Source organism: Luteimonas suaedae (assembly GCF_008312895.1).
GTDB classification, from domain to species: Bacteria; Pseudomonadota; Gammaproteobacteria; order Xanthomonadales; family Xanthomonadaceae; genus Luteimonas; species Luteimonas suaedae.
On sequence record NZ_VSSP01000001.1, the window covers coordinates 224,059 to 280,995 of the forward strand.

48 protein-coding genes, 1 tRNA gene and 2 pseudogenes (2 of these 51 cut by a window edge) are annotated in these 56,937 nt (G+C 69.8%); 26 read left to right on the forward strand and 25 right to left on the reverse strand.

Annotated features, from left to right (window positions below):
* A protein-coding gene (locus FXO19_RS01030) for a dihydrolipoyl dehydrogenase family protein (protein ID WP_149193200.1) crosses the window boundary here: on the reverse strand, window positions 1–1,078 show its 5' portion. 272 nt of this gene lie to the left of the window's left edge; the window shows 1,078 of its 1,350 coding nt (coding positions 1–1,078); its start codon is at window positions 1,076–1,078; its stop codon lies beyond the left edge, outside the window.
* A gap of 357 nt (window positions 1,079–1,435) precedes the next feature.
* Window positions 1,436–3,364 carry a peptide-N4-asparagine amidase gene (locus tag FXO19_RS01035; protein ID WP_149193201.1) on the reverse strand — a complete coding sequence of 643 codons (1,929 nt, stop codon included), beginning with the start codon at window positions 3,362–3,364 and terminating at the stop codon, window positions 1,436–1,438.
* 297 nt (window positions 3,365–3,661) lie between these two features.
* Between FXO19_RS01035 and FXO19_RS01040 the strand changes: the two genes are divergently transcribed.
* Both FXO19_RS01040 and FXO19_RS01045 read left to right on the forward strand, forming a co-directional pair.
* Window positions 3,662–4,624, forward strand: a complete 963-nt coding sequence (locus FXO19_RS01040) for a GlxA family transcriptional regulator (protein ID WP_149193202.1) — start codon at window positions 3,662–3,664, stop codon at window positions 4,622–4,624.
* 95 nt (window positions 4,625–4,719) lie between these two features.
* A complete protein-coding gene (locus FXO19_RS01045) occupies window positions 4,720–5,700 on the forward strand; it encodes a DJ-1/PfpI family protein (protein WP_187775574.1) in 981 nt (326 codons plus the stop codon).
* A gap of 115 nt (window positions 5,701–5,815) precedes the next feature.
* Here FXO19_RS01045 and FXO19_RS01050 read toward each other — a convergent pair whose 3' ends face one another.
* The 6 genes from FXO19_RS01050 to FXO19_RS01075 all read right to left on the reverse strand — a co-directional run bounded on the left by FXO19_RS01050 (window position 5,816) and on the right by FXO19_RS01075 (window position 15,674).
* Window positions 5,816–8,404, reverse strand: coding sequence for a penicillin acylase family protein (locus FXO19_RS01050; protein ID WP_149193204.1), 2,589 nt, complete (start codon window positions 8,402–8,404; stop codon window positions 5,816–5,818).
* A 115-nt stretch (window positions 8,405–8,519) separates the two neighbouring features.
* Window positions 8,520–9,191, reverse strand: coding sequence for a thiopurine S-methyltransferase (locus FXO19_RS01055; RefSeq protein ID WP_149193205.1), 672 nt, complete (start codon window positions 9,189–9,191; stop codon window positions 8,520–8,522).
* 47 nt (window positions 9,192–9,238) lie between these two features.
* Window positions 9,239–11,482 carry a DNA topoisomerase IV subunit A gene (gene parC, locus FXO19_RS01060; RefSeq protein WP_149193206.1) on the reverse strand — a complete coding sequence of 748 codons (2,244 nt, stop codon included), beginning with the start codon at window positions 11,480–11,482 and terminating at the stop codon, window positions 9,239–9,241.
* Window positions 11,483–11,729: 247 nt separating this feature from the next.
* Window positions 11,730–13,409 carry a thiol reductant ABC exporter subunit CydC gene (gene cydC, locus FXO19_RS01065; protein ID WP_149193207.1) on the reverse strand — a complete coding sequence of 560 codons (1,680 nt, stop codon included), beginning with the start codon at window positions 13,407–13,409 and terminating at the stop codon, window positions 11,730–11,732.
* Entirely contained in the window at window positions 13,406–15,208 is a 1,803-nt protein-coding gene (cydD, locus tag FXO19_RS01070) for a thiol reductant ABC exporter subunit CydD (protein ID WP_149193208.1), read from the reverse strand. The genes cydC and cydD overlap by 4 nt, the downstream gene beginning before the upstream one ends.
* A gap of 259 nt (window positions 15,209–15,467) precedes the next feature.
* Window positions 15,468–15,674, reverse strand: a complete 207-nt coding sequence (locus FXO19_RS01075; RefSeq protein WP_149193209.1) for a hypothetical protein — start codon at window positions 15,672–15,674, stop codon at window positions 15,468–15,470.
* Window positions 15,675–15,964: 290 nt separating this feature from the next.
* On the opposite strand from FXO19_RS01075, the gene FXO19_RS01080 reads away from it, so the two are divergent.
* The 3 genes from FXO19_RS01080 (at window position 15,965) to FXO19_RS01090 (ending at window position 19,314) form a co-directional block, all read left to right on the forward strand.
* On the forward strand, window positions 15,965–18,244 hold the full coding sequence (locus FXO19_RS01080; RefSeq protein WP_149193210.1) for an FdhF/YdeP family oxidoreductase: 2,280 nt from the start codon (window positions 15,965–15,967) through the stop codon (window positions 18,242–18,244).
* Window positions 18,245–18,270: 26 nt separating this feature from the next.
* Entirely contained in the window at window positions 18,271–18,954 is a 684-nt protein-coding gene (locus FXO19_RS01085) for a UdgX family uracil-DNA binding protein (RefSeq protein ID WP_187775575.1), read from the forward strand.
* Between the two features lie 153 nt (window positions 18,955–19,107).
* Window positions 19,108–19,314, forward strand: coding sequence for a hypothetical protein (locus FXO19_RS01090; protein WP_149193212.1), 207 nt, complete (start codon window positions 19,108–19,110; stop codon window positions 19,312–19,314).
* A gap of 180 nt (window positions 19,315–19,494) precedes the next feature.
* On the opposite strand, the gene FXO19_RS01095 is transcribed toward FXO19_RS01090, so the two are convergent.
* From FXO19_RS01095 to FXO19_RS01105, 3 genes and pseudogenes are all read right to left on the reverse strand, one after another.
* Window positions 19,495–19,887 (reverse strand): VOC family protein, encoded by a 393-nt coding sequence (locus FXO19_RS01095; protein ID WP_149193213.1) that lies wholly within the window; start codon window positions 19,885–19,887, stop codon window positions 19,495–19,497.
* 75 nt (window positions 19,888–19,962) lie between these two features.
* A pseudogene (locus FXO19_RS01100) lies at window positions 19,963–21,279 on the reverse strand (sigma-54-dependent transcriptional regulator); the annotation flags it as partial.
* A gap of 196 nt (window positions 21,280–21,475) precedes the next feature.
* Window positions 21,476–21,970, reverse strand: coding sequence for a YciE/YciF ferroxidase family protein (locus FXO19_RS01105; RefSeq protein ID WP_149193215.1), 495 nt, complete (start codon window positions 21,968–21,970; stop codon window positions 21,476–21,478).
* Between the two features lie 219 nt (window positions 21,971–22,189).
* On the opposite strand from FXO19_RS01105, the gene FXO19_RS01110 reads away from it, so the two are divergent.
* The 5 genes from FXO19_RS01110 to FXO19_RS01130 all read left to right on the forward strand — a co-directional run bounded on the left by FXO19_RS01110 (window position 22,190) and on the right by FXO19_RS01130 (window position 26,914).
* Complete coding sequence (locus tag FXO19_RS01110) at window positions 22,190–22,702, forward strand: ferritin-like domain-containing protein (RefSeq protein WP_149193793.1); 513 nt, start codon at window positions 22,190–22,192, stop codon at window positions 22,700–22,702.
* Between the two features lie 14 nt (window positions 22,703–22,716).
* Complete coding sequence (locus FXO19_RS01115) at window positions 22,717–23,892, forward strand: DUF3182 family protein (protein ID WP_149193216.1); 1,176 nt, start codon at window positions 22,717–22,719, stop codon at window positions 23,890–23,892.
* Window positions 23,867–24,658 carry an alpha/beta hydrolase family protein gene (locus FXO19_RS01120; RefSeq protein WP_149193794.1) on the forward strand — a complete coding sequence of 264 codons (792 nt, stop codon included), beginning with the start codon at window positions 23,867–23,869 and terminating at the stop codon, window positions 24,656–24,658. The genes FXO19_RS01115 and FXO19_RS01120 overlap by 26 nt, the downstream gene beginning before the upstream one ends.
* Before the next feature lie 359 nt (window positions 24,659–25,017).
* Window positions 25,018–25,983 (forward strand): BON domain-containing protein, encoded by a 966-nt coding sequence (locus FXO19_RS01125; protein WP_187775576.1) that lies wholly within the window; start codon window positions 25,018–25,020, stop codon window positions 25,981–25,983.
* 58 nt (window positions 25,984–26,041) lie between these two features.
* Window positions 26,042–26,914: an SDR family oxidoreductase gene (locus FXO19_RS01130; protein ID WP_149193218.1), complete on the forward strand. Its 873-nt coding sequence runs from the start codon at window positions 26,042–26,044 to the stop codon at window positions 26,912–26,914.
* Window positions 26,915–26,918: 4 nt separating this feature from the next.
* Here the strand turns inward: FXO19_RS01130 and FXO19_RS01135 are convergent, their stop codons facing one another.
* Entirely contained in the window at window positions 26,919–27,224 is a 306-nt protein-coding gene (locus FXO19_RS01135) for a hypothetical protein (protein ID WP_149193219.1), read from the reverse strand.
* A 223-nt stretch (window positions 27,225–27,447) separates the two neighbouring features.
* Here FXO19_RS01135 and FXO19_RS01140 point away from each other — a divergent pair, with 223 nt between their 5' ends.
* Complete coding sequence (locus FXO19_RS01140) at window positions 27,448–28,041, forward strand: DUF4142 domain-containing protein (protein WP_149193220.1); 594 nt, start codon at window positions 27,448–27,450, stop codon at window positions 28,039–28,041.
* Between the two features lie 13 nt (window positions 28,042–28,054).
* On the opposite strand, the gene FXO19_RS01145 is transcribed toward FXO19_RS01140, so the two are convergent.
* Window positions 28,055–28,651, reverse strand: coding sequence for an RES family NAD+ phosphorylase (locus tag FXO19_RS01145; protein WP_149193221.1), 597 nt, complete (start codon window positions 28,649–28,651; stop codon window positions 28,055–28,057).
* A gap of 11 nt (window positions 28,652–28,662) precedes the next feature.
* Window positions 28,663–30,219: a UDP-glucose dehydrogenase family protein gene (locus tag FXO19_RS01150; RefSeq protein WP_149193222.1), complete on the reverse strand. Its 1,557-nt coding sequence runs from the start codon at window positions 30,217–30,219 to the stop codon at window positions 28,663–28,665.
* A gap of 437 nt (window positions 30,220–30,656) precedes the next feature.
* Between FXO19_RS01150 and FXO19_RS01155 the strand changes: the two genes are divergently transcribed.
* The 11 genes from FXO19_RS01155 to FXO19_RS01205 are packed head-to-tail and all read left to right on the forward strand — an operon-like array spanning window position 30,657 to window position 42,562.
* Window positions 30,657–31,682, forward strand: a complete 1,026-nt coding sequence (locus FXO19_RS01155; protein ID WP_149193223.1) for a UDP-glucuronic acid decarboxylase family protein — start codon at window positions 30,657–30,659, stop codon at window positions 31,680–31,682.
* Window positions 31,672–32,829 (forward strand): NAD-dependent epimerase/dehydratase family protein, encoded by a 1,158-nt coding sequence (locus FXO19_RS01160; protein WP_255516206.1) that lies wholly within the window; start codon window positions 31,672–31,674, stop codon window positions 32,827–32,829. The genes FXO19_RS01155 and FXO19_RS01160 overlap by 11 nt, the downstream gene beginning before the upstream one ends.
* Complete coding sequence (locus FXO19_RS01165) at window positions 32,826–34,997, forward strand: NAD-dependent epimerase/dehydratase family protein (protein WP_149193224.1); 2,172 nt, start codon at window positions 32,826–32,828, stop codon at window positions 34,995–34,997. The genes FXO19_RS01160 and FXO19_RS01165 overlap by 4 nt, the downstream gene beginning before the upstream one ends.
* Window positions 34,994–35,962, forward strand: coding sequence for an MDR/zinc-dependent alcohol dehydrogenase-like family protein (locus FXO19_RS01170; protein ID WP_255516208.1), 969 nt, complete (start codon window positions 34,994–34,996; stop codon window positions 35,960–35,962). The genes FXO19_RS01165 and FXO19_RS01170 overlap by 4 nt, the downstream gene beginning before the upstream one ends.
* On the forward strand, window positions 35,959–36,966 hold the full coding sequence (locus FXO19_RS01175) for a Gfo/Idh/MocA family protein (protein ID WP_255516209.1): 1,008 nt from the start codon (window positions 35,959–35,961) through the stop codon (window positions 36,964–36,966). The genes FXO19_RS01170 and FXO19_RS01175 overlap by 4 nt, the downstream gene beginning before the upstream one ends.
* Before the next feature lie 19 nt (window positions 36,967–36,985).
* Entirely contained in the window at window positions 36,986–38,083 is a 1,098-nt protein-coding gene (locus FXO19_RS01180) for a glycosyltransferase family 4 protein (RefSeq protein WP_255516211.1), read from the forward strand.
* Window positions 38,080–39,231, forward strand: a complete 1,152-nt coding sequence (locus tag FXO19_RS01185; RefSeq protein WP_149193226.1) for a CgeB family protein — start codon at window positions 38,080–38,082, stop codon at window positions 39,229–39,231. Before FXO19_RS01180 ends, FXO19_RS01185 begins: the two co-directional genes overlap by 4 nt.
* Window positions 39,224–40,309, forward strand: a complete 1,086-nt coding sequence (locus tag FXO19_RS01190; protein WP_149193227.1) for a CgeB family protein — start codon at window positions 39,224–39,226, stop codon at window positions 40,307–40,309. Before FXO19_RS01185 ends, FXO19_RS01190 begins: the two co-directional genes overlap by 8 nt.
* Window position 40,310: 1 nt before the next feature.
* Window positions 40,311–41,462, forward strand: coding sequence for a CgeB family protein (locus FXO19_RS01195; RefSeq protein WP_149193228.1), 1,152 nt, complete (start codon window positions 40,311–40,313; stop codon window positions 41,460–41,462).
* The gene (locus FXO19_RS01200; RefSeq protein WP_149193229.1) at window positions 41,459–41,740 is read left to right on the forward strand and encodes a hypothetical protein; all 282 of its coding nucleotides are present in this window, start codon (window positions 41,459–41,461) and stop codon (window positions 41,738–41,740) included. The genes FXO19_RS01195 and FXO19_RS01200 overlap by 4 nt, the downstream gene beginning before the upstream one ends.
* 18 nt (window positions 41,741–41,758) lie before the next feature.
* Entirely contained in the window at window positions 41,759–42,562 is an 804-nt protein-coding gene (locus FXO19_RS01205) for a TIGR04290 family methyltransferase (RefSeq protein ID WP_149193230.1), read from the forward strand.
* A gap of 40 nt (window positions 42,563–42,602) precedes the next feature.
* On the opposite strand, the gene FXO19_RS01210 is transcribed toward FXO19_RS01205, so the two are convergent.
* The 3 genes from FXO19_RS01210 to FXO19_RS01220 form a co-directional block, all read right to left on the reverse strand.
* Window positions 42,603–43,865 (reverse strand): cytochrome P450, encoded by a 1,263-nt coding sequence (locus tag FXO19_RS01210; protein ID WP_223115400.1) that lies wholly within the window; start codon window positions 43,863–43,865, stop codon window positions 42,603–42,605.
* 115 nt (window positions 43,866–43,980) lie between these two features.
* Window positions 43,981–44,961 carry a cation efflux transmembrane domain-containing protein gene (locus FXO19_RS01215; RefSeq protein ID WP_149193231.1) on the reverse strand — a complete coding sequence of 327 codons (981 nt, stop codon included), beginning with the start codon at window positions 44,959–44,961 and terminating at the stop codon, window positions 43,981–43,983.
* Window positions 44,958–45,449: a type 2 periplasmic-binding domain-containing protein gene (locus FXO19_RS01220; RefSeq protein ID WP_149193232.1), complete on the reverse strand. Its 492-nt coding sequence runs from the start codon at window positions 45,447–45,449 to the stop codon at window positions 44,958–44,960. The genes FXO19_RS01215 and FXO19_RS01220 overlap by 4 nt, the downstream gene beginning before the upstream one ends.
* A gap of 133 nt (window positions 45,450–45,582) precedes the next feature.
* Here FXO19_RS01220 and FXO19_RS01225 point away from each other — a divergent pair, with 133 nt between their 5' ends.
* Both FXO19_RS01225 and FXO19_RS01230 read left to right on the forward strand, forming a co-directional pair.
* Complete coding sequence (locus FXO19_RS01225) at window positions 45,583–45,792, forward strand: hypothetical protein (RefSeq protein WP_149193233.1); 210 nt, start codon at window positions 45,583–45,585, stop codon at window positions 45,790–45,792.
* A gap of 386 nt (window positions 45,793–46,178) precedes the next feature.
* Entirely contained in the window at window positions 46,179–46,796 is a 618-nt protein-coding gene (locus FXO19_RS01230) for a DUF4142 domain-containing protein (protein ID WP_187775577.1), read from the forward strand.
* A 112-nt stretch (window positions 46,797–46,908) separates the two neighbouring features.
* Here FXO19_RS01230 and FXO19_RS01235 read toward each other — a convergent pair.
* Window positions 46,909–46,995, reverse strand: a tRNA-Leu gene (locus FXO19_RS01235).
* 356 nt (window positions 46,996–47,351) lie between these two features.
* Between FXO19_RS01235 and rnr the strand changes: the two are divergent.
* Both rnr and rlmB read left to right on the forward strand, forming a co-directional pair.
* Window positions 47,352–49,577: pseudogene (gene rnr, locus FXO19_RS01240) on the forward strand (ribonuclease R); the annotation flags it as partial.
* Between the two features lie 248 nt (window positions 49,578–49,825).
* Window positions 49,826–50,575 (forward strand): 23S rRNA (guanosine(2251)-2'-O)-methyltransferase RlmB, encoded by a 750-nt coding sequence (gene rlmB / locus FXO19_RS01245; RefSeq protein ID WP_149193236.1) that lies wholly within the window; start codon window positions 49,826–49,828, stop codon window positions 50,573–50,575.
* A gap of 196 nt (window positions 50,576–50,771) precedes the next feature.
* Here rlmB and metX read toward each other — a convergent pair whose 3' ends face one another.
* From metX to ccmD, 7 genes are all read right to left on the reverse strand, one after another.
* A complete protein-coding gene (metX, locus tag FXO19_RS01250) occupies window positions 50,772–51,887 on the reverse strand; it encodes a homoserine O-acetyltransferase MetX (protein ID WP_149193237.1) in 1,116 nt (371 codons plus the stop codon).
* A 174-nt stretch (window positions 51,888–52,061) separates the two neighbouring features.
* Complete coding sequence (locus tag FXO19_RS01255) at window positions 52,062–53,093, reverse strand: tetratricopeptide repeat protein (protein ID WP_149193238.1); 1,032 nt, start codon at window positions 53,091–53,093, stop codon at window positions 52,062–52,064.
* Window positions 53,093–53,503, reverse strand: coding sequence for a cytochrome c-type biogenesis protein (locus FXO19_RS01260; RefSeq protein WP_425481431.1), 411 nt, complete (start codon window positions 53,501–53,503; stop codon window positions 53,093–53,095). The genes FXO19_RS01255 and FXO19_RS01260 overlap by 1 nt, the downstream gene beginning before the upstream one ends.
* Before the next feature lie 137 nt (window positions 53,504–53,640).
* The gene (locus tag FXO19_RS01265) at window positions 53,641–54,198 is read right to left on the reverse strand and encodes a DsbE family thiol:disulfide interchange protein (RefSeq protein ID WP_149193240.1); all 558 of its coding nucleotides are present in this window, start codon (window positions 54,196–54,198) and stop codon (window positions 53,641–53,643) included.
* 150 nt (window positions 54,199–54,348) lie between these two features.
* On the reverse strand, window positions 54,349–56,271 hold the full coding sequence (locus FXO19_RS01270; protein WP_149193241.1) for a heme lyase CcmF/NrfE family subunit: 1,923 nt from the start codon (window positions 56,269–56,271) through the stop codon (window positions 54,349–54,351).
* Between the two features lie 174 nt (window positions 56,272–56,445).
* On the reverse strand, window positions 56,446–56,928 hold the full coding sequence (gene ccmE, locus FXO19_RS01275; RefSeq protein WP_149193242.1) for a cytochrome c maturation protein CcmE: 483 nt from the start codon (window positions 56,926–56,928) through the stop codon (window positions 56,446–56,448).
* A protein-coding gene (gene ccmD, locus FXO19_RS01280; RefSeq protein ID WP_149193243.1) for a heme exporter protein CcmD crosses the window boundary here: on the reverse strand, window positions 56,925–56,937 show its 3' end. The gene runs 152 nt beyond the window's last position; the window shows 13 of its 165 coding nt (coding positions 153–165); its start codon lies beyond the right edge, outside the window; its stop codon occupies window positions 56,925–56,927. The genes ccmE and ccmD overlap by 4 nt, the downstream gene beginning before the upstream one ends.

Genomic DNA, 56,937 nt, shown 5'->3' on the forward strand with positions numbered 1-56,937 from the left:
TGGCCTCGGCCTCGGTCAATCCGACCGCGGCAATGGGCGGTACCGTGAACGCCACGCTGGGCACGCCCGTGTAGTCGGGCTTGGCGTGATTGCCCTGCAGCAGGTTCGCGGCCACCATCTTGGCGTCGTGGCCGGCTACCGGCGTCAGCGGTGGGCCCGCCTGGGCGCAGTCGCCGGCGGCGTAGACCGCGGGATTGGAGGCGCTCTGCAGATACGCGTTCAACTCGAGTCGCCCCTTGTCGTGCGCCACGCCGGCGGCTTCCAGGTCGAGCGCTTCGAGCGCCGGCGTGCGGCCCGCGGCATGGACCACCAGATCGGCCTCGAACGTCGCCTTGCCGTTCGCCCCCGATGCGCCGACGCGGAACCCGGTGGCGGTTTTCTCGACCGCTTCGACTGTCATCCCGGTGTGGACCTTGATGCCGACTTCCCCGAACTTCTCCATCAGCCAGCCGACGAGTTCAGGCTCGAAGCGGGCGAGGATTCGTTCGCCGTGTTGCAGGATCGTCACCTCGGCGCCGGCCCGTGCAGCGAGATGGGAGAACTCGGCGGCGATGTAGCCGCCACCCACGAGCACGATCCGCCCAGGCAGTTCGTCGAGCTCGAGGAAGCCCTCGTTAGTGACCAGGTACTCCTCGCCGGGAATCCCCAATTTGTGGGCCTCGGCGCCTGCCGCGATCAGGACGTGCTCGGCCTCCAGCGTTTCGCCATCGACATCGATCGCGTTCGGGCCGGTGAACATGGCCTTCCCGCGGAAGACATCGATGCCTTCGTCGGCGTAATGGGCCTCCTGCTGGGCGGGAACGGGATCGGTAAAGCCACGCTTGAACGCCATGAGGCCGGGCCAGTCGATCCCGACGTTCCCGGCGACGCCCTTGTCGCGCATGCGCCGCACGTGGTCGATGGCGCTGGCGCCGCCTATCAGCACTTTCTTGGGGTCGCACCCGCGCAGAGCGCAGGTGCCACCGAGGGGACGGAAGTCGATGACGGCAACACTCCAGCCGGCGGCCCGAACGCGCGTGGCGACCACCCGGGCGGCGGTGCCCGTGCCGACGACGACGAGCCTGTAGTGCTTTGCCATCTGCTTCTCCCTGGTCGCCATGTGGGAGTAATACGCTATCACTGCGGCTGTGCCGGGCACAGCGAGCGGCGCAGGACCACAAGGGGACAAGCGAAGGCGCACGCGAAGCGGCAAGCAAGAGCGGGGACTGCGCCGGCGCCCGTCGGCGAAGTGAACCGGCCCTGCACGTGCGTACGCCGTGCATGCTCGAGCTGTCCCGCGATGTTGAAATGGAGAGCGTGGGCCCGCGGTTCGGCGACGATATGCCGTTTCCCCATGCGCCGCCGTCGAACTGCCCCGGCCCCTGCCCAAGGTGATCCTGAAGGTTCTGCGAGAAGCATCCCGCCGCCATATCGCAGCGGTCGACGATCGCTCCCCTCAACGTTCCGCCCACCCCAGCCCGTCGGGTGAGCCATCCGGGTGCGATGCCCAGTACAGGCGGTTGACGCCGCCGGGGCAGCCGGCGCCTTGCCGGTAGTCCGAGAGCATGCCGTCCTGGCTTGCCAGATCGACGCGATAACAGCTGGAGTGCGAATCGCGGAACACGTAGCGCTGGATGCCGTTCCACCGCGTCTGGTCGCCGGTGTAATCCGGGTCTGGCGCGAATGCCAGGTCGACCTCGTGGTCGAGGCGTGTGTGATAGCGTTCGATGCCGGGGCGCTGGCGGTCCGTTCGCTGCGAGAATGCCTGCTGCAGATCCACCGAACGTTCATGTTGCGGAGCTTCCGCCCCCGGATGAATGGCATAGGCCACGGTCAGCGGATAGCGCACCAGCTCCCGGTCTTCCGCAATCAGGTCGCCGTCCAGGTAGCGCCGGCTCGTTCCCTTCGCGACGCTCTCCAGCTCGAGGTCGAGACGGTACGCATCCGCATCAGTTGCAGAAGGATCGTAGGCATAGGGCACGAGCAGGTTCTCGAAGCTGAGCGTGCGCTCCACCGTGCTATGGACACGGCCGCGCGACGTATCGGCATAGCCTTCGATGACGTAGTTCCGGTGCGATGTCGTGGTGACTTGCCCGCTGATTTCGCCCGATCCGTTTCGCGCGAGTGTGCTGGTCTCTTCCGGAGCGTGCATCTGGCCCGCCAGGGTGTTGCGCGTGACCAGGCCGACGACCTGGCTGGCGCCGGGATCGCGATAGATCAGCAGCGTGCCGGAAAGATGGAAATCGGCGATGTCGCCGCCGCTGGCGACGGACAGCGCGACCTGATGCGGTGCGCCGTCGCTGAGCAGCCCGGCGAACGGCGTCAGGTCGATTCGGTAGGGCATGAAGTTCAGCGCCAGCGGCGCCGGCGCCGGCTGGAATAGCCGCGCCGAGCTCCAAACGGGGTTGAGCAGGGGATGGACCTTGGGATAGATCGGCGCGAGGCCCGCGGGCTGGCCGTCGATGCTCACCTGGAGTTCGCGGAAACTGCCGCCGCTGCAGCCCTGCGGCTGTTGATTGCCGTCCAGGCCGACACGATTCGGGCCGATGGCGAGCCGGCTGGCCAGCTCCGGGAACCGGGCCATGGCCTCGTCGGGCATGCAGGTGAACCAGAACAGGTCATCGCCGAATCGTGCCTGCGCCATCACGTCCAGATAGGCGCGTTCGACATTGCGCGGGAGCGTGAGCGATGCGGCGAGCTGGTCGTCGGGCGTGCTCACGTCGTGCCAGGCGTCCGCCGACAGCGGATGCACCGCGTCGGGCACGCGCGGTGCGGGGCTGCTCGCGTCTGGCGGATAGAAGAGCAGCGTCGCGGATGCGTAGTAGGGCGAGTTGAATTCGCCGTAGCGCGTCTGCCCCCGCATCTCGACCAAGCCGATTCCGGAGGTGCCGAGGACCGCGCTGTAGTCGGTCACGTCGCGCTCGGCGCGCCAATGCGTGGGCACGTCATTGTATTGCGCCCCGCCGCTGAAGAGCGGCACGCCGTCGATGGACAGGTGTGCAAGTACGACGCCATCCAGAGTGGCGGACGGATCGGCATTGTGGAATTCGATCTTCAGGACCACCTTGGACCATGGGCCGGGACAGTCGGCTGGTGGCTCGTAGGCGAAGTCACTCGTCTCCGTTTCGAAGATCCAAAAGGGACCGGGCGTTGTGGCCTCCGCATCGCGGAACAGATCCTGCACGCACGGCGTTCCCGACGGGCGCGGCACCCGTGGCCCAGCGGTCACCGTGTCGCGTGTGCCGATCGGTGGTGCCGCAGTCGTGGCCGTGCCATGCGATACGGGTGATGCTGCGGGAAGCGGCGCAGCGTAGGCGCACAGGATCATCGCGATCGAGAGCCCCATCGATCCGAGGCTGCGCGTCGCATGCAACGGCGTCTTCATGCTGGCCCCTCACTCGTCAAGCGCCACAATTTACGCTAGCACCGCAATTGTGTAGGCGAGAATCATGTTCTTGAATTCGTAGTGCGATGCGGCCCCGAACGCACGAAGTGCCGTGCGGCTTTGCTTCTGATCTGCGCGATCCACGAGCCCGCGGCGCATGCCCGCGCCTGTCCGGATGGGGCGAAGACGAGGCGACACACCCAACCACATTGGTATCGCCGCGAATTCACCTTAGATTGGCTCCCCTGTCCAATGGTTGACGCCGTCATGCACGCCCCTCGCACTCGTACCATCTGCATGCTGGTCTATGCGGGCGCACAATCGCTGGACATCAGCGGCCCGCTGGAGGTTTTCGCCTTGGCAAGCCGCCAGGCGCAGGAAGAGGCGCCCGGTATCGAACCGCTCTACCGCTTGCTTCTCCTGTCCGTGGACACTCAGCCGGTGGTCCTGGCGTCGGGTCTGCGCCTGCTGCCGGACACGGCGTACGCCGACATGCCGGAACACATCGATACCCTGATGGTGTGCGGAGGCATGGGCGATTCGCTGGACGCCGTACGGTCGGATCGCAAACTGCTGCTATGGTTGCGAGCGGCGGCGGGGCAGGTGCGAAGGGTTGCTTCGGTCTGCAGCGGCGCCCTGTTGCTGGCCGAGGCCGGTGTCCTCGACGAGCGCCAGGCGACGACGCACTGGAGCGACGTGCAGGAACTCCGCCAGCGCTATCCCCGGGTGCGGGTGCAGGCGGACGCCATCTATACCCGCGATGGAGATATCTGGACCTCGGCCGGGGTCACCGCAGGCATGGACCTGGCGTTAGCCATGGTCGCCGCGGACCATGGCCAGGCCCTGGCGCTGAAGGTGGCCAAGCGGATGGTCATGGCGAGCAAGCGGTCCGGAGGACAAAGCCAGTTCAGCGATCAGCTGCAGGCACTGGACCTGCCCGACCAGTTCGCCCAGCTGGAGGCGTGGATCCGCGGAAATCTGCGCCTGCGCCTGGATGTAGAACAACTGGCCCAGCGCCTGCACATGAGCCCGCGACAGTTCACCCGCAGGTTCAGCGCCGTGTTTTCCACGACGCCGCAGAAGTACGTGGAACAGCTGCGCATCGAGGCCGCCAAGCCGCTGTTGGAAAGCTCCCGCAAGGATATCCGGCGAATCGCCACCGAGTGCGGTTTTAGTTCCGCCGAGGCCATGCGCCGGGCATTCGCACGTCGGCTGGGCGTCTCTCCCAGCGACTACCGGGCTCGCTTCGGCGCGGCGTGAGATGTCCTGATCGGCGTGCCTGATGTCCGCATCCGTGCGTTGGTCTCGGCTACCTTTCCCGCCTGACCCACGGGGAAATGCATATGCGCCAGGCAATGATCAAACTCACGTGCGTCCTGCTTGGCCTGTTGTCCTGTCCTGCGTGGGCCGCGCATGCGCCGCATACGCAGCCGGAAGTCCGGGTGGGCATCGTCCTGTTCGACGGCGTGCAGATCATCGATTTTGCCGGGCCCTACGAAGTCTTCGGCGCCGCCGGCTTTGGCGTGGTGACCCTGTCACACGATGGCAATCCCGTCACCACGGCGATGGGACTGACGGTGACGCCGGATGCCGGTTTCGCCGACGCCCCGCCCTTCGACGTACTGCTGGTCCCCGGCGGCGACGTCCACGAGGCGGAACGCGATCCGCAGGTGCTGTCGTTCGTCCGCGAGCGCGCGGCCGGAAGCCGACACGTCCTGTCGGTCTGCACCGGCGCCTTCGTCCTGGCCGGGGCGGGCCTGCTCGACGGCCTCGAGGCCACCACGTTCACCCCGCGCATCGACGAGTTCGCCCGCCGCTATCCGTCGGTCGACGTGGTCAAGGATGTCCGCTGGGCCGACAGCGGCCGCATCGTCACCTCGGCCGGCTTGTCCTCGGGCCTGGATGCGGCGCTGCACATCGTCGCCCGGGCGCAAGGGGCGGAGCGGGCGCAATCGGTCGCCATGCACCTCGAGTACGACTGGAAGCCGGACGGAGGCTTCGTCCGCTCGCGCATGGCCGATCGCTATGTGCCCCGGTCGCTGGAAGCGGCGGTCGACTGGCCCGAGGACCTGGTCATGAACAAGGACATCTCGATCGGCGACGAGCAGCAGTGGCGCATGCGCTTCGATGTCACCTCCGCCACGCCGGCCGACGACCTGCTGCAGCGCATCGCCACGGGAATGGATGGCGCGTCAGGCTGGTCGCGGGATCCCCGTGCGAATCGCTGGATCAGTCAACAGGAAGGGCGTCGCGTGGCACTCTTGCTGGAGACGACGCCGGGATCGAGCGTGCAGGACTACCAGCTTGAACTGCGCGTGCACGCAGAGGAAGACTGATCCGACCCGTCGTGCTGCATGGATCTGCGACGGGCTCGTCGGGTCTGCCGAACGGCCCATGCATGAGTCGATATCGGGTGCACGCCAGCCAGGGCGTCGTACTTCGCGGCCAAGCTCACTTCTCCTCCGGCGCTGCGGGTCGCAGGCGGAGCGAATGCAATGCCTCGCCCGGCAGAAATGGCGTCGGCGTTCCCTCCACCCAGTTCGCGTGCCCCGCGCCCCAGAACGGCGACAGCGGATGGCCGCTCTGCCCGCCGGGCATGTGGGCGATGCCGTCTTCCTCGTGGCCGGGCGAGACCACCATGCGTTCCGACGCGCCGACGGCGGGACCCTGCACGCGCGGCACGTTGCCGTCGCCGGGCAGCGGGTCGGGCGGCATGCACAGCAGGCGTTTGCCGACGAGCGGGATGGCGCCGGCCAGCGGGTGGCAGATGGCGGCGGTGTTGCGTTCGCCCCAGGTGCGTTCGTGGAGCGGGCCGCTGGCTTTGAGCTCTTCGCGGACATCGGCGGCGGCGTCCTCGAGCAGGGCGGTCCAGGTGTCGTAACCGCGTGGCAGCAGGTGCATGGGGCGTTGCTGGAGCAATGGCCAGGCCACGCCTTCGAGCTGGTTGAGCGCGGGCATCTCAAAATCGTCGCCCAGTGCGGCGCGGGCGGGAGCGGTGAGGCCATCGGCGACGCGATCGTGCACGGCCAGGCGCCAGGCGCGGACGATGCGATAGCTCACCGAGTCCGTGCTGGCGCGGCCTTGCCACGTCTGCGCGGCCTCGGCGAGTGCGTGCAGGGCCGAACCATCTTCCGCTTCGGCGGCGGCGCCGCGCAGCAGCCGCCACCAACCTTCGAGCAGCATGGCGCGATCGTCGAGCTGGATGGCGAGCAGGTCCTGCTCGGTGAAGCGGTCGCGCGCGGTCAGGCGTTCTCGGATCTGGTAGGCGCGGATGCCGAGGGCATAGCCCGCATCGCCGATGCGCTGCAGGGCCTCGCCGTCGGCGACGCGGCTGTTGGCGGTCCACAGGCGGTCGGCGGTGGGGGAGGCGAGCATGGGGCTGGCGGCGGTGGTGATCGACCAAGGCGGACAAGTGGTGTCTTCGTTGGGCCCGGGAATTGCCTCCGTTAGTTCTCGGGCCACGTCCTGGGCAGGCTCTTTGGGTGCATTCCCCTGCCGTGGGCGGGAAGTCAGGATGGCCTCGCAATCGGCGTCGCGCTGCGCGACCGGGCCGAGCAGGCGCCAGGCGACACGGCCGGCGCGGTCGCCGATCAGCAGGTTCTGGGTGGGAATGGCGGTGCGGTCGGCGGCGGCGAAGGCGGCGTCCAGGTTGCCGGCGTACGCCAGATCGAGCAGGCCGAGGTTGAGCGCGCCGGGCAGGTGCGCGGCCCAGCGCAGGGCCAGGGCGGCGCCATCGGGTTCGCGGTGCAGGATCGGGCCCCACTTGGTTTCGTCCACGCTGAGGGCGACGGGATCGGCGCCGGCCACTGCGATGACTTCCTCGTGCGTCGTAATGCGATCGCAGCCGGCTTGCGCGCCGGTCCCGGTGCACGGATGCACGCGGCGCCAATCCAGGGTATCGATGTAGCTGTTGGTGTAACCCCAGGCGACGTGGGTGTTGCTGCCGACCACCACGGCCGGCAGGCCCGGCAGGGTGAAGCCGCTGACGTCGACCCGGCCGCAGGGAGCGCTTGGATCCGGGTAGCGCAGGCGCGCGCGGAACCAGATGTTGGGTGCGCGCAGGCCGAGATGCATGTCGTTGGCGACGATGGCGCGGCCGTCGCGGGTGAGAGTGCCGGCGACGGCGAAGTTGTTGCTGCCAGGAACGATGTCGGCGGCGGATGGGGGTATGGGCTGGCCGAAGATGGATCCCGGCGTACGCTGGGATGACGACGTGAGGGATGACGGATTGCGAGGGGAATGCCTGTTGGATGCGTGATCGTGCGGCGAGCGTTCGCTGGGCGGTGGCGCGTGCTGTGCCGCCGACCTGGCGTCATCGGGTGCGGGGAGGGTGCGGAGATCGACTTCGTCGGCGCTGGGAAGTATGGCGTCGCCGCGCGATTCGCCCATCAGCGGCGCGTCCCAGCGCGAGCCGTCGTGGGTGAGAAGGTCGTACAGCGCAGGCGGCAGGTGCGGGCGGAGTTGCGATAGCGCCAGCTCGCGTTTGTTCTGAGAATCCTGCAGGTCGAAGTACATGGCGAAGCCGGCTAGCGCAGAGTCGGCCGGCGTCCATGGTTGCGGTGACTGGCCGAGCAGCAGGTAAGGCCACGGTCGAGCGCGCAGGGCATCGCGGCCGGCATTGACGCCGTCGGCATAGGCCTGCAGCTGCGGCAGGCGCTCGCCGGCGATCTCGGCAAGGTCGGTCTCCACCCGTGCGCGCATGCGGTGCACGCGATGCCTGCGGTCGGTGTCCACGGCGATCGGACCGAACAGCGCGGCCAGTTCGCCGGCGGCGGTACGGCGCATCAGGTCCATCTCGAAGTAGCGTTCCTGCGCGTGTAGGTAGCCGAGTGCGCGGATGGCGTCGGTTTCGTTGGCGGCGTCGATGGTGACGACGCCGAGCGCATCGCGCGTCACTGAGACCGGGGCGGAAAGGACGTGCAGGGCCATCTCGCCCTCGAGCGTCGGCAGGCTGCCGCGCAGCAGCCACCAGGCGGTGAGCAACACCATCACAACCAGCAGCACGAGAAGCAGCGCCAAGCGCTTCAGCCAACGAAGCATTGTGGTCTTTCCCCCGGAGTTGCGCCGATTGTAGGCGCGATGCAGGCGGTCGCGGCAACACTGGCCGCCAGTCGCGACGCCCGGCAGAGGGAAACCGCTGCCGTGCTCAGGGCAGTCAAGCGGCTGCGGGATCTCGGCGTTGCAGGGCGTAGGCGACGGTGGACAGTGCGGTGATCCCCTCGGCGGCGAAGCCGGGTTCGCGGTCGAGGATGTCACGGCGCTCGAGAACCTCGACGGTCCAGCTGGCCGCCAGGCCGGCGCGCACCTCGGCTTCGTCGACGGAGAACGGCGGGCCCTGTTTCTGGTGTTGCGGATATTCCAGCGTGACCAGCACGCCGCGACAGCCGGCCGGCAGGCGCGCGTAGAGCTCGCGCAGGTAGGGCGTGCGCAGCTCGGGCGGCAGGGCGATCAGCGCGGCGCGATCGAATACGGCCCGGCAGTCGGCGAGTGCGGCGGCGTCCAGGTCGAAGGCGTCGCCGCAGATGAGCTCGATGTCGCCGGCGCTGTAGTGGGTGCCGTAGCGGGTCTCGTGGATTTCGGGCGTGAGTGCGTGTTCGTCGAAGAACTGCTCGATCGCAAGGCGGCTCAGTTCCACGCCGAGGACGCGGTGGCCGCGCGCCGCCAGCCAGGCCATGTCGAGCGACTTGCCGGCCAGCGGCACGAACACGCGGCTGCCGGGCGAAGCGCCGATCGCATCCCAGTGACCCTCCAGCAGCGGGGTGATGCGCTCCTGGTGGAAGCCGATGCGGCCTTCCTGCCAGCGCTGGTGCCAGAAGTTCGGGTCCATGTCTGTTTCGCCTCCGTCCGTTCCTACAGAAGGTTGCGACGGCGGTGCTATTCCACTACCAGTCCGTCGACCTTCTGCCATCCACGCGGCAGCAGGCCACCGCGCTGGCCGCGGCTGCCGAGGTAATTCTCCAGGTCGCGGAACGACAGGCTCATCGTGCGCGTGCCGGACTTCACCTGCAGGGTGCCGCCCGGCGGCACCACGGCCACCGCCACCACGCGCTCGGTGCCGCGCTTGGCCTTGGGAATCTCGATGATCTTGTTGCCCTTGCCGCGGTCGAGTTCCGGCAGTTCCGCGACCGGGAACGCCAGCAGATGCCCGGCGCTGGTGACGGCGACGATGCGGTCGGTCTCGACGTTGGTCACCGGCGCCGGTTGCACGACGCGCGAGCCGGGCGACAGCGTCAGCATGGCCTTGCCGGCCTTCTGTCGCCCGACCAGGTTCTCGAAGCGGGTCACGAAGCCGTAGCCGTGCGAGGACGCCAGCACGAAGCGGGTATCGGGCTCGCCCGTGGCCAACGCCTGGAACGACGCGCCGGCGGCCGGCGAAAAGCGTCCGGTCAGCGGTTCGCCGTTGCCGCGGGCAGAGGGCAGGGTATGCGCAGTGGTCGAATAGCTGCGGCCGCTGGAATCGAGGAACGCCACCGGCTGCGTGCTGCGGCCGCGCATCGCCGCCAGCAGTGCGTCGCCCTCGCGGTAGGACAGCGTGGAGGCGTCGACGTCATGGCCCTTGGCCGCGCGCACCCAGCCTTTCTCGCTCAGCACGACCGTGACCGGCTCGCTCGGTACCAGGTCGGTCTCGGCCAGGGCCTGTGCCGCCTCGCGCGCGACCAGTGGCGAGCGCCTGGCGTCGCCGAACTTCTTGGCGTCGGCCAGCAGCTCGTCCTTGATCAGCTTCTTCAGCTTGGCCTTGCTGCCGAGCGTGGAGATGAGGCGATCCCGCTCGCTGTCAAGCTCGTCCTGCTCGCCGCGGATCTTCATCTCCTCCAGCCGCGCCAACTGCCGCAGCCGGGTCTCGAGGATGTAGTCGACCTGATCGTCGCTCAGTTTGAAGCGCTTCTGCAGCACGGGGCGCGGCTCGTCCTCGCTGCGGATGATGCGGATCACCTCGTCGAGGTTGAGGAAGGCGACCAGCAGGCCCTCCAGCAGGTGCAGGCGGCGCTCGACCTTGTCCAGGCGGTGCTGCAGGCGCCGGGTGACGGTGTCGCTGCGGAACTGCAGCCACTCGGCCAGCATCGCCTTGAGATTCTTGACCTGCGGGCGGCCGTCGAGACCGATCACGTTGAAGTTGGCGCGATAGCTCCTTTCCAGGTCGGTGATCACGAACAGGTGGCCCATCAACTGCTCGGCATCGACCCGGCTGGAGCGGGGCACCAGCACCACGCGCACCGGATTGGCATGGTCGGACTCGTCGCGGATGTCCTCCAGCCAGGGCAGCTTCTTGGCGCGCATCTGCGCGGCGATCTGCTCGATCACCTTGCTCGGCGAGACCTGGTGCGGCAGCGCGGTGATGACGATGTTCTGGTGTTCCTTCTTCCAGGTGGCGCGCGCGCGGATCGCGCCGTGGCCGGTCTCGTACAGCGCCAGCAGGTCGGCGGCCGGGGTGATGATCTCGGCGCTGGTCGGGTAGTCGGGACCGCGCACGTGCTCGCACAAGTCGCGCACGCTGGCCTTGGGATCCTCGAGCAGGTGGATGCAGGCGCTGACCACCTCGTTGAGGTTGTGCGGCGGCACGTCGGTGGCCATGCCGACCGCGATGCCGGTGGTGCCGTTGAGCAGCAGGTGCGGCAGGCGCGCCGGCATCCAGCTCGGCTCTTCCAGGGTGCCGTCGAAGTTCGACGTCCAGTCGACCGTGCCGTGCGCCAGCTCGCCGAGCAGCACCTCGGCGATTGGGGTCAGCCGCGATTCGGTGTAGCGCATCGCCGCGAACGACTTCGGATCGTCGCTGGAGCCGAAGTTGCCCTGGCCGTCGACCAGCGGGTAGCGGTACGAGAACGGCTGCGCCATCAGCACCATCGCCTCGTAGCAGGCCGAGTCGCCGTGCGGGTGGTACTTGCCGATCACGTCGCCGATGGTGCGCGCCGATTTCTTCGGCTTGGCGGCGGCGTTCAGGCCCAGCTCGCTCATGGCGTAGATGATCCGCCGCTGCACCGGCTTGAGGCCGTCGCCGATGAAGGGCAGGGCGCGGTCGAGGACCACGTACATCGAGTAGTCGAGGTAGGCGCGCTCGGCGTACTCGCGCAGCGGGATCTGCTCGAAGCCGTGGAAGGCGGTGCGGACGGTGTCGGTCATGTCGTCGGTGGGGACTTCGCTGAAGGCGGATGCAATCGCGCAATTCTACCGGGATGGGCCGCTTCGCCCGCGGACGGGCGCGAACCAGCCGGTCCGGCGCGGGCGGGCCTTCGCAGGAGCGCGCCATGCGCGCGATATCGCGGGTGCCGGCAGGATCCGGTGGATGCCGCGATGCCGGACCGGCAGGCACGCCTGTCACCGGGATCCGCGGCGGCGCCATGCCCGCGGCATCGCGCGCATGGCGCTCCTACGAGGGCGGCAGGGGATGCAAGCGGCCCGCGATCAGGCGGTAGTGCGCGTGCACCACGCCGTCCGGCAGGGCGTCGTGGCTGATCAGCAGTAGGCTGCGGCCGGCGCAGGCGTCTGCGAGATCGCGCAGCAGGGCATGCGCGGTGTCGATGTCCAGGCCCTCGGTGGGCTCGTCGAGCAGCAGGAGCGGGGCATCGCGCAACAGCGCACGCGCCAGCGCCAGGCGCCGCGATTGCCCGCCCGAGAGGCTGCTGCCGCTCTCGCCGATCCAGGCGTCGAGCCGGCCGGGCAGGGCGCGGACCGCCTCGTCCAGCTTCACCCGCGCCAGCGCGTCCCACAGGCGCGCGTCGTCGGCGCCGGGATCGCCCATGCGCAGGTTCTCGCGCACGCTGCCGGCGAACACCGGCGCGTCCTGCGGCAGCCAGGCGACGTGCCGGTGCCAATCCGCCTGTGCGGCCAGCCGCAGGTCGGTGCCGCCATAGCAGATGCGGCCGGCATCGGGATCGCGCAGGCGCAGCAGCATTGCCATCAGCGAGGACTTGCCTGCGCCGCTGTCGCCGGCGATGGCGATGCGCTGCCCCGGGGGCAGCACCAGGTCGACGCCGTCGAGCACCGGGCGCGACGCGGCACCGCCCCAGGCGAAGCCCACGCCTTCCAGGCGCAGTTCGCCCACAGCCGGGAGCGCGATCGGCGCGGCCGGATCGCGCACCGGCGGCGCGGCCCCGGCGATCGCGCGCAGCCGGTGCAGCGAGGCGCGCGCGGCGCGCAGCGATTGCCAGGCCAGGCCGATGCCGGCAGCGGCCTCGAACAGGGCGATACCGGCGAACAGCAGCGCCGCGGCGACCGGCGTGGAGATTTCGCCGGCGTGGTGCGCGCGCAGCAGCAGCCACAGCAAGGCCGGTAGCGCCAGCGCGACGATCGAAGCGTGCAGCAGCGAGGCCGCCGACAGCCGCCGCTGCAGCCGGCGTTCGCGATGCGCCAATGTCTGCGCGTGGGCGTCGATCGTGTCCATGCGCGCCTCGACCGCCGCCAGCGCGACCAGGTCGGCCGCGCCTTCCAGGCTTTCCTGTAGCGACTGCCGTAGTGCGGACCGCGCCTCCGCGCGGCGACGTTCCGCGTCGCGTGCGCCGAGCGTCGCCGCCAGCGGCACCAGGCCGCCTAACGCCAGCGACACCAGCGCCATCCACGCACCGAAGGGCGGCAAGGCCGCCGCGCTCGCCGCCACAACCAGGACGGCCAGCGCCAGCAGCGCGAACAGCGGGCCGAGCGCGCGCACCAGCAGGCCGTCGGCAGCGTCGATGTCGGCGACCAGTCGTGACAGCAGGTCGCCGATCCGTTCGCGCCCGAGCCCCAGCGGCGCCTGTGGCAGTGCACGGGCGAAGAACCACAGTCGCAGGTCGCGGGCCAGGCGCAGGGTGACGTCATGGCCGAACAGCTTCTCGCCATAGCGCGACACGATCCGCGCGAAGGTCAGTGCGCGGATCCCGGCCGACGGCGCGAAGAAATTGAACCCGGCCGCCAGCCCGCCGGCAAGCGCGGCGGCGGTGAGGAAGTGTCCGGCCAGCGCCAGCAGGCCGGTGCCGGCAGCGAGCGTGGTGAACAGCAGCAGCACCGCCAATGCGATCGGCAACGCGTGGCGGCGGAACACCTGCGCCAGGGTGGCGGCCGGCGCGTTCATTCCGCGGTCTCCGGACTGGCCGGTAGCGGCAGCGCACGCGCGACGATGCGCAGCGCGGCCGGGCTATGGGTGGCGATGAGCAGGGTGCGGCCGCGCGCGTAGTCGGCGAGCGCATCGAGCAGCGCGCGCTCGGTGTCGGGATCGAGGAAGGCGGTGGGCTCGTCGAGCAGCAGCAGGCCGGGATCGCGCAGGTAGACGCGCGCCAGCGCGACCCGTCGCGCTTCGCCGCCGGACAGGCCGAAGCCGCGTTCGCCGATCACCGTGTCCAGCCCGTCCGGCAGATGCGCGGCGAAACGCAGTACCTGCGCGGCCTCGGCCGCGGCCTGCAGCTCGGCCGGGCTGGCGTCCGGTTTCGCCAGGCGCAGGTTGTCGGCGAGGCTGCCGTGGAACAGGAACGGCCGCTGCGGCGCGTAACCGATCCGCGTCGCCGGCTCGATCCGCACCGTGCCGGCGGACGGCGGCAGCCAGCCGGCCAGGGTCTCCAGCAGCGTGCTCTTGCCGCAGCCGCTGGGGCCGGTGATGGCGACGTGCTCACCGGGTGCGATCGCCAAGTCGAGCCCGCGCAGGACGTCGTAGGCGGCGCCCAAGTGCCGCAACGCCACGTCGCGAACGATGATCGCTGGCGCCTCCGCACCTGCCCTCTTCGAAAAGCGGGGGCTAGGGGCTGAGGCTCCTCCACGTGTCTCCCGCGCGCTGCGCGGGGGCCGGGAATCGCGTAGCGATTGGCTTTGGCTGTGGCCCTGTCGGGCGCCCGGCAAATCCCCCCAACCCCCCTTTTCCAAAGGGGGGCTTGACTGCTCGATCTCCTCCAGCGCCGCCAGCGCACCGGCGCGGTCGTGATAGTGCGCGGCCAGCCGCCGCATCGGCGCATAGAACTCCGGTGCCAGCAGCAGGCAGAACAGACCGGTGCCGAGCGTCAGCGGCTCCGTGCGCAGGTCGAGCATGCCCAGGTAGCTCAACCCCAGGTACAACGCGATCACCGCCACGCTGACCGAGGCGAAGAACTCCAGCACTGTCGACGACAGGAACGCGATCCGCAGCACCTTCAGGCTGCGCGTGCGCAGGCCCTCGGCGGCATCGCGGATGCCGTCCAGTTCGTCCTCGCCGCGGCCGTAGACGCGGATCAGGCCGAGGCCGCGCAGGCGGTCGGCGAAATGCCCGCCCATCCGCGCCAGCGCGCGCAGCTGACGGCGGCTGGCCGCCTCCGCGCTCCAGCCGACCAGCATCATGAAGAACGGGATCAGCGGCAGGGTCAGCAGCAGCACGGCGCCGACGATTGCATCCGCGAAGAACGCGGCGACCAGCATCAGCAGCGGCACCGCGACGGATTCGACGCGTGCCGGCACGTAACCGGTGAAATAACCCTCCATGACGTCGACGTGGGTGCCGGTGAGTTCGCTCAACGCGCCGCTGCGCTGGCGCCGCAGCCACGGCACGCCCGCGGCGAACAGGCGCCGCGCCAGCGTGCGCCGCAGCTGCGTGCGGATCGTCGCGACCGCGTCGTCGGCGAACTCGCGTGCGGCCCATCCCAGTCCCGCGCGCAGCACGCCGACACCGAGCAGCGCCCCGAGCGTCGGCAACAACGTGGCCGGATCATGGCCGTCGACCAGTGCCCGCTGCACCGCAAACGCGATCAGCGCCGCCTGCGCGATCAGCAGCCAGCCGGCCAGCACCGTACAGGCGCCGGCCGCGCGCAGGCGACCGCGCGCGGGCGCGCCCAGGGCGTCGAGGCGGCGGACCTGCGCGGCGCGCGAGGCCGAAGGTTGCGGCAGCGGTTCGGCCGCGAGGGTCTGGTCCATGGAAGGGTACGAAGAATGGGACTCGCGGCGTCAGGCGATGCCGGTCCGCCGCGAGCCGCCATTGTACGGGCGCGGCGTCCGCCGGCCTGCATTCCGTCCGTAGGAGCGCGCCATGCGCGCGATGCCGCGGGCGTCTTCGGTCCCGGTCATCGGCGGTTCCGACGCGAGCCGGAAGGCGCGCCGGGTGAACGGAATCGCATGGCGGCGCTATGCCCGCGGTATCGCGCGCATGGCGCGCTCCTACGACGAGGGGAGCGAATCAGTCGTCGCGGGCGGACGAGAGCATCAGCACGATCTGCATCTGCGCGTAGGCGCGATCTTCCGCACTGAGGTTGTGATCGTTCACGCTGTCGGCCTCGTTGCTGAAGGCCGACCAGAAATCGGTATCGCGAGGATGGGCATCCTGCAACACCGGAAGGTGGCGCGCCAGGCTGTCGAGGCGGCTATCGAGCTCTTTGCGGTTCATAGGTGAAGCGTATCCGTGTTGTGCGACGAGACGCCTGGTTGCGACCGATCATCGCGAGATCACATGGCGAGACGCTAGCGCGTTGTCTGCGGTGGACATGTGACGACCCGCGCTGCCGATCGACCGACGGCTGAAGCATTCATGCTGCTGTCCGGAGCGGCGAAGAGCAGGTGCGTCGGCACCGGACGCACCGCTGCCGCACGAGCTGAGGACATGGCCGTTCACCGCCCCTAGATTGCCAATGGCGTAGAAAAGTCAAGGGACGAATCACTGCGCGCGAAGGAGTTCGGATGGCGTCCTCGCCTACTTTCAAGCCCTATCGCCGCCCGGCCGGTGGTTGGGGTTCGGTCCGTTCGCTGTTCCGCTTCGGCACCGGCCGGCACGTGCCGGAGCTGGAGGCGGTCCGGCAACTGCGGCGGCACAACAAGGCGGACGGCTACATGTGCGTGAGTTGTGCATGGGCCAAGCCAAAGGATCCGCATCGCTTCGAATTCTGCGAGAACGGCGCCAAGGCGACCTTCTGGGAACTGGACCAGGGGCGGGTGGGAGCCGACTTCTTCGCCAGCCATACCGTGTCGGAACTGCTGCAGTGGCCCGACTTCGACCTCGAGCGCCGCGGCCGCCTCACCGAGCCGCTGCGCTACGATCACGACAGTGATCGCTACGTGCCGATCCGTTGGGATGAAGCATTCGCGCTGATCGGCCGCGAGCTGCGCGCGCTGGATCCCGAAAGCGTGGTGTTCTATACGTCCGGCCGCGCCTCGAACGAGGCCTCCTACATGTACGCGCTGCTGGCGCGGCTCTACGGCAACAACAACCTGCCCGACAGCTCCAACATGTGCCACGAGAGCACCTCGGTGGGGCTGCCGCGCAGCATCGGCGTACCGGTGGGCACGGTGCGGCTGGAGGACTTCGAGGAAACGGACTGCATCCTGTCGTTCGGCCAGAACGTCGGCACCAACAGCCCGCGCATGCTGCACCAACTGCAGGAGGCCAGCGAGCGCGGTGTACCGATCCTCACCTTCAATCCGCAGGAGCCGGTGCCGATGGTGACCGGATCGTCGACCCGGATCAGTTCCGACTACTACCAGGTCAAGGCGGGCGGCGACCTCGCGCTGCTGCAGGGGCTGTGCAAGGCATTGCTGGAAGCGGACGACGCGGCGCTCCGCGACGGGCGCGAACGGATCCTGGACACCGCCTTCATCGCCGAGCACACCCACGGCTTCGACGCCTTCGCCGCCAGCCTGCGTGCTACCGGATGGGATGAGATCGAGCACGAGTCGGGACTGGCGCGCGAGCGCCTCGACCAGGCGGCGTCGGTCTATGCCCGTGCCAGGTCGTGCATGCTGCTCTACGGCATGGGCATGACCCAGCACCATCGCGGCGTCGACAACGTGCGCATGCTGTGCAACCTGATGTTGATGCGCGGCAACATCGGCCGCAAGGGCGCCGGGATCTGCCCGGTGCGCGGGCATTCCAACGTACAGGGGCAGCGCACCGTCGGCGTCACCGAGAAAACCGAACTGGCGCCCATCGACAAGCTGAAGGAACTGTACCGTTTCGAGCCGCCGTGCAAGAACGGCCTGGATACCGTGGAGGCGGTGAAGGGCGTGATCGACGGTTCGGTGCGTGCCTTCGTCGGGCTCGGCGGCAACTTCGTGCGCGCCGCGCCGGACACCCGGCGGTTGGAGCAGGCGTGGCGGCGGCTACGGCTGACCGTGCAGGTGGCGACCAAGCTCAATCGCAGCCATCTGGTCCGCGGCCAGGTCGCGCTGCTGCTGCCGTGCCTCGGGCGGCTGGAGCGCGACCGGCAGGCGAGCGGCGACCAGATCGTCACCATGGAGGACAGCACCGCCTGCATCCACGCCTCGTTCGGCACCCACGAACCGGCCAGCCCCGACCTGATGTCCGAGCCGGCGATCATCGCCGGCATCGCGCAGGCCACGCTCGAGCGCGGCGAGGTGCCGTGGCGGGAATGGGTTGCCGACTACGGCAAGGTGCGCGAGGCGATCGAGGCCACCTATCCGGACGATTTCAAGGACTACAGCCGGCGCATGCGCCAGCCGGGTGGTTTCCCGCGGCCGCTGGCGGCGCGCGAGCGGCGCTGGAGCACGGAGAGCGGCAAGGCGGAGTTCTTCGTGCCCGAGATACTGAACGGCACCGGCTTCGAGGACGCCGAGCATCGCCTGCGCCTGATCACGCTGCGCAGCAACGACCAGTTCAACACCACGATCTACGGCTACCGCGACCGCTTCCGCGGGATCGAAGGCACGCGCCGGGTGGTGCTGATGTGCAAGCGCGACATCGAACGGCTGCGGCTGCAGGAAGGCCAGCTGGTGGACCTGCTGAGCGATCACGAGGACGGGATCGAGCGCGAGGTCGGCGGCCTGCGGGTGGTGTCCTACGACGTGCCGCCGGGCTGCATCGTCGGCTACTACCCCGAATGCAATCCGCTGCTCTCGGTCGAGCATCACGCCATCGACAGTCATGTGCCGGCGACGAAGTCGATCCCCGTGCGCGTGCGTGGCGAGTCGCGCGCGCAGGCGCCGGCCGGTCCGGCGCCGGTCTGAGCGCACGGCGGCACACGAACACGGGCATGGCAGGATCGCGCGACTCGGATGATTCGGGCCCTTTCGCCAAACCGGTCGAGGGCGAAACGCCGTCCGGCGGCCTGCCGACGCTCAGGCGCAAGGCGGTCGAGTGCCGTGCCTGCCCGCTGTGGCGCGACGCCACGCAGACGGTCTTCGGCGAAGGCAGTTCGCGGGCGCGGGTGATGCTGATCGGCGAGCAGCCGGGCGACAAGGAGGACCTCGCCGGTGCGCCCTTCGTCGGCCCCGCCGGCCGCCTGCTGCGTGCCGCGCTGGAACAGTCGGGCCTGTCGCCGCGCGATGTATATCTCACCAACACGGTCAAGCACTTCAAGTTCGTGCGTCGCGGCAAGGTGCGCCTGCACCAGCGCGCCAATGCTGCGGAGCAGGCGGCCTGTCGTCCCTGGCTGGCGGCGGAGTTCCAGCGCATCCGCCCACAACTGGTCGTGGCGCTCGGGGCGATGGCGGCCCACACCGTGTTCGGCCGCGGGTTTTCCCTGACTGCGCAGCGCGGCCAGTGGCATGCGCTGCCAGCTGGTATTCCCGGCATGGCGACGTGGCATCCCTCGGCGATCCTGCGCAAGCGCGGCCGGGAGCGCGAGCTGGCGCACCGGGAACTGGAAGCGGACCTGCGCGGCGTCGCCGACGCGCTTGCCGACGCCGAGCCCCCGAGGCAGGACGACGGCGACTGAATGCCGTCTGCGGCGATGTCAGGTTCGCTGTCAAAGCAGGCATCGGGAGCAGGGCGAGCGATTCCTACGGCGGCATCGTCACATGCCGTTGCCCTCGTATGCGCAGACTTCAGGCGAGACACGACAACACACGTACGACCCGGAGGAACCGCCATGGGCAAGCGCACGTTTGCCGAAGAGCCCGAGCGCGATCTGCTCGAGAAGCGCATCGCGCCGGACTCGGAACGCGAGACCGGCGAATCGCCGGACAAGCACACCCACCAGCAGCGCAACGTGCCCGAGACCGAGCCCGGCGCGAAGACCGGCAATCCGGCGCGCCGCCGTCGCGTCCGCGAACGTCCTCCGGGCGCCTCCTCCTAGGGCCTGTTGACGCTTCCCGAGTAGGTCGCGTTGCGCCGCAGTGGCCGCCAGGCGGTGTTGCGCGGCGCCGCTGCTGACTGCAAGGTCAAGCCATACCGTTCTTTCAGGGTGTCGTTTCCTGCCTCGAGGAAGCCACTGACGTTTCCTCCCGTGCCGCAATGCGGCTTCTAGACCGGGTCGCTACGGCCGTTGGCCGCCGCTGCCATAGGGGCGCGTAATGATTTCGAGGAGATGGCCGTTCAGGTCCTTGAAATACAGGCCGCGGCCGTCGTCGCGCGTGTTGATCTCGCCCGCCTTGTGCTGGCCCGGATCGGCCCAGTACGACAGCCCCTTCTCGCGAATGCGGCCGAGGATCTCGTCGAATTCCGGCTCGCCGACGAGGAACGCGTAGTGCTGCGTCGAGATCACGCCTTGCTTGTCCGCGAAGTCGACGTTGACCCCGTTGTCGGTCGCGACGACCCGAAACGGCCCGAACTCGTCCGGGGCGGGAAGGCCCAGCATCTCGGCCAGAAAGGCGGCGGATGCGGCGCGGTCCCTGGACCAGACGATGGTGTGGTTGAAATGGATCGCCATCGGCTTTGCCTTGCAAGACGGGATGGAAGTAGTTCGACGCCGCACGCTCGTCGCAGCCCACGCGGAATGGCTGGATCACGCGGCGTGCTGTCGCGCCTCGTCGCGCATCCGGGCCAGGTGGTTGTGCACCGTGCGTACGCTGACGCCGAGCATGCGCGCCGCCGCGGTCTTGTCGTTGTCGCAGTAGGCGAGCACCTTGAGCAGGCTCTGCCGCTCGATCTCGGGCCAGGACGTCCCGATGCTGAAGACGATGACGTCTTCAGTTTCCACGGGCGGGGCGACGCGCATCTGTTCCGGCGTGACCACGACGTCGTCGCCCGAGGCGAGGACGCAGCCACGATAGGTGGCGCTCCTGAGTTCGCGCACGTTCCCAGGCCAGGTGTAGCGTTTGAGCGAGCGCTTGGCGGCCGGGGAAAGCCGCTTCTTCATGTCGTCGCGGGCGTTGAAGCCTTCGATGAAATGCTCGGCCAGCAGGATCACGTCGTCGTCGCGCATGCGCAGCGGAGGCAGGGTGATGGTGAAGTCCGACAGGCGGTAGTAGAGGTCCTCGCGCAGCTTGCCGCGGGTGATCGCCTCCCGCGGGCAGCGATTGGTCGCGGCCAGGATCCGCACCGGCGCCGGTGTTTCGTCGGTGGAACCGAGACGGCGCACGACGCCGGTCTCCAGCACCCGCAGCAGGTAGACCTGCTGTTCGACCGGCATTTCGGTGATCTCGTCGAGGAACAACGTGCCCCGGGCCGCCTGCTCGAACACGCCGACGTGCCGCGACACCGCGCCGGTGAAGCTGCCGCGTTCGTGGCCGAACAACTGGCTGGCGAGCAGTTCCGGTGGCATCGCGCCGCAGTTGACCGCCACGAACGGGCCCTCGCAGCCGCTCATCTGGTGGATTGCCCGGGCGAAGACCTCCTTGCCGGTGCCGGTCTCGCCGTCGAGCAGGATCGATGCCTCCGAGGACGCCACCCGTCGCGCCAGCTGCACGGGGACGCGCATCGCCTCGCTGGCGGCGATCACGCCGGGAATCGGCGTGCGGGCGGAGTTGGCGGCCGACATCGACGTCGAGCGGTCGGCGCAACGTCGAAGCAGGCCGATCAGCCGGTCGGGATGAAATGGCTTGATCAGGTAGTCGATCACCGGCGCGGACACCGCGCCGGCGGCGGTCTCAATCGTCGGACTGCCGGTCACGATCGCCATGTCGCCATGAATCCCGCGGTCGATGCTGTCGATGAGTTCGAGCCCAGAACCGTCCGGCAGGTGCAGATCCACCAGCACCAGGTCCATCGAATGGCGCGCGGCGGCTTCACGGGCCTGCGCCAGCGAGCCGACGACGTACGGCCGGAATCCTTCGCTTTCCGCGATGTCGGCCACCGATGAGGCGAACTGCGGATCGTCATCGAGGATCATCACGGTCGGCGGCATGCGGTCAATCTCTCTCTGCACGGAACTTCTTCTTGATACTGGATGCAAGGCGGTTAATCAGGCGTGTAGCGTGTCGGCGAAAACGTGAATGGGCGCAGTGCGCTTGCTTGCGCAGGCCGCGGCGGGCGTAGCCGCGATCGCGGCCTGTTCCCGCCGCTCCTGTCGGCAAGCCTCAGGCGGCGGCGGCTTCCTGGTTCATGCCTTGCTCGGCGAGCATGGTGAGTTTCTCGTCCGTCGCCTTTTCTTCCTCCAGCGTCGCCAGAAGCGGCTCCAGCGCGTCCTCGTATCCGAGCTGTTTAGCCAGCGCACACAGCGTGCCGTAGCAGGCGATCTCGTAGTGCTCGACCTTCTGCGCGCCAGCGATCAGAGCGGCATCGCGCACCGGTCCGGCGGGGACCTCGTCGATGACCTGTTTGCCTTCCTCGACCAATCCCTCCATGGCCTCGCACTTGATCCGCTTGATCTTGATGCCCACCGCGCTCGCCACCTGTTCCAGGCGTTCGATCTGCCCGTTGGTTTCCTCGAGATGGGTTTCGAACGCGCTCGACAGGTCCGGATCGCTGGCGGCCTTGGCGAGCCTGGGCAGGGCCTTGGTGAGCTGCCTCTCGGCGCTGTGGATGTCAGAAAGTGAATGGACAAAGAAGTCCTCGAGCGTCTTGATCGCCATGGCGTTGTCTCCAGTACGGATGTGTGAATGAAGCGGCGGAGTGCCGCGGCGTCGAAGCTAGCAACGGCAACGGCAGCGAGACGTGATCTGCAGGAGTTTCCCGACGTGAAATTCCTGCGCGGCCAGCGCGCGCGATCACTCCCGCTTTCGGAATGCGCCACTAGCATCCGAGGACGCGCCCGGTCGTTCACGGCGCATCCCCACCCAAGGAGAAAGACGATGTCGATGTCCAACCGCGAGCGCCTTCTGAAGTGGCTGCAGGACGCCTATGCGATGGAGCAGGAGGCGGAAACGATGATGAAATCCATGGCCGGGCGCCTCAAGCACTATCCGGAACTGGAGGCGCGCATCGAGGCGCACATCGCCGAGACCCAGCAACAGGCCGAGGAGGTCAAGGGCTGCATCGAGCGCCTGGATGGCTCCACTCCGAAGGCCAAGAGTGCCGCCGCCAGCGTGATGGCATCGGTCCAGGCGCTGGGCAACGCCATGATGAGCGACGAAGTGGTGAAGGGCGTCGGCATCTGCTACGGCTTCGAGCACATGGAGGCCGTGTCGTACCGCGCGCTGGTCATCGCCGCCGAGGCGGCCGGCGAGCCGGAGGTTGGCGAGGTCTGTAGGCGGATTCAGCAACAGGAACAGGCGATGGCGGAATGGTTGCTCGATCACCACGCGGCGATCGTCGGAGAGTTCCTGGCGCGCGAGCCGGCGCCGGACGCAACGGCCAAGCGTTGACAGGAGACAGCGCCATGGCGCGGTGGGTTCCGCCTGGTCCGGGCCGCGGCGAACCGCAGGGCCATGGCGTGCCGGCGCCGCGCCACGTCACGGCCTACGCCACGCGTCCGCTTCCGGAGGACGGCCACGAGCGTGGCACGCTGGAATGGGTGGCGCGCCAGGTGGCGGCGCTCGGCGGTGTGCCGTATCACGGGCTGTGTGCCGCGCAGGAGCGGCCGGCGGCCGCGACCTATCTGGTACCGGATGCGACGCTGTGCTCGGCGCCATCGGACGATCCGCTGGTGCCGATGCAGGAGAACGGGTTGCTCGGTGGGGTGGTGCCGTATCCATTCGTCGCCACCAAGGTGGTCGGCCATCCGCTCGTCGACGGCGCGGGCGCGGCGCCGCTGGGGTGGGTGCCGGACCTGGGGGCGGCGCTCGCCGAGGCGACGGTTCCCGGGTACGCCGCATTCACCGTGGAGGACGCCCTGCGTGCCGCCCGCAAGCTGCGGCGCGAGGGCCATCACATCCGCCTGAAGCAGCCGGAGGCCAGCGGCGGCTCCGGGCAACTGGTGGTGCACGACCCTTTGCGCTTGCGGGCGGTGCTCGCCGCCACGCCGGGACCGGCGATGGTGCGCCATGGCGTGGTGCTCGAGGCCGATCTCCTCGACCCGTCGACCTACAGCGTCGGCACGATCACCTGCTGGGGTTTTCGGATCGCCTACATCGGCCGGCAGCACATGACACGCGACGGCCACGGCCATCCGGCGTACGGCGGCTCCGACCTGGCGGTCATCCGCGGCGATCTGCGCGCGCTGCAGCGGGCGACCCGACATTCGGTGTTGCGCGAGGTAGTCGACAAGGCGATCGCCTACGACGCGCGCATCGGCGAAGCCTTTCCGGCGTTCTTCAGCTCCAGGCGCAACTACGACGTCATCGACGGGACCGATGCCGCCGGCAGGCGCGTGTGCGGCGTGCTCGAACAGTCATGGCGCGTGGGTGGTGCGACGCCCGCCGAACTGGGCGCGATCGGCCTCATGCTGGCCGATGCGCGGATCGAGCGCGTCTGTGCGTCCACGCGCGAACGCTACGGCCGCGTGGCCGTCCCGCCGGACGCCGAGATCTACCATTGCGGCATGCGCCCTGGCGCGGGCCTGCTGACCAAGTACCGACAGGTGAGTGCTCATGGAGGCCAGGCTTACGCCCGTTGAAATCGATGTCGAGCGGATGCGGCTCAGCGGCACCGTGCTCAGTCCGGCGACGACGTTCCCCGGCGTGCTCTTCATCCACGGCTGGGGCGGAAGCCAGGCACACGATCTGGTGCGCGCGCGGGAGGCGGTGGGCCTCGGCTGCATCTGTCTGACCTTCGACCTGCGCGGCCACGAGCGCCACGCGCGGATGCTGACACAGGTCACGCGCGCGCAGAATCTGCGCGACGTGCTCGCCGCCTACGACTGGCTGGCGGAGCGGCCATATATCGACCCGGCGGCGATCGCTGTGGTGGGCATCAGCTACGGCGGGTACCTGGCTGCGCTGCTCTCCGAACTCCGGCCAGTCGAGTGGCTGGCCCTGCGCTCGCCGGCGCTCTATCGCGACGAAGGTTGGGAGCGGCCGAAGCAGTCGCTGAACGCCGATCCGGATCTCATGCGTTACCGGCACAGCCGCGTGCAGGCGCCCGACAACCGTGCGCTGCGCGCATGCAGCCGCTACGCCGGCGACGTGCTGCTGGTCGCTGCCGGCGAGGACGACATCGTGCCGCGCCAGGTCGTGCTGAACTATGAGGCCGCGTTCACGCAGGCGCGTTCGCTGACCCACCGCGTCATCGATGGGGCGGATCATGGCCTGGGCGACAAGGTGCATCAGGCCTGCTACACGGAACTGCTGGTCGATTGGCTGCGGGAGATGGTGGTGGGCACCCGCCGGCGGCTCGCCCGCGACGCGGTCGCGCGCAGCGGCAACGGTGGCGGCCGGGGCTGAACACGCGGTGGAGCGCGCGCCATACTCCTCCGGACGCACCTTTTCCCTTGTCGGTGACTCCTCTCCTGCCACCGCGCGGTAAAGGAACGCGCGGTTCGTCGAGATCGTTGTGGTCGCTGTGCGCCACGGATCGGATTGCACGCGGCGCCCGCCACACACGAGGGGTGCGGGTGCAGGCGTCATGCCACGCGCGCGGACGCCGCGACGAACTTTCTTCACGGATCTCAAAAGCTGCCCGCCGCCGGCGATGGTCCTGGCCGCCGCCGGTTGCGCCCGATCTGGCACGCGACTTGCGCGCCTACGGGAGCGCGCCGCTCCGATGCGTGCGCGGCAGCATCGGACAAACGATGGAGCTCGCGATGCCCCGGAACGAACAGCAGCAACCACCTCCACGGCGCAGCGCCCGCGCGGGCGAGCACGAGCAGGCAGGCACCGCCGAAGCGAAGGCGATCGGCCGCGAAATCCTGCAAGTCGGAAGCCGCTACCTGCGCGCTGGCCTCGCCTGGCTCAATCACGGGAGAAACGACATGACGAACGAGCGATATCGCGACGATCGCGGCGACTGGCGCGAGCGCGGCGGCGGCGACACGCGGCAGCGGCAGGCGCGCTGGCGCGAGGACGAGGATCGTGAGCACTTGCGTTCCGGCGGCCCGGAAGACCCCGGCGCCCGGGCCGGACGGCGCGGGCGCGGCGACGAGGCGAGTTTCGAACGGCGTACCGGCTATGCGCAGCGTGGCTACGACGACAGTTGGGACCAGGGTGAGCGCGAAGCCACCGCCGGCGGCCACAGTATCCGGGGAATGCCGATCGCAGGTGGCGTCGGCCTCGGGCGCGGCGGTTACGCCGGCAACTACCAGTCCGAGGAACCGGCGTCCGGCGCCGGTGGACGCGGCGGCGACGAATACGACACCCAGTTCGGCCGCTATCCGGAACCGCGCTGGGGCGACAGGCACCGTGGCCAGGGGCGCTACGGCAGTGCGCCGGCCGGTGGACTTTCCCAACGTGAAGGCGGTCGCGGGTATCGTGGCCGCGGCCCCCAGGGCTATACGCGTTCGGACGCGCGCATCACCGAGGACATCAACGAACGCCTGATGGAAGACGACGACATCGATGCCACCGACATCTCCGTCGCGGTGCGCGATGGCGTTGTCACGCTGACCGGCAGCGTGGACGAGCGCTGGGTGAAGCATCGGGCCGAGGATCTCGCCGACGCCTGCAGCGGCGTCAAGGACGTCGAAAACAGGCTGCGGGTCCGCGGCCGCGCGGGCCGTAGCGACGATTCGCCGCCGGCAGGCGCGACCGACAACGGCACCTCGGGAACCTGAGCGCCGCCCCGACTCTTGCACCGCTTTCGCCGCACCGCCGGCGCCTGGGGACGGCAATATGCACAGACCCATCGAAGACCAGGTCATCGTCATCACCGGCGCCAGCAGCGGCATCGGCCTGTGCACGGCCCTGCGTGCCGCCGGGCGCGGCGCCCGGGTGGTGGCGATCGCCAGAAGCCGCGGTGTGTTGGCGCGACTGGCCGAGGAGATCGAAGGCGCGGGCGGCCAGATGCAGGTGATCGCCGCCGATGTCGCAGACCATCCGCAGATGCGCTCTGCCGCCGAACACGCCGTGCGCCGATTCGGCAGGATCGACACCTGGATCAACAATGCCGGCGTCTCGATCTACGGCCGATTGGAGGACGTGACCCGGGCCGACAGCCTGCGATTGTTCGAAACGAACTTCTGGGGCGTGGTCAACGGAGCCTTGGCGGCGTTGCCGTACCTGCGGATGCAGGGCGGGGCGCTGATCAATCTCGGCGGCAACGTCGCCGAGGGGGCGCTCGCACTGCAGGGCATGTATACCAGTTCCAAGCACGCGGTGAAGGGATTCACCGATGCGTTGCGAGAGGAGCTGGAGCAACTCGAACGCGCGCCGATCAGCGTCGTCCTGATCCAGCCGACCGTGGTCAACACCCCCCTCCTCGACAATGCCCGCAACTACCTGCCGGGACTTCCGCAAAGGCGGAGGACGGCGCTCGACCCGGTCCGGGTGGCCGATGCGATCCTGCACGCGGCCGTGCACGGTGGGCGCAACATCAAGATCGGCGTGCACTCCCGGCTCGACGTGGCGGTATCGCGCTGGTTCCGCAAGCTGCCGGACCGTAGCGCCGGCGCGCTGCGCCGACAGCCGCGCGAGCGGGTGCTCGAGCGACTGGGGGCACTGCACGTCCCCAGCGCACGCGGGCGGATTCGCGGTTTGCTCGAATAGGGCGCTAAGGCGGTTTACGCAGGTCGCCCGTCCTGCCATCGCCCGCCAGGAGTGCGGGTGGATCCTTGCCATTGCCGAGAGCGGGCTGTGCCGTCATGCGCGCCAGGCGATCGCAGGCATCGCGCGCCCGGGCCAGGTTGTCCAGGGCCCGGTCGTGCTCGCCACGCCGCAACAGCATTTCGGCGGCATGGATCGCCAGGCGTGCACTGTTTGCGGCATTACGCACATCATGCAGCCACCTGCGCGCGCCGCGTTCGCGTTCGGGCGAGGCCGCCTGCAGGGGGTCGAAATCGATGGATCGGTCGGTCACGGCGGGTTGTCGGACTGTCGGAGGACGGAGTGGCCGCCTGCTCGGCGGAGGGCGTGCGCTCCCAACGCCGATATCCGCGGCACGCCTGAGCCTAGGCAAGGCGGCGTGAAAGGAAGGTCCGGAGAGGGGCCCTTCGTGAAGCGCGGCCTGTGCGCGCCCCGCAGAGGTCGGCACGAAACATGCACGGGCTCAGGGGCATGACACCACTCCAGGAGGGCGACCGATGCTTGCCGCGCGTTGTTTGTTTCTCATGATCTTCACGACCGCGCTGGCGGCGGTGCCGGCCAGCGATGCGCGTCCCCATCTGCAGGATGAACCAGCCGCCAGCGACCCCGCGAGTGCGTCCCTGGCCGCAAGCGACCGCAGGTTCCTGCGGGCGGCCCTCGAGCGCGGGCAAACCGAGGTGGCGGCGGGCAAACTGGCGACGGAACAGGCCGCGTCGGAGGCGGTCAGGCGCCTGGGCGAGGAGATGGTGCGCGACCACCGCCAGAGCAACGAGCGGCTGATGGCGCTGATCCGGACGGATCCGTCGTTCCGGCTGCCGCGGCCCCAGCGCGACCGCCTCGACGGCCTGACGCAGCTGCAGGGCGACGCCTTCGACCAGGCCTACCTGCGGCAGATGCAGGAAAGCCACGCCCGCGCGATCGCACTCTACACGGAGGCCGCCGCGTCGGTGCAGGACGCGAAGGTGCGCGAGTTTGCCAAGCAGACACTGCCGACGCTGCGGCGCCATGCCGCGGAGACGGAGACACTGCTGGCGGTGCAGGCACGCGGAAGGGGAACCGAAGCACAGGCCGATCCGCGCCGGGAGCGGTGACCGGATCCGGCCGCTACCGCCCCGGACACAGCCTCGCGTCCAGCGCGATCTCCGCGCACGCCGCATTGCGGACGTGCGCGGCATCGGCGTGATCGGCGTTGAGCAGATAGTTGAACTCGTTGCGACATAGCGCACTCGGCACCCGCAGCATCAGGCTGCCGCATTTCGCGGCCCAGGCGTCGCCGACACGCTGCACTTCCGGCCGGTAGGGATAAGCGTCCCAACCCGACGGCAGGTCGGTCAGCGTCCGGACCAGGCCGCCCTCGACCTCGGCCGATGCCAGGAATACCCGGTCGGGCGTGGCGTCATCGGGGAGGTGGGCCAGGAACTCCAGCAGTGCGCCCGCCGGGGACGCGGCGGCATACACCACGCGGGTACCGGCCGACGTCCAGCGGCCGGCCGAGCCCGGGCCCCGGAGGTCGAACGGCGCGTCGCGCTCGTCGAGCGCGACCACCCGGTAGATCGCGATCTGCGCGCCTTCGGCGCGTGCCCCGGCGGTAGTCGTCGTCGCGATCGACGACGCGGTCAGCGCCGGCGGATCGCTGGCGGGAAACGACTCCTCGAGTGCTTCGTCGAGATCGTCCTCGTCGGGTGCGTTCGAGCCCGGCATGTTGTCCTCCACTACCGCGGTTTCTGGATGGCGCTGATCCGCCCGCGTGCGCGTACCCGCTCCGCGTGTGCGGACGCGGCACCCGCGGGGGCGGTGTCGCTTGTGAAGGCCGGCCGCTCACCGGCCGCCGGCGAGGCGGGCAGTCGCGGCAGCCGTGGGGACGCCGCGGCGCGCGCCGGCGCGGCGAGCATTCCCTTTCGGCTGCGGCCGCGACCGATGCCGTAGTAGGCCAGCCCCGCGTCCTCGACCTCGTGTGGGTCGTACAGGTTGCGGCCATCGAACAACACTGCGTCGTGCAGGGTACTCCTGAGCAACAGGAAGTCCGGACTGAGGAACTCCTTCCACTCGGTGACCAGCACCAGTGCGTCGGCGCCGATGAGTGCATCGGTCGCCGACTCGCAGAACGTCAGGGTGGAGCGATCGTCGAACACGCGCCGGGCCTGCGGCATCGCCTTCGGGTCGAACGCGCGCCGGGCCTGCGGCATCGCCTTCGGGTCGAACGCGCGCACCGCGGCGCCGGCGCCGGCGAGCTGTTCCAGCAGGCGGATGCTGGTGGCCTCGCGCATGTCGTCGGTGTCGGGCTTGAACGCCAGCCCCCAGACCGCGAACGTCTTCCCGCGCAGGCGCGCTTCGCCGCCGTAGTGCGCAGCGATCAGTTCGAACAGGCGCCCCTTCTGCCGCTCGTTGACGGTCTCCACCTCGCGGATCAGCCGCGCCGGACGCCCGCAACGTTCGGCGGTATGCAGAAGCGCCTTGACGTCCTTCGGGAAGCACGAGCCGCCGTAGCCGGCGCCGGCATAGATGAAATGCCAGCCGATGCGCGGATCTGGGCCGATGCCGCGGCGCACGTACTCGATGTCGGCGCCGACGTCCTCGGCGATCGCGGCGATTTCGTTCATGAAACTGATCTTGGTCGCGAGCATGGCGTTGGCCGCGTACTTGGTCAGTTCCGCCGAGCGCGTGTCCATGGCCACCATGCGGTCGCGGTTGCGGTTGAACGGCGCGTAGAGCGTGCGCAGCGCGGCCCGCGCGGTCTCGCTTTCGGTGCCCACGACGATTCGGTCGGGACGCATGCAATCCTCCACGGCGGCGCCTTCCTTGAGGAACTCGGGATTGGACGCGACGTGGACCGGCAACGTCAAGTCGCGCCGCCGGAGTTCGGCCGCGATCCGTTCGCGTACGCGGTCGGCGGTGCCGACCGGGACCGTCGACTTGATTGCCACCGTCACCGGTCGCGTCAAATGGCGCCCGATCGAGGACGCGCATGCCATCACGTGGCGCAGGTCCGCATTGCCGTCGCTGGCGGGCGGCGTGCCGACCGCGATCAGGATCACGTCGGCGTGGTCGATGGCGCGCGCGCTGTCGGTGGTGAAGTCGAGACGGCCCGCCTCGACATTGGTCGCGATCAGCGCCGGCAGGCCGGGTTCGTGGAGCGGGATGCGGCCCTGGCGGAGCTGCATGATCTTGTCGTGGTCGACGTCGAGGCAGACGACGTCGTGTCCCACTTCGGCCAGGCAGGTGCCCGTGACCAGGCCGACGTATCCGGTTCCGAAAATGCTCACGCGCACGATGCTTTCTCCTGGTTGGGTTGCTTCTTGATCGAATGTCCCTGGGCGACGGAATAGGCCGACCGGAAGCCTCGCCGACAGCGGAAGCAAGCCGTGTACCAGCAGATCAAGACCGGGTGAAATCCAGCGGATTCGCATCCGCCGCGAGGTCCCTGGCGCAGCGCCGGTGCTGCGAGCGGCGTCACGTCGTCCGCAGCCGGCACCGCCGTTCGGCAGGCGACAAGCAATTTATTCGGTAGACGAAGAAGTTGCAGCTGCTGATCCTGCTCCGCCTGGCGCGGGCACGTCGGCGCCGTTGCGTGCAGATCGGCGCAGGCATGCGGTCCAGCCGTCGACTCGGTACCCGCGCGGTCGCTGGCACGCGATTTGCGGGCATTCCCTCGTGTCCGGCGTGTAGTCGCGCCGCGACGCCCACAGTCCACACGAGAGGACAGGATATGGATGGCGCAAACGGAGAACGGAGAACACGACCGGCGGGCCGCGCCATCGTCACCGGTGGTGCTGGTTTCCTCGGCTCGCACCTGTGCAGGCGCCTGGTGGCCGATGGTTGCTCGGTGGTGGCGATCGACGACCTTTCCACCGGCGATCCGCGCAACCTGGCGTCGTTGATGACGCACGAGCGTTTCGATTTCATCGAGCACGACATCACCCAACCGCTGCATATCCGGGCCGATGCCATCTTCAATCTCGCCTGCTGCGCGTCGCCGATCCATTACCAGGCCGACCCGCTGAAGACCCTGCGCACCTGCGTCGACGGCGCCGCCAACGTGCTGCGGCTGGCGCGTGAGTGCGGCGCACGGGTGCTGCAGGCGTCCACCAGCGAAGTCTACGGTGAGCCCGAGGTGCATCCGCAGAGCGAAAGCTACCGCGGCGCGGTCAGCGCGACCGGGCCACGTGCCTGCTACGACGAGGGCAAGCGCTGCGCCGAGACCCTGTTCTTCGATTGTCACCGCCTCTATGGCACCGAGATCAAGGTCGCCCGCATCTTCAACACCTACGGCCCGCAGATGCGTGCCGACGACGGCCGGGTGGTGTCGACGCTGATCGTCCAGGCACTGGCGGGCGAGCCGATGACGGTCAACGGCGACGGCATACAGACGCGCTCCTTCTGTTACGTCGACGATCTGGTGGAGGGCCTGGTGCGCCTGATGCGGACCCCGCCCGAGGTCACCGGCCCGGTCAACCTCGGCAACCCCGGCGAGGTGACGATGCTGGAACTGGCCGAGCGCATCCGCGAACTGACCGGCGCCCGCGGCGGCATCGTGCACCGGCCGATGCCCGAGGACGATCCCACCCGCAGGTGTCCCGACATCACGCTTGCCAAGCGCCTGCTCGCCTGGTCGCCACAGGTGCCGCTGGACGAGGGGCTGGCGCGCACCGTCGACTGGTTCCGGCGCCTGCATGCCGGTCGTGCCGCCAGGCGGACCGGGACGACATGGCGGGAGGCGCGTCATGTCGCCTGATCGCATGAAGACGGTCGCCGGCGAGGCCATCACCGGTGGAGTCGCACTGATCACCGGCGGCGCGGGATTCGTCGGTTCGCACCTGGCCGACGAACTACTCGCGCGCGGCTACCGCGTCCGCGTGCTCGACAACCTGTCCACGCAGGTGCATGGCGAATCGGCCTCGCGCCCGGCCTATCTCGCGCCGGACGTGGAGCTCGTGCGCGGCGACATCCGTGATGCCTCTGCGGTACGCAATGCCCTGCGCGGCGTCGACGCGGTGTTCCATTTCGCCGCCGCGGTCGGGGTCGGACAAAGCATGTACGAGATCGAGCGCTACACCGACGTCAACAACCGCGGCACCGCGGTGCTGCTCGAGGCGCTGGCGGACGCGCCGGTGCGCAGGCTGGTGGTGGCCTCGAGCATGAGCGTGTACGGCGAAGGCCTGTACCGCACGCCGGCCGGCGAGGTGGTCAGCGCCGGCGAGCGTTCCTACGAACAGCTCAAGCGCGGCGAGTGGGAAGTGAAGGCGGACGACGGTGTACTGTCGCCGGTGGCCACGCCGGAGACCAAACCGGCCGAACCCTCATCGGTCTACGCGCTGTCGAAACTCGACCAAGAGCGCCTGTGCCTGATGGTCGGCCGGGCCTATGGCATGTCGGCCGTGGCGCTGCGGTTCTTCAACATCTACGGGCCGCGGCAGGCGCTGTCCAATCCCTACACCGGCGTGCTGGCGATCTTCGCCTCGCGCTTCCTCAACCGGCGCCCGCCGCTCATCTACGAGGACGGCCGGCAGCGGCGTGATTTCGTGCACGTGCGCGACGTGGCGCGCGCCTGCCGGCTGGCGCTGGAGACACCGCAGGCCGACGGCGGCGTGTTCAATGTCGGCAGCGGCGAATCGCGCACGATCGCCGGTCTTGCGGAGGAGATGGCGGCGGCCCTGGGGGTCGACGACCTGCCGGCGGAGATCACCGGCAAGTTCCGGGTCGGCGACATCCGCCATTGTTTCGCGGATATCTCCCATGCCGAACGGGTGCTGGGCTATCGCCCGCGGACAAGCCTGGGCGAAGGCCTCGAGGAGCTGGTCGAGTGGATGCAGGGCCAGCGCGCATTCGATCGCGTCGAGGACGCCGGCGCCGAGCTGGCGCGGCGGGGTCTGCAGCTGTGAGCGCCGAAAGCCACCGCCGCCTGGCCGACATCGGCCTGATCGAATGGCTGCGCATCGGCGACGTCGACCGCGTCGACCAGCTGCTCGAGGACATGCGCATGCTCGGCGTGCGCCGCCTGCGCACACAGTTCTCGTGGGCGGACTGGCATGCGCCGGACGGCGCCGAGTGGTATCGCTGGCTGCTGCCGCGGCTGGCGGCCGAGTGCGAGCTGTTGCCGTGCTTCAGCTACACGCCGCCGTCGCTCGGGATCGAGCCGCGCACGGCCTCGCCGCCACGCGACAGCCGCGCCTTCGCCGACTTCCTGGACCAGATGATCGGCCGCTTCGGCAGGCATTTCGAGTGGGTCGAGCTCTGGAACGAGCCGAACAACCTCAACGACTGGGACTGGCACCTGGACCACGACTGGCAGATCTTTTCCTCGATGATCGGCCAGGCCGCGCACTGGGCGCGCAAGCTCGGCAAGAAGACGCTGCTGGGCGGCATGTGCCCGACCGATCCGAACTGGCTGGCGATGATGGCGCAGCGCGGCGTGCTGCGCCACATCGACGCGGTCGGCATCCATGGTTTCCCGGGCACCTGGGAATTCCACGGGCGCGGCTGGAGTGACGTGGTGCGCGAGATCCGGCGCGTGCTGCAGACGAACGGCGCCTCGTCGGAGATCTGGCTGACCGAGGTCGGCTACTCGACCTGGCGACACGACGAGATCGAGCAGCTGCGCCAGTTGCGCGCGACGCTGGAGGCGCCGGTGGAGCGGATCTACTGGTACGGCGCCTACGACCTGCACGACAGCCGCAGCCACCAGGACGGATTCCACGAGGACGAGCGTCACTATCATTTCGGGCTGCGTGACGAGCACGGGCGTGCCAAGCTCGCCTTCCGGATCTGGGAGGCCGGCGGCTTCGATGCGATCGACGCGCTGGTGCGGTTGCACAGCGACACCGGTGTGGGCCTGTCGCGGGCGCCGCGCACGGCCGCACCCGCGGCGCTGGAGCGGGGCGCCGCGACGGCATCGCGCTCGCGCGGCGACGATGCCGCGAGCGATGCCGCCGCGGTCACGCCACTGCCGCGGCGCCCGCGATTGGCGCCGGTTGAAGGCGCCGGCGACAGAAGGCCGGTGCTGATCTTCGGTGGCGCGGGGTTCGTCGGCACCAATCTCGCCGCGCGGTTGCTCGAGGAGGGCCGCCGGGTGCTGGTGTTCGACAACCTGTCGCGCGCGGGCGTGGAGCGCAACCTGTGCTGGTTGCGCGAGCGCTACGGCGATCGCCTGCAGGCGGAGGTCGCCGACGTGCGCGATCGCCACCTGGTGCGCGAGGCGGTCGCGCAGGCGGCGCAGGTGTACCACTTCGCCGCGCAGGTGGCGGTCACTTCGAGCCTGGACGACCCGCGCACCGATTTCGACATCAACCTGGGCGGCACCTTCAACGTGCTCGAGGCGATTCGTACCGCCGCGCGTCCGCCGCCGCTGGTGTTCACCTCGACCAACAAGGTCTACGGCGCGCTCGAGGACATCGCGCTCGAACCCGTCGGCGCGCGGCAGCGGCCGCGTGACGCGCGGCTGCGCGAGTACGGCGTCGACGAGACCCGGCCGCTCGACTTCCACAGCCCCTACGGCTGTTCGAAGGGCGGTGCCGAGCAGTACGTGCTCGACTATGCGCGCAGCTACGGCCTGAGCGCCGCGGTCCTGCGCATGAGCTGCATCTACGGGCCGCACCAGTTCGGCAACGAGGACCAGGGCTGGGTCGCGCATTTCCTGATCCGGGCGCTGCAGCGGCAGCCGATCATCGTGTACGGCGACGGCCTGCAGGTGCGGGACGTCCTGTTCGTCGAGGACCTGGTGGACGCGCTGCTGCGCTGCCAGGGGTTCATGCCGAAGCTGTCGGGGCACGCCTACAACATGGGCGGCGGGCCGGCCAATGCCGTGAGCCTGCTGGAGCTGCTGGACAGGATCGGCGAGCTGACCGGCGAGCGGCCCGAGGTCTCGCACGCGCCCGGGCGCATCGGCGACCAGCGCTACTACGTGTCCGATACCCGCGCCTTTGCCGCCGCCGCCGACTGGTCGCCCACAGTGAACGTCGGCGAGGGCCTGACCAGGCTGCACGACTGGCTGTGCGAGGAAGGCGTCGCGGACGGGCCCGCCGCGACGCGCGCAAGGACGCACGCGGCATGAGCGTGGCGAGCATGCATGCCGCCGTCTTCAGCGGCCCCGGGCGCATCGAGCTCGCGCGGCAGCCGCTTCCGGCGCCCGCCCCGGGGCAGGTGCGCGTGCGCCTGGAAGGCTGCGGCGTCTGCGCGTCCAACCTGCCGGTCTGGGCCGGCCGGCCGTGGTTCGACTATCCGTTCGCGCCGGGCGCGCCCGGCCATGAAGGGTGGGGCGAAGTCGATGCGGTCGGCGACCGGGTCGACGGCTGGCGGGTCGGCGATCGTGTCGCGCTGCTGTCCGGCCACGCCTATGCCGAATACGACCTCGCCGACGCCGGCGCCTTGGCGCGCCTGCCCGCGGCGCTGGACGGACGTCCGGTGCCGGGCGAACCGCTCGCCTGCGCGATGAACATCTTCCGCCGCTCGCAGGTCGAGCCCGGGCAATGGCTGGCGGTGGTCGGCGTCGGCTTCATCGGCGCGCTGCTGATCCAGCTCGCCGCCGGCGCTGGCGCCCGGGTGCTGGCACTGTCGCGCCGCTCCTACGCGCGCGAGGTGGCGCGCGACTGCGGCGCGGTCGAGACCATCGCCACCGACGACCGCCAGGCGGCCGCCGGGCGCATCGGCGAACTGACCGGTGGCGCCGGCTGTGCGCGGGTGATCGAGGCCGCCGGCGAGCAGGCGACGCTCGACCTGGCCAGCGACATCGTCGCCGAAGGCGGGCGCCTGGTGATCGCCGGCTATCACCAGGACGGCCCGCGGCAGGTCGACATGCAGCAGTGGAACTGGCGTGGCATCGACGTTGCCAATGCCCATGAGCGCGATCCGGCGGTGATCGCGCGCGGCCTGCGCGAAGGCGTGGCGGCGGCGGCCGACGGCCGCCTCGATCCCTTCCGGCTGATGACCGACCAGGTGCCGCTGGACCGGCTGGGCCGCGCGTTCGAGGCGATGCGCAACCGGCCGACGGGTTTCCTGAAAGCGACGGTGGCGCCGTGAACGCGCAGTTGCAGCCCGTGGCGGAACGCCCGCGTCTGGGCTTTCTCGGCGTCGGCTGGATCGGCCGACAGCGGATGCAGGTGCTGGCCGAGTCCGGCGTGGCGACCGTGGCGGCGGTGGCCGACATCAATCGCGACGCGGCCGCCGCCGCCGCCGCGGACATCGACGGTGCGGGCGTAGTGGACGCCGAGGCGCTGTTCGACCGCGGCGATCTCGATGGCGTGGTCATCGCCACGCCGAGCGGTGCGCACGCGGCCCAGGCCGTGGCCGCGCTGGAGCGTGGATTGGCGGTGTTCTGCCAGAAGCCGCTGGCGCGGACCGCCGAGGAGACCGCGCGGGTCCTGGCGGCGGCCCGCGCCGCCGACCGGCTGGTCGACGCCGATTTCAGCTATCGCCATCTCGCTGGCGTGGCGCGGCTGCGCGAACTGGTGCGCGGCGGCGCGCTTGGCGAGGTGCATGCGATCGACCTGACGTTCCACAACGCCTACGGGCCGGACAAGCCGTGGTTCTACCGCTTCGAGCAGTCCGGCGGCGGCTGCGTGATGGACCTCGGCATCCACCTGGTCGACCTGGCGCACTGGATCTGCGGCGGCGGCGCCCATGCGATGGCGGTGCGGCTCTACGCCGGCGGCGAGCGCCTGCGTCCGCCGCTGGACACGGTGGAGGACTACGCGTCGGCGCAATGGGAGCTCGACAGCGGCGCCTGCGTGCGGTTGACCTGTTCCTGGTGCCTGCACGCCGGCTGCGACGCGGAGATCGGCGCCGCGTTCTACGGCACGCGCGGCGGCGCCGCGGTGCGCAACGTCGCCGGATCGTTCTACGACTTCACCGTCGACCACTTCGACGGCACCGCGCGGCAGCGCCTGGCGCAGCCGCCGGATGCCTGGGGCGGCCGTGCGCTGGTCGACTGGGCGCGGCGGCTGGCGGCCGACCGTCGCTACGACCGCGAGGCCGGCTACCTGCTCGACGTGGCGCGCACCGTGGACGCGATCTATGGCCGCTGAACGCAGCCGCCGGATCCTGATGACGACCGATACGGTCGGTGGCGTGTGGCAGTACGCGCTGGAGCTGTGCCGGCAGCTGACCGCGCGCGGCGACCAGGTGTTGCTGGCGACGATGGGCGCCGAGCCCAGTCGTGCGCAACGCGGCGACGCCGAGTCGATCGAGCACCTGCAGCTGGAATGCAGCGGCTATCGCCTGATCTGGATGAAGGCACCGTGGCCGGACATCGAACGCGCGGGCCACTGGCTGCGGGCGTTGGCGCACGAGTTCCGGCCGGACGTGGTGCATCTGAACGATTACGCGCACGGTGACCTGCCGTGGACGGCGCCGGTGCTGATGGTCGGGCACTCATGCGTCCTGTCGTGGTGGCGGGCGGTGCATGGCACGCCGGTGCCGCCGGAGTGGCAGCGGTACCGCAGGCGCGTACGCGCCGGTCTGCAGGCGGCGGACCTGGTGGTGGCGCCGACGCGCGGCATGCTGCGCGCCCTGCAACGCCACTACGGGCCGCTCGCGGCGACGCGGGTGATCGCGAACGGACGCAGTCGCACGCGCGTCGGCGAGGTGCGCCAGACGCCGCTGGTGTTCGCCGCCGGCCGCCTGTGGGACGAGGCCAAGAACGTCCGCACCCTGGCCGACATCGCGCCACGCCTGCCGTGGCCGGTCTGCATCGCCGGAAGCGAACGCCATCCGGACGGTGGACAGGCGCTGCTGCCGAACGTGCGCCTGCTCGGGCAGCTGCCCGAGGCGAAGCTGCGCAGCTGGTGCTCGCGGGCCTCGATCTACGCGCTGCCGGCGCGCTACGAACCGTTCGGGTTGTCGCCGCTCGAGGCGGCACAGGCCGGCTGCGCGCTGGTGCTGGGCGACATCCCGACGTTGCGCGAGGTCTGGGGCGATGCCGCGGTATTCGTGGCGCCGGACGACCACGAGGCGCTGGCACGGGAGATCCTGCGCCTGATCGTGGAACCGGCCGTCCGCCGCGACTACGCCGCGCGCGCGCGCCGCCGCGCGCAGCGCTACACGCCGCAGGCGATGGCGGACGGCTATTGCGCCGCCTATGCCGAACTGCTGCAAGGACGCGCGCGGCCCCGCGCGCGTGCGATCAAGGAGGTGTACGCATGAAGGTCGTCCTGTTTTGCCACTCGCTGGTCTCGGACTGGAACCACGGCAACGCGCATTTCCTGCGCGGGATCGTGGCCGAGCTGCAGGCGCGCGGACATGCCGTGGATGTCTACGAACCGAGTGACGGCTGGAGCCGCACGCAGCTGCTGCGCGAGCATGGGATCGCGCCTCTGCTGGAGTTCCGGCGCGCGTTCCCGCAGCTGCACAGCACGCTGTACGACCCGGCGGCGCTGGACCTGGAGCGCTGGCTGGAGCGCGCGCTCGACGGCGCCGACGTCGTCATCGTCCACGAGTGGAACCCGCCGGCGCTGGTGGCGCGGATCGGACGCCTGGCGCCGCGCGGCTGCCGCCTGCTGTTCCACGACACCCATCACCGCTCGCGCACCGCGCCGGAGGAGATGGCGCGCTACGATCTTTCCGCCTACGACGGCGTGCTGGCCTTCGGCGAGACCGTGCGCCAGACCTATCTGGAGCATGGCTGGTGCGAACGCGCCTGGACCTGGCACGAGGCGGCCGACCAGCGCGTGTTCTTCCCGCGCCCGGCCCGGGAGCCGGAGGGCGACCTGGTCTGGATCGGCAACTGGGGCGACGAGGAACGCACGCACGAGCTCGACACCTTTCTGCTGCAACCGGTGCGCGAGCTGGCGCTGACGGCGCGCATCTACGGCGTCCGCTACCCGGCGCCGGCGCTAGAGGCGCTGCGCAGGGCGGGGCTGGCCTATTGCGGCTGGCTGCCGAACCACCGGGTGTCCGAGACCTTCGCGCGCTTCCGCGCGACCGTGCACGTCCCGCGCGGGCCGTACGTGGAGGCGCTGCCGGGGGTGCCGACCATACGCGTGTTCGAGGCGCTGGCCTGCGGCATCCCGCTGGTGTGCGCGCCTTGGCGCGACGAAGAAGGGTTGTTCTCGCCGGGAAGCGACTACCTGTTGGCGCGCGACGGCACGCAGATGCGACAACACCTGCGCGCGCTGCTCGCCCATCCCGAATATGCGGCGGAACTGGCCGGCCACGGCCTGCGGACGATCCGCGCCCGCCACACCTGCACACATCGCGTCGACGAACTGCTGGCGATCCTGGCGACGCTCGCCCCGGTGCCGCAGGAACGCTCGGTGACCGAATCCGTAAAAAGGAGCCTCAGCCATGCCTAGTCCGCTGCGGATCGCGTTCTTCGGGTCGAGCCTGCTGTCCTCCTACTGGAACGGCGCGGCCACCTACTACCGTGGCCTGCTGCGCGCGCTGAGCCGGCGCGGCCACCGCATCACCTTCTTCGAGCCCGACGCGCTGGAGCGCCAGCAGCACCGCGACATCGACGCGCCCGACTGGGCGCAGGTGGTCGTCTATCCCGCGACCGAATCCGGCGTGGCGCAGGCGCTGGAACAGGCGCGGGGCGCCGACATCGTGGTCAAGGCCAGCGGCGTCGGCGTGTTCGACGCCCTGCTGGAGCGGGAGGTGCTCGGGCTCGGGTCCGCGTCCTCGTCGGTGCTGTTCCTGGACGTCGACGCGCCGGCGACGCTGGAGCGGATGCACGGCGACGCGGACGATCCGTTCCGCGCGCTGGTCCCGCGCTACGACCTGGTGCTGACCTACGGCGGCGGGCCGCGGGTGATCAAGGCGTATCGCGCGCTCGGCGCCCGCGACTGCATCCCGATCTACAACGCGCTGGATCCGGAGGAGCACCGGCCGGCGCCGCCGGATGCGCGCTTCCAGGTGGACCTGGGCTTTCTCGGCAACCGGCTCCCGGACCGCGAGGCGCGGGTGGAGCAGTACCTGTTCGAGGCTGCGCGCGGCGCGCCCGAGCAGCGATTCCTGCTCGGCGGCAGCGGCTGGGAGGACGTGCCACAGAACGTGCAGCGGATCGGCCACGTCTCGACCCGTGACCACAACGCGTTCAACTGCAGCGTGCGGATGGTGCTCAACATCAACCGCGACAGCATGGCGCGGTTCGGCTGGTCGCCGCCCACGCGCGTGTTCGAGGCGATCGGTGCCGGCGCCTGCCTGATCGTCGATGCCTGGGAAGGGATCGAGCACTTCTTCGAGCCGGAGCAGGAAGTGCTGGTGGCGCACAACGCGGAGGACGTGATCGGATTCCTGCGCTCGATCGGCCCGCAAGAGGCGAAGCTGATCGCCGCGCGCGCGCGCCGCCGCGCCATGAGCATGCATACCTATGCCGATCGCGCACTGCAGATGGAAGCGGCACTGACCGGTGACGCACAGGAGGCTGCGTGACATGACCATTCCGCTGGACATCGTCTTCCTCGGGCTGTCGTTGCGCTCGTCGTGGGGCAACGGCCATGCCACTACCTACCGCGCCCTCATCGAAGCGCTCGAGGCCGAAGGACACCGCGTGCTGTTCCTCGAGCGCGACGTCCCCTGGTACGCACAGCACCAGGACGCGGCCGGCGAACTGCCCGGCACGCTGGCGCTCTACGACGGCCTGGAGTCGCTGCAGGACGCGCATCGCGCCGCGGTCGAACAGGCCGACCTGGTGGTCGTGGGCTCGTACGTCCCCGACGGCATCGCGGTGGGCGAGTGGGCGCAGCGGACGGCGCGCGGGGTGGTGGCCTTCTACGACATCGACACGCCGGTCACCGTCGCCAGGCTGGAGCAGGGCGGTTGCGACTATCTGCATCCGCGGCTGATCCCCGGCTACGACCTCTACCTGTCGTTCTCGGGCGGGCCGCTGCTGCGGACGCTGACCGGGCGCTACGGCGCGCCACTGGCCCTGCCGTTCTACTGCTCGGCCGACGTGCGGCGCTACTACCACGAACCGCTCAAGCGGGTGTACGACCTCGGCTACATGGGCACCTACAGCGACGACCGCCAGCCGGTGCTGCAGCGGCTGCTGCTGGACCCGGCGCACGACTGGCCCGGCGGGCGCTTCGCCGTCGCCGGGCCGCAGTACCCGGAGTCGATCGCCTGGCCCGAAAACGTCGAGCGCATCGAGCACCTCGGCCCTGCCGAGCACCGCGCCTTCTACAACCGCCAACGCTTCACCCTGAACGTCACCCGTGCCGACATGGTGGCAGCGGGCTGGTCGCCGAGCGTGCGCCTGTTCGAGGCCGCGGCGTGCGCGACGCCAATCGTGTCGGACCGTTGGCCGGGCATCGAAACGCTGTTCGAGCCGGGGCGCGAGATCCTGCTCGCCGACACCCCGGCCCAGGTGCTCGCCTGCCTGCGCGAGATGCCGCACGAGGAGCGGGTGGCGATGGGGCGGCGCGCCCGCAGCCGCGTGCTGTCGGAGCACACGGCCGCGCATCGCGCCTACGCACTGGCCCGCTACTTCGATCGCGCGGTCCAGAACCGGACCGACCGCTGCAGAACAGAACGCACCCGGCCAGGGCAGGAACCGCCTGTCCGGCAACCGGAGGAAGTTTCATGACGGCGCAACACGAGACGAAGCGAACCACCGACCACGACGAGATCCGCCGCTGGGTGGAGTCTCGCGAGGGGTGGCCGTCGACGGTCGCCGAAACATCCGCGCCGGACGAGGATGCGGGGGTGCTGCGGATCGCCTTCCGCGACGATCCCGCGCTGGAGAAAATCAGCTGGGAGGACTTCTTCGAGAAGTTCGAGGACGAGGAGCTCGCCTTCCAGGAGCGCACGCGCGACGGCTCGCGCAGCCGGTTCTTCAAGTTCGTCGAGCGGGATGCAGATTGAGGCCGTTTCATGAAACCCATGACCGATGCACTGGAAACGCGCACCTCGTCGGTGGACGCTGACTTGCAGACGCAGGTACAGGCGCTCGCACCCTGGTTCCACAACCTCCATCTCGGTAATGGCGTGGAAACCGCGCCGGCGCATGCGCTCGGCGATTTTCCCGCCTTCAAGTGGGCGCAGATCGCGCCGCACATCGATCGCGATCTTTCCGGATGGACGGTGCTCGACATCGGCTGCAACGCCGGCTTCTACAGTTTCGAGCTGGCCAGGCGCGGCGCCCGGGTGACCGCCATCGACGTCGACGAGCACTACCTGCGCCAGGCGCGCTGGGCGGCGGGCCGGTTCGATCTCGCCGATCGCGTGGAGTTCCGGCAGATGAGCGTGTACGACCTGGCGCGCCAGCCGCAGACGTACGACCTGGTGTGGCTGATGGGCGTGTTCTATCATCTGCGACATCCGCTGCTGGCGCTCGACATCGTGCGCCATCTCACCCGGCGCCAGCTGGTGCTGCAGACGATGACCCTGCCGGGTGAGACGACGATGGTCACGCCCGCCGACCTGCCGCTGGATGCGCGGGCGACGATGTGCGAGCGCGACTGGCCCAGCATGGCCTTCGTCGAGCACCGCGTCGCCGGTGACCCGACCAACTGGTGGGTGCCGAACCATGCCTGTGTCCAGGCGATGCTGCGCAGTGCCGGGTTCGAGGTCGGCGCGCGCATCATCGACGAGACCTATCTCTGCACGCCGGCCGCGGCCGGCCAGGCGCCGAGCGTCGAGGATGAATTGCGCGCCGCCACCGGCACGCTCGCTCCGGCACAATAGGGCGGGCCCCGGCCCACCGCTGCGTCCCGCCCGCCGCCGCTCAAGAAAGCCATCCGGCCCGCGCGCGCACGTCACGCAGCACCAGGCCGCCGCGCGGCAGGGCCGGCAGCCGGTCGAAAGCGATTGGCGCCGCCCGTTCCGGCACGGTGCAGGAGATGCCATCGGCGAGGATCTGCGCGGTCTGCTTCATCAGCGCCAGCGTGATCCACTCCCCGGGACAGCGATGGCCATCGGCGTGTTCGCCGCCGCCTTGCGGCACGAGATCGAAGCGGACGTCGAATGGCATCTCGAATCGCGAGGGCGCGAAGCGCCAGGGCGTCCGCCAGATGCGGGGATCGTGATTGGTTCCGTACAGGTCGAACATGACGCGCACGTCCGCCGGAAAATCCAGCCCCTGCCAGGAGAACGCGAGGCAGGTGCGCGCGGCGACCGCGGGAAAGAACGGATAGAAGCGCCGGACCTCCTGCACGAAACGGTCCAGCGCGGCCGGATCGGCCGTGCGTAGCTTCTCCATTTCCCGCGGATGGGCATGCAGCGCGTGTGCCACGAAGACCGCGTAGACGGCGACGGCGGTCACCGGGCGGATCAGGTTCAGCAGCTCGACGGCAGCGGTGCGCTCGTCGAGCGTCGTGCCGTCGGCGTCGACATGCCGCGCGACGACCGCGAGCGGCGCGGCGGCATCGCAAGCGAGCGATCCCGCACGCACGCGACGGACGAGGCTGGACAGCCAGTGCTCGGTTTCCCGGCGCGAGATGCGCGCCTTCCAGTGGCGCGGCCCGACCGCGCCTGCGCCGTCGAACAGGGCGACGATCTGGCGGGTGCGCCGCGACGCCTCGAACTCGTCCGCCGGAATACCGACCCATTCGCAGGCCGTCCGCGCCAGCAGCGAACACATGCCCGCGTAGAATCGGATCTCCCCTTGCGCCTGCCAGTCGCGGACGTGGATCCGCCACTGCCGTGCCGCGATCCGCAGCAGGCCGTCCGTTGCGTCGCCGGTCGCGACCGCCAGCAGCATCGCCTTGCGAGCCCGATGCGCGGCTCCGTCCATGCCCTGCACGCCGCCTTCGCCGAGCAGGGTCTTCCTGATCCGCAGCGGCATCGCGCCCTCGCGCTTCATCAACGACGTGTCGTAGAACAGGGCGGCCGCCTCGCGGCCGGTCATGCAGATCGTGCGCCGCGCCATCAACCGCGTGGAGAACACGTCCGAACGCAGGCGCCGCGCGCGCCGGCCGATGAAGCGATAGGGGTCGGATAGCAGCGCCAACGTACTTTCGGGCGAGTGGTCGCGTGGAATCTCGGCCAAGACGGCTCCTCGTGTCTACCGGGGCGTCGATCGAATGTAGGCCGCGACGCGTGAGCGAAACGGAAAGGTCCGCGGCGGCGCTGCCGCACCAGCGCATCCGGCCGATCGCGAGGCATCACTGCTTGCCGCCGCTTTCCTCCTCTTCGCCCTGCAGGGTCACGACGACCTCGTCGATCCGCCAGTGCACCGCGCGCGCGACGTCGTGCGCACGGCGCAACTGTCGCGCCGTCACGGCACCATCGCGAGACCGCACGAACAGGGTGCCGCTCAGCCGAAATCCCTCCTCGTGAAAGCGGACCCGGCAGTCGTCGACCCAGTCGATGGCGCAGACCGCGTCCCGCACTTGCCCGACCAGCGGATCCTGGTCGCTGCGATCGGTCTGCTGCGGCCGCGCGTCGTGCATGTCGCGCACCGCGTTGCGCAAGTCGCCGGCGCCGTCGCGCAGCACGGCGCCGGAAATGAACAGTGCGGCGGCGGCATCCGCCCACCACCAGCCCGCGCCGATGCCGGCCACGCCGGCGATTCCGGCCAGCGACGTCATCCAGTCCGCCTTGTTGGTGTCGGCGTCGGCGTGCAGCGGCTTGAGCGAGAGCGCATGCGCCAGCTGTTCCTTGCGCCGGCCGAGAATCACCGGCGGAATGGCTGACAGCGCCAGTACGCCCATCATCGGCCAGCCCTGCCAGACCACGGTGTCGCCGATGCGCATCGTGCCGACCAGCGGATGGGTGGCGGTCAGCAGCGCGTGCAGCCCGTTCCACACCAACAGCAGGCCGACCCCGGTCAGCGTTGCGCCGGAAATCAGGAAATTGATGTCGAACGCGCGCGCCCGTCCGTTGACGTACTCGTGATCGATCGGTTTGGCCTGAAACCGCGACGCGATCAGGAATGCCGTCGGCGCCACCAGGCTCATCAGGTTCTCGACGAAGGCGGTCTTCATCGCCTGCGAACCGCCCATGACCGCGAAGATCGCCGCGGAGACGAGCGCCATCCAGAACAGCGACCACCAGCAGAGCCGCCGGGCGTGGTCCAGGGCGTGTTGCTGTTCGTCCGGAAGCGCGCGCCTGTCGCGCAGCTCGACGAAGCGCTCGGCGGTCATCGGCGCTGCCCGGCACCGGGGGCGGCCCTGTTCGAGAACAGGTAGCGATCGACCGTCAGCTGCCACGCGTTCTCACCGGGAGGCAGCGCCAGCCGCCGCGCCACCGGCGTGCCATCGCCAGCGGAACGCAGGCGGTATTCGCGCGACCAGCCGACCTCCGGCTCCCACGCGGAGCCGCGGACGTGGCCGCCGACCACGGCATGCAGCCGGAGCGCCCTCAGATCGCGCATCAGCGCGTCATGGCCGGAGACCACCCACTCGATGTCGACATCGCGCGTGCGCGCAAGATCGCGGAGCATCGCGATTTCGCTTCCCGTCGGCTCCCTGCCGCCGGCGGGCGCGACCACGAAGGGCGGGTCATGGCTCACGCCGACGCGCATCGCGTGTTCTTTCGCGCGCCGCGTGCTGTCGTTGGCGTCGCGCGGATAGCCGCCGCAGGCGGCGACGCCGAGCACCAGCGGCAGGACCAGCGGCAGCAGCTTGCTCACTGGGCCTTTATGCCCGCACGAACGTCAATGGCGCGTCAGCGGTTCCCGGAAGCGCGCCGCAGACCGCGTTCCCGCCGCCCGCCGTTCACGCCGGTGCTGCGAGCATCTCCGGACACGATGCAGGAGACATGTGATGAACGGAGCGTCCATGCGTTACACGGTCGCGTTGGTCGCCGCGATCGCGCTGTTCGGCGGTTGCGCGGACCAGGATCCGCCGGAAGACGATCAGGTCGGTGCGCAGCCGGATACGCGGGTACAGCGCCGGGAGCCGATCCAGGCGCCGGACGTGGAAGTTCCGGACCCGGAGATCGAAGGAGAGGAGGCGTCGCCGCCGGAACGCTGACGCCGGCCGGCCCGTCGTCGCGGCCTTCCTGCCGCGCTTTTCGCCCGGAGAAGCGCCGGCGCTGCCGGCAAGCGGCTTGGGGCGCGCAAATTTTTCGCGGCGGCGCAGGGGATCCGCCGGGCTCGACCGTTCGTCGGCGCGATCGCCGACGGTGCGCCAGAAGACGACCGTTCGCCGATCGCATCCGCCATGCCCGAAGCGGGGACGCGCGCGGATCGGGGGAGGCGCGGCAGCAATTGCGCGTCCCGCAAGAAATGCCGATCACGGGTTGATCGCGGGATTCGGCTTAGTTTCTGGGCATCGCCGGCGACGTGCGCGCATTCGCGTCAGCTTCGGTGAGCCGTCCATGTCCGGCCGCCTTCCGCATGTCACGACAGGAGCACACCATGAAACACATCGTCATTGCATTCTCCGCGCTGTTTGCCATGGCCGCCTGTACCCAGGACCCGGCCGAGGCCGATCGGGTGGGTGATCCCGCCGAGCAGGTCGACGCCATGGGCGGCGACGAACCCGTCACCGGCAGCAGCCCTGCGGGCACGCCCGCCCCGGGCACCGCCGGCGAGACTGCCATGGGCGAGGGCGATCGCGAGGCATTGGGCCTGGTCGGCGCCATCAACAGGCACGAGATCCAGGCCGCTCGACAGGCGCAGCAGAAGGGCGTGGAAGGTGAGGTACTGGCGTATGCCGAGCGCATGGACCGGGAACATTCAGAGAACCAGCGGAAGCTGGAAGCGCTGGGACGCGTCGAGCAGACCGATGCGGTGCGGAAGCAGGAGGAGAAGGGCCGCAAGGAGCGCGAGCGGCTCGACGGCCTGTCCGCGGACGCGTATGCCGACGCCTACGTCGAGGCCATGGTGAAGGATCACTCCGAGGCGCTGTCGATGCTGGACGACAAGCTGATCCCATCGGCGTCGGATCCGGCGGCGAGGGCGCATCTGGAGGAGACCCGCAAGCATGTCGCGGCCCATCTCGAGGCGGCGCGCGCGCTGCAGGACGGGCAGTGACCCGGGGACCCTGGTGCCGCCTTCCTGCGTCGGCCGATGGCGGCGCATTCCCGGGGACTTCTCAAAAAGCAAAACCCCCGATTGCTCGGGGGTTTTCTTTGTTCTCGACCCATGGTGCCCAGGAGAGGACTCGAACCTCCACGGAGTTGCCCCCGCTAGCACCTGAAGCTAGTGCGTCTACCAATTCCGCCACCTGGGCGGGTCAAGGGCGCGTATGTTGCGGTGCAGGGCGAAGCTTGTCAATGCTTCCCGCGCCGTCGAATGTCCCCGGGATCACGCCCGGCTGAACGCAGCACGTGTACCATTCCGGCGATGGCAAAAGTTCCCAGCAAGCGCGGCAGTGGCCGCGGCAAGAAGACCTCCACGGCGAACGGATCGCCGACCTCCAAGCGCGCGGCCGGCAAGCCGAAGGCGGCGAAGAAGCTGCCGGGGTGGATGCCCGAGACGGCGGGTTCGGGTGAGCGCGGCGCGGATCGCAGCACGAAGCCGAAGACCAGGTCCAAGCCCCCGCAGGGCGAGCGCGGCCCCCGGAGCGGAAGCCGTCGTGGCGGTGGGTTCACCGATCCCCAGGCCGAGCGCGAGGCCGGCCGCTACGCCAATCCCATCGCCAGCCGCGAGGCGATCCTGCAGCTGCTCGCCGATGCCGACGGTCCGCAGACCGCGGAGGAACTGGCGCAGCGCCTGGACCTGACCGCGCCCGAGCGTTTCGACGCGCTCGGCAAGCGCCTGGGCGCCATGGTGCGCGACGGCCAGCTGCTGCAGAACCGCCGCGGCGGCTACGCGCCGGCCGCGCAGCTGGACCTGATCCCCGGCACCGTGATCGCCAATCCCGACGGCTTCGGCTTCCTGCGGCCCGACACCGGCGCCGGCGACGACCTGTTCCTGCCGCCCAACGAGATGCGCAAGGCGATGCACGGCGACCGGGTGATGGCCGCCGTGTCCGGCGTCGACCGCCGCGGCCGCCGCGAGGGCGTGATCGTCGAGGTGCTCGAGCGCCGCCTCAATCGCCTGATCGGCCGCTTCACGGTCGAGTCCGGCATCAGCTTCGTGGTGCCCGACGATCGCCGCATCCAGCGCAACGTGCAGGTCCCGTCCGAATCGCGGCTCGACGCGCAGCACGGGCAGCTGGTGGTCTGCGAGATCGTGCAGGCCGCCGACGTGCGGCGCCCGCCGATTGGCCGCGTGCTGGCGGTGCTGGGCGACGCGCTGACGCCGTCGCTGGTGGTCGAGGCGGCGATCCACGGGCACGAGCTGCCGCACGAGTTCCCGCAGGCGGTGCTGGACGAGGCCGCCTCGGTGCCGCTGACGGTCGACATGAAGTCCGCGGGCGGGCGCGTCGACCTGCGCCAGCTGCCGCTGGTGACCATCGACGGCGAGGACGCCAAGGACTTCGACGACGCGGTCTGGTGCGAACCGGACCGCGACGGCTTCCGCCTGATCGTGGCGATCGCCGACGTTTCCTACTACGTGCGCCCGGAGAGTCCGCTCGACGACGAGGCCCAGCTGCGTGCGACCAGCGTCTACTTCCCCGGTTTCGTGGTGCCGATGCTGCCGGAAACGCTGTCCAACGGCATCTGCTCGCTGCGGCCCGCGGTCGACCGGCTGTGCTTCGTCTGCGACATGCAGGTCGCCCGCGACGGCACCGTGCGCTCGTCGAAGTTCTACGAGGCGGTGATGCATTCGCACGCGCGCCTGACCTACACCCAGGTGTGGAAGGCGATCGGCGAGGACGACGCCGAGGCCCAGGCACAGGTCGGCGCGTTGATGCCGCAGCTGCGGCAGCTGCACCAGCTCTACCAGGCGCTGGCGAAGGCGCGCGCCAGGCGCGGGGCGATCGAGTTCGAGACCTCGGAGGTGCAGTTCGTCCTCGACAACCGCGGCGAGGTGGTACAGGCCGGCATGCTGCTGCGCAACGATGCGCACAAGCTGATCGAGGAATGCATGATCGCGGCCAATGTCGAGGCGGCGAAGTTCCTGCTCGAGACGGAAGTGCCGGCGCCCTATCGCGTGCACGACAAGCCGCCCGAGTCCAAGTACGCCGACCTGCTGGAGTTCCTCAAGGAATTCCAGCTGCGCATGCCGCCCTGGGGCCGGGTGCGGCCGAAGGATTTCACCAGCCTGCTGGCCAAGGTGCGCGAGCGGCCGGACGGGCCGCTGATCGAGTCGGTGTTGCTGCGCAGCCAGAGCCTGGCGGTGTACGCGCCCGAGAACATCGGCCACTTCGGCCTGGCGCTGGAGGCGTACGCGCATTTCACCTCGCCGATCCGGCGCTATCCGGACCTGCTGGTGCACCGCGCGATCAAGCACGCGCTTCTGGGCAAGCCGCCGCAGGCGTTCCGCTATTCCCCCCGCGACATGGCGGCGCTGTCGCTGCAGTGCTCCGAGCGCGGACGCCGCGCCGACGAGGCCGAGCGCGAAGTGGACGAGCGCTACCGGGCCGCCTGGATGGAGCAGCACGTCGGCGGCGAGTTCGACGGCGTGGTCAGCGGCGTGACCAGCTTCGGGCTGTTCGTGGAGCTCGACCAGTCCAAGGTCAACGGCCTGATCCATGTCACCCAGCTGCCGCACGATTTCTATCACTTCGACCCGATCCGCAAGACCCTGACCGGCCAGCGCCGCGGCCGCGAGTACCGCCTCGGCGACCGTGCGCGGGTGCGGGTGCTCAAGGCCAGCCTGGAGGAGCGCAAGATCGACTTCGGCCTGGTCGAGGCGGGCGAGCCCGTGCCGACGGCGCCGCCGCCGCGCGGAAAACCGGCGAAGCGCGGCAAGCAGAAATATTGAAGCGAGGAACGAGAAACGAGGAGTGAGAAACGAGAGAGAGCCAGGACGGCTCGTCACTCGTTGCCCGCTCCTCATTGCTCGTCCGAGGAATGAGGAACGAGTGGAGTGAACTCGCTCTCACTCGTTTCTCACTCCTCTTCACTCGTTTCTCGCTCTTACAATAGCGACCCCACCCGAAGCCCAGCCCAGGGTCAAGCCGGGTCCGCCCCCACTCGTTTCTCACTCCTCTTCACTCGTTCCTCGCTCTTATGACCAAGCAAAGCCACTGGATCGCCGGCATCAACGCCGTTTCCGCCGCGATCGAGCACGATGCCGAACACGTGCGCGAGGTGTTGCTGGAAGCCGGGGGCAAGAATCCGCGGCTGTCCGCGATCGAGGTCGAGGCCCGGCGCAAGGACATCGACGTGCGCCGCGTGGGCCAGCAGGCGCTCGACGGCGTCGCCGGCGGCCTGCGCCACCAGGGCGCCGCCGCGCGCTACGCCGCGGTGAAGACATGGGACGAACGCGAACTGCCGGCGCTGGTCGAGGCGGCGGCGGGCCGGGCGCTGGTGCTGGTGCTCGACGGCGTGCAGGATCCGCACAACTTCGGCGCCTGCCTGCGCAGCGCGGCGGCGGCCGGCGTGACCGCCGTGGTCATCCCCAAGGACAAGGCCGTGCAGGTCAACGCCACGGTGCGCAAGACCTCGGCCGGCGCCGCCGATATCGTGCCGGTGGTGCGCGCGAGCAACCTGGCGCGGGTGCTGCGCGAACTGCAGAAGCTCGGCGTGTGGATCTATGGACTGGCGGCCGATACTGACACGTCGCTGTACGGCCTGGACTTGCGCGGCAATGTCGCCCTGGTGCTGGGTGGCGAGGCCGAAGGCCTGCGCCGCCTGACGCGGGAGCATTGCGACGGGCTGGCCGCGATCCCGATGCCGGGCGGCTTCGAGAGCCTGAACGTCTCGGTCGCCACCGGCGTGGTGCTGTTCGAGGCGGTGCGGCAGCGGCAGGGCAGCTGATCGGCGAAACCGACCGCTGCATCACCGTAGGAGCGCGCTATGCGCGCGATGCCGCGGGCATTTCGCCGGCTGCAACTTCCGCTGACCAGCGCGCCTGCCGGTCCGGAATCGCGGCATCCACCGGATCCTGCCGACACCCGCGGCATCGCGCGCATGGCGCGCTCCTACGCCGAGACAGCATCGCCGGTGGTGGAGATCAGATTTCCGCCAGGAATCCCGCAACGGCGGGACCGAAGCGGTCGATGTCGACCAGGAAGGCGTCATGCCCCTGCGGCGACGGCAGCGGCAGGAAGCGCGCATCGGCGCCGCCGGCACGCAGCCCCTCGGCGATCTGTCGCTGCTGCTGCAGCGGGAACAGGATGTCGGTCTCGACGCCGATCGCGAGCGCCTTTTCCACCTCGATGCGCGCCAGCCCGGCATCGGTGTCGCCGCCGACCGACTCGCCGATGTCGAACCAGTCCATCGAACGACTCAGGTAAAGATAGCTGTTGGGATCGAAGCGGCGCACGAAGCGTCGCGCGTGCGCCTCGAGGTAGCTCTCGACCTCGAACTCGAGCCCGAACGGATCCTCGTCGTCGCGGCGGTCCGAATCCAGCCGCACGCGGCCGAAGCGGCCGTCCCATTCTAACGCCGAGCGGTAGGTGATCACGCCGAGCTTGCGCGCCATGCGCATTCCGCTCTCGGGATAGGTCGCGTCGTCGTAGTCGCCGTCGTTCCAGTTCGGGTCCAGGCGGATGGCCTCCCGCTGCAGCGAACGAATCGCGATCGAGAACGGCAACGCGCGCGCGGCGCCGGAGATGTTGATGTGGCTGCGGGCCAGGCCCGGGTGCCGCAGCAGCAGCGACAGCGCGCTCATGCCGCCCATCGAGTTGCCGATCACGCAGGCCAGCCGCTCGATCCCGAGCGCGCGCACCACCAGCGCCGCGGTGTCGGCCACGTCCTCGAGCGACAGGTCCGGAAAGCGCAGCCGCCACGGCTGGCCGTCGTCGGGATGCGGCGATGCCGGTCCGGTGGAGCCCTTGCAGCTGCCGAGCGAGTTGACGCAGATCACGTACCAGCGATCGGTATCGATCGGCTTGCCCGGGCCGAGCATCGCCTGCCACCACCCCGGGGTGGGATCGTCGTCGTGCGCGGCCGCGTGCGCGTCGGGCGACAGGCCGGTGAGGATCAGGATCGCGTTGCCGTCGGCGGCGTCGAGCTTGCCCCAGGTCTCGTAGGCGATGCGTGCGCCGTGCAGCAGGCCGCCGCGTTTGACCGGCAGTGGCGAGGGAAGATCGAGGAAGCGGCTGCCGGGCGGGATGAATTCAGTCATGCGGGGAGTTTAACGGCAGTCACGATGTCGCCCGCCGTAGGAGCGCCCCATGGGCGCGATGCCGCGGGTGTCGACAGAATCCGGTGGATGCCGCGATTCCGGACCGGCACGCACGCCAGTCGCCGGAACTCGCGGGCGGTGAAATTCCCGCGGTATCGCGCCCATGGGGCGCTCCTACGGAGGGGTGCCCAGGATCAGTTCGACCGGTTGCCGCGCGGGCAGGGCGGTGCGCACCGGCTCGGAGGCGATGTCGCCCTCCTGCGGCATGGCATTGCCGCTGGCGGAGATGCGTGCGAGCAGCTCGACTTCCGGCAGCGCCGACAGCTTCTGCGTCGGCATCGGGCCGTCGCCGTCGTCCAGGGTGATCTCGAGCGGCAGCTCGCCCAGGCGGTGCTTCTGCACCGCGACCGGCATCGGCGGCCCGCCCGGAATGCGGGCGATCACGAACACGCTGGCCTCGGGATCGAGGCGCACGCGGGCGGCGAAGTCGGGATCCAGCGTCACGCGTACGCGTACGGCATGCGCGCCGGCGGCAGGCGAATCGTCCGCCGCCGCCGCCGCCGCGTCCGCCTGCGGCAGTGGCGGCAGTCCGGAGGCTTCGCGCGCGGCATCGATCTGCTCGCGCAGGCCCGCGGCCGCCTCGGGGCCGAGCGTGGCCAGAAGGGGCTCCCAGGTCGCCGCGGCTTCGGCGTGCTGCCCGGCCTGGCGCTGGGCGATGCCGAGGAACAGGCGTGCGCGCTCCTGCGTCGGATCCAGCGCCAGCACCCGCTGCAGGAGCGCCGTCGCCTCGGCGTCGAAGCGTCGCTGTGGATCGGCCTGGGCGCGCGATTCGGCGTATTCGAGCTGCGCGCCGACGTCTTCCGGTGCGAGTTTCGCCGCCCGGGCGAACGCATCGCGGGCCTCGTCCAAGCGCCCTCCCTCGCGATAGGCGCGGCCGAGCAGGCGCCAGCCTTCGCCCTGGCGCGGATCGCGCTCCAGTTCGGCCTCGAGCCGGGCGACGGCGTCGGCCAGCGTGCGCGGCGCCTCGCGCTGGGTCGGGTCGAGCCCGGCCGGCGTGCCGACCAGCGCGTACAGACACAAGGCAAGCACTGGTATCGCGACGACCACCGTGATGGCCAGCCGCCGCGATTGCGCGCGCAGCGGCCAGGCGACGATCGCGGCAACGGCGACGGCCAAGACGATCGACAGTGCGAGAAACACGGACATCACCACTCCTGCCGGTCGTCTTCGGGGACCGCCGTCGAGCCGCCGCGGCGGCGCACGAGCCGCGTGATGACCAGGCCGCCCGCCAGCAGCAGCAGTGCCGGACCGAACCACAGCAGCCAGGTGCTGGTGCCGACGCGCGGGCGGTACAGCACGAACTCGCCGTAGCGGTTGACCAGGTGCTGGCGCACCTGCTCGTCGTCCAGGCCGCGACGCATCAGCGTCAGCACCTCGCGACGCAGGTCGTGCGCGATCTGCGCGTTGGAGTCGGCGAGCGACTGGTTCTGGCACATCACGCAGCGCAATTCGACGACGAGCGCGCGGAAGCGCTGCTCCTCGGCGCGGTCGTGGAACTGCAGCGGCGTCGGATCCTGTGCCGCCTGCGCGTGCGCGATGGACGGAAGCAGGGCCAGCAGCAATGCGAGCAGCAGCGCCCGTGTCGTCTTCCGTGCCAGCGCCGCGTCGTGGAGCGGAAATCGCTCCGCTGCCTTCGGCTCCGGAGCCCGGGAGCAGCCGGGCAAGCCCGGTGCTACGGGGGCGGGTGCATCGTTCATCGGGACTCCAACTGTTCCAGGGCCGGGACCAGCTTCCCGTGCACGTCGTCGTCGGTCATCGGGCCGACGTGCTTCCAGCGCACGATGCCGTCGGCGTCGACCAGGAAGGTTTCCGGTGCGCCGTAGATGCCCCATTCGATGGCGCTGTGGCCCTCGTAGTCGACCAGCACCATCCAGTACGGGTTTCCGAACTGCTCGAGCCAGCGCAGCGCATCGGCGTGCTCGTCCTTCCAGTTGTAGCCGATCACGCGCACGCGCCGCGTTTCCGCGAATCGCGTCAGCACGCCGTGTTCTTCGCGACAGCCGGGACACCAGCTGCCCCACACGTTGAGCACGTAGGGCGCGCCGCGCAGCTGCTCCGACGACACCAGGCGACCGGGTTCGTGCAGCACCGGCAGCTCGAACGCAGGCGCCGGCTTGCCGATCAACGGCGAGGGCAGGGCATCGCGGTCGGGATCGCGGCTGAGCCAGACGCCGGCCGCAAGCAACGCGACGATCGCGCCGAACACGACCAGCGGTAGCCAGCGCAGGTTGCGGCCGGGTGCTGCGTTCATGGCGCACCTCCCGTGACGGCTGGGTCCTGGACATTGGGCATCGGGAGCGGTGCAGCGTCTCGCGCCGCTGCTCGATCGATTCCTCGCAGGCGCACCGGTTCCATCGTCCCGGAGACAGTCTCGGCTCTTGATTTCGCCATTCCCGATTCCCTATTCCCGATTCCCGGCCTTGGGGCGAAAACGGCGGTCGGTCGCGGCGACGAAACCGCCCAGCGCCATCAATGCGGCGCCGGCCCAGATCCAGCGCACGAACGGCTTGAGATGGGCGCGCACCGCCCAGGCATCGTCGCCCAGCGGCTCGCCGAGGGCGACGAAGATGTCACCGAACGGACCGGGCCGGATCGCGGCCTCGGTCATCACCTGGCCGCCGCTGGCGTAGTGGCGCTTCTCCGGGTGCAACAGGGCCAGGTCGCGGCCGTCGCGCAGCAGCTGCACGCTGCCCCGGTCCGCGGTGTAGTTGGCGCCCTGCAGGCGCTCGACGCCTTCCAGCCGGAAGCCGTGGCGCCCGATCTCCAGCGTCTCGCCGGGCCTGAGCGCCACCTCGCGTTGCACGTTCATGGCTTCGACCAGCAGCGCGCCGGCCAGGAACACGGCGACGCCGAAGTGCGCCAGGCTCATGCCCAGCATCTCTGCGGTGAAACGGCTGCCGTTGGCCCTGAACCGTGTCCACACGAAGCGCAGCGTGCCGGCGCCGACCCACAGCGCGCCGGCGACGCCCGCGGCGACCTTCCATGGCCCCTGCGGCGCCAGGAAGAACGCGACCGCACCGCCGATCAACGCCAGCGCGAACCACGGCGCCAGCATCGCCAGCGGCCGCGACACGTCCTCGCGCTGCCAGCGGGTCAGCGGGCCGAACGGCAACAGCAACACCAGCGGTGCCATCAGCACCAGGAACAGCAGTCCGAAGTACGGTGGCCCGACCGAGATCTTGCCCAGGTCCAAGGCGTCGGCCAGCAGCGGGTACAGCGTGCCCAGCAGCACCATCGCGCAGGCCGCCAGCAGCAGCAGGTTGTTGAGCAGCAGCAGGGTCTCGCGCGAGCTGGCGGCGAACGGCTTGCCGTCCTCGGCCGGCGGCGCGCGCAGCGCGTACAGCAGCAGCGAACCGCCGACGATGAGGCCCAGGAACACCAGGATGAACAGTCCGCGCGCCGGATCGGCGGCGAAGCTGTGCACGCTGGTCAGCACCCCGGAGCGCACCAGGAATGCCCCCAGCAGTGACAGCGAGAACGTGGCGATCGCCAGCAGCAGGGTCCAGCCGCGGAAGCTGCCGCGCTTCTCGGTGACCGCCTGCGAGTGCAGCAGCGCGGCGCCGGCCAGCCACGGCATGAAGCTGGCGTTCTCCACCGGATCCCAGAACCACCAGCCGCCCCAGCCGAGCTCGTAGTACGCCCACCAGCTGCCCAGGGCGATACCGATGGTGAGGAACCCCCAGGCGACGTTGGTCCAGGGCCGCGTCCAGCGCAGCCAGCGTGCATCGATCCGGCCGTCCAGCAGCGCGGCGATCGCGAACGCGAACGGCACCACGAACCCGGCATAGCCGATGTAGAGCATCGGCGGATGGATGATCATCCCCGGGTCCTGCAGCAGCGGGTTGAGGTCGCGCCCCTCCATGGCGGCCGGCAACAGGCGTTCGAACGGATTGCTGGTGAAGATCAGGAAGGCGAGGAAGCCGAGCGACACCGCGCCCATCACCCCGAGCACCCGCGCGATCACCTGCGGCGGCAGCGAGCGCGAGAAGCACGCCACCGCGCCGTTCCAGGCCGCGATCACCAGTACCCAGAACAGCAGCGAGCCCTCGTGGTTGCCCCAGACGGCGGTGTAGCGGTAGACCACCGGCAGCAGCGAATTGGAGTTCTCGGCGACGTAGCGCACCGAGAAGTCCTGGGTCACGAAGGCGTAGGTCAGCGCCGCGAACGCCAGGGCGACCAGGCCGAGCTGCGCCCAGGCCGCCGGCCGCGCGAGCGCCATCCACGATCCGATGCCGCGCTGCGCGCCGAGCAGCGGCAGCACCGTCTGCAGGGCCGCGGCCAGCAGCGCCAGCAGCAGCGTGATCTGGCCAAGTTCAGGCAGCATGCGCCCGCCTCCCCGTAGGAGCGCGCCATGCGCGCGATGCCGCGGGCATGGCGCCGCCAAATGATTTCGGCGACCGACGCGTTTTCCGGTTCACAACGGATCGCCGATGGCGGTGACCGCAGACATCGCCGGCATCGCGCGCATGGCGCGCTCCTACGAAGAGCCCGTGGCGGTTCAAGGAGCGGCGCTCTCGTCGGCCGGCGTTTCCACCCCGTGCTTCTCGTGCGCCATGCCCATCTTGTCGGCGACCTCCTTGGGCACGTAGGTCTCGTCGTGCTTGGCCAGCACCTGCTCGGCGACGAAGGTGCCGTGCTGCATGCGCCCGGTGGCGACCACCGCCTGGTTCTCGCGGAACAGGTCCGGCAGGATCCCGGTGTAGATCACCGGCAGTTCGGCGTCGCCGTCGGTGACCCGGAAGCTCGCCTGCATCGAGCCGCTTTCGCGGTGGAACGAGCCGTCCGCGACCATGCCGCCGAGGCGGAACCGCGCCTCGCCCGAGGCGACCGGCGCCCCCGCGCGGCCGTCGAGGATCTCGGCGGGCGTGTACAGATAGGCGACGTTGCGCTGCAGGGCGAGGGCGACCAGGGCGGTCGCCAGCGCGGCCGCGGCGACCAGCGCGACCACGAACCAGAGACGGCGGCGGCGGATCGGATTCATCGAGGCAGG

Bases quoted from the DNA above. Each gene is read 5' to 3' on its own strand.
- FXO19_RS01035 (WP_149193201.1), bottom strand. From the start codon at position 3,364: ATGAAGACGCCGTTGCATGCGACGCGCAGCCTCGGATCGATGGGGCTC.
- FXO19_RS01040 (WP_149193202.1), top strand. From the start codon at position 3,662: ATGCTGGTCTATGCGGGCGCACAATCGCTGGACATCAGCGGCCCGCTG.
- FXO19_RS01045 (WP_187775574.1), top strand. From the start codon at position 4,720: ATGATCAAACTCACGTGCGTCCTGCTTGGCCTGTTGTCCTGTCCTGCG.
- FXO19_RS01050 (WP_149193204.1), bottom strand. From the start codon at position 8,404: ATGCTTCGTTGGCTGAAGCGCTTGGCGCTGCTTCTCGTGCTGCTGGTT.
- FXO19_RS01055 (WP_149193205.1), bottom strand. From the start codon at position 9,191: ATGGACCCGAACTTCTGGCACCAGCGCTGGCAGGAAGGCCGCATCGGC.
- parC (WP_149193206.1), bottom strand. From the start codon at position 11,482: ATGACCGACACCGTCCGCACCGCCTTCCACGGCTTCGAGCAGATCCCG.
- cydC (WP_149193207.1), bottom strand. From the start codon at position 13,409: ATGAACGCGCCGGCCGCCACCCTGGCGCAGGTGTTCCGCCGCCACGCG.
- cydD (WP_149193208.1), bottom strand. From the start codon at position 15,208: ATGGACCAGACCCTCGCGGCCGAACCGCTGCCGCAACCTTCGGCCTCG.
- FXO19_RS01075 (WP_149193209.1), bottom strand. From the start codon at position 15,674: ATGAACCGCAAAGAGCTCGATAGCCGCCTCGACAGCCTGGCGCGCCAC.
- FXO19_RS01080 (WP_149193210.1), top strand. From the start codon at position 15,965: ATGGCGTCCTCGCCTACTTTCAAGCCCTATCGCCGCCCGGCCGGTGGT.
- FXO19_RS01085 (WP_187775575.1), top strand. From the start codon at position 18,271: ATGGCAGGATCGCGCGACTCGGATGATTCGGGCCCTTTCGCCAAACCG.
- FXO19_RS01090 (WP_149193212.1), top strand. From the start codon at position 19,108: ATGGGCAAGCGCACGTTTGCCGAAGAGCCCGAGCGCGATCTGCTCGAG.
- FXO19_RS01095 (WP_149193213.1), bottom strand. From the start codon at position 19,887: ATGGCGATCCATTTCAACCACACCATCGTCTGGTCCAGGGACCGCGCC.
- FXO19_RS01105 (WP_149193215.1), bottom strand. From the start codon at position 21,970: ATGGCGATCAAGACGCTCGAGGACTTCTTTGTCCATTCACTTTCTGAC.
- FXO19_RS01110 (WP_149193793.1), top strand. From the start codon at position 22,190: ATGTCGATGTCCAACCGCGAGCGCCTTCTGAAGTGGCTGCAGGACGCC.
- FXO19_RS01115 (WP_149193216.1), top strand. From the start codon at position 22,717: ATGGCGCGGTGGGTTCCGCCTGGTCCGGGCCGCGGCGAACCGCAGGGC.
- FXO19_RS01120 (WP_149193794.1), top strand. From the start codon at position 23,867: ATGGAGGCCAGGCTTACGCCCGTTGAAATCGATGTCGAGCGGATGCGG.
- FXO19_RS01125 (WP_187775576.1), top strand. From the start codon at position 25,018: ATGCCCCGGAACGAACAGCAGCAACCACCTCCACGGCGCAGCGCCCGC.
- FXO19_RS01130 (WP_149193218.1), top strand. From the start codon at position 26,042: ATGCACAGACCCATCGAAGACCAGGTCATCGTCATCACCGGCGCCAGC.
- FXO19_RS01140 (WP_149193220.1), top strand. From the start codon at position 27,448: ATGCTTGCCGCGCGTTGTTTGTTTCTCATGATCTTCACGACCGCGCTG.
- FXO19_RS01145 (WP_149193221.1), bottom strand. From the start codon at position 28,651: ATGCCGGGCTCGAACGCACCCGACGAGGACGATCTCGACGAAGCACTC.
- FXO19_RS01155 (WP_149193223.1), top strand. From the start codon at position 30,657: ATGGATGGCGCAAACGGAGAACGGAGAACACGACCGGCGGGCCGCGCC.
- FXO19_RS01160 (WP_255516206.1), top strand. From the start codon at position 31,672: ATGTCGCCTGATCGCATGAAGACGGTCGCCGGCGAGGCCATCACCGGT.
- FXO19_RS01170 (WP_255516208.1), top strand. From the start codon at position 34,994: ATGAGCGTGGCGAGCATGCATGCCGCCGTCTTCAGCGGCCCCGGGCGC.
- FXO19_RS01180 (WP_255516211.1), top strand. From the start codon at position 36,986: ATGACGACCGATACGGTCGGTGGCGTGTGGCAGTACGCGCTGGAGCTG.
- FXO19_RS01185 (WP_149193226.1), top strand. From the start codon at position 38,080: ATGAAGGTCGTCCTGTTTTGCCACTCGCTGGTCTCGGACTGGAACCAC.
- FXO19_RS01190 (WP_149193227.1), top strand. From the start codon at position 39,224: ATGCCTAGTCCGCTGCGGATCGCGTTCTTCGGGTCGAGCCTGCTGTCC.
- FXO19_RS01195 (WP_149193228.1), top strand. From the start codon at position 40,311: ATGACCATTCCGCTGGACATCGTCTTCCTCGGGCTGTCGTTGCGCTCG.
- FXO19_RS01200 (WP_149193229.1), top strand. From the start codon at position 41,459: ATGACGGCGCAACACGAGACGAAGCGAACCACCGACCACGACGAGATC.
- FXO19_RS01205 (WP_149193230.1), top strand. From the start codon at position 41,759: ATGACCGATGCACTGGAAACGCGCACCTCGTCGGTGGACGCTGACTTG.
- FXO19_RS01215 (WP_149193231.1), bottom strand. From the start codon at position 44,961: ATGACCGCCGAGCGCTTCGTCGAGCTGCGCGACAGGCGCGCGCTTCCG.
- FXO19_RS01225 (WP_149193233.1), top strand. From the start codon at position 45,583: ATGAACGGAGCGTCCATGCGTTACACGGTCGCGTTGGTCGCCGCGATC.
- FXO19_RS01230 (WP_187775577.1), top strand. From the start codon at position 46,179: ATGAAACACATCGTCATTGCATTCTCCGCGCTGTTTGCCATGGCCGCC.
- rlmB (WP_149193236.1), top strand. From the start codon at position 49,826: ATGACCAAGCAAAGCCACTGGATCGCCGGCATCAACGCCGTTTCCGCC.
- metX (WP_149193237.1), bottom strand. From the start codon at position 51,887: ATGACTGAATTCATCCCGCCCGGCAGCCGCTTCCTCGATCTTCCCTCG.
- FXO19_RS01255 (WP_149193238.1), bottom strand. From the start codon at position 53,093: ATGTCCGTGTTTCTCGCACTGTCGATCGTCTTGGCCGTCGCCGTTGCC.
- FXO19_RS01265 (WP_149193240.1), bottom strand. From the start codon at position 54,198: ATGAACGCAGCACCCGGCCGCAACCTGCGCTGGCTACCGCTGGTCGTG.
- FXO19_RS01270 (WP_149193241.1), bottom strand. From the start codon at position 56,271: ATGCTGCCTGAACTTGGCCAGATCACGCTGCTGCTGGCGCTGCTGGCC.
- ccmE (WP_149193242.1), bottom strand. From the start codon at position 56,928: ATGAATCCGATCCGCCGCCGCCGTCTCTGGTTCGTGGTCGCGCTGGTC.